The 54,880-nt window shown below is 69.1% G+C and carries 51 protein-coding genes and 1 other RNA gene; 33 read left to right on the top strand and 19 right to left on the bottom strand.

The genetic code is table 11. The annotated features are described in order from the left end of the window. Window positions 1-162: 162 nt before the first annotated feature. Complete coding sequence (ubiM, locus tag HLH28_RS16560) at window positions 163-1,341, bottom strand: 5-demethoxyubiquinol-8 5-hydroxylase UbiM (RefSeq protein WP_182961257.1); 1,179 nt, start codon at window positions 1,339-1,341, stop codon at window positions 163-165. Between the two features lie 20 nt (window positions 1,342-1,361). Next, on the bottom strand, window positions 1,362-1,949 hold the full coding sequence (locus HLH28_RS16555; RefSeq protein ID WP_182961255.1) for a nitroreductase family protein: 588 nt from the start codon (window positions 1,947-1,949) through the stop codon (window positions 1,362-1,364). Between the two features lie 183 nt (window positions 1,950-2,132). Here HLH28_RS16555 and hisB point away from each other — a divergent pair, with 183 nt between their 5' ends. The 7 genes from hisB to HLH28_RS16520 all read left to right on the top strand — a co-directional run bounded on the left by hisB (window position 2,133) and on the right by HLH28_RS16520 (window position 6,998). After that, window positions 2,133-2,729, top strand: a complete 597-nt coding sequence (hisB, locus tag HLH28_RS16550) for an imidazoleglycerol-phosphate dehydratase HisB (protein ID WP_182961253.1) — start codon at window positions 2,133-2,135, stop codon at window positions 2,727-2,729. Further along, window positions 2,726-3,109, top strand: coding sequence for a hypothetical protein (locus HLH28_RS16545; RefSeq protein WP_182961251.1), 384 nt, complete (start codon window positions 2,726-2,728; stop codon window positions 3,107-3,109). Before hisB ends, HLH28_RS16545 begins: the two co-directional genes overlap by 4 nt. A gap of 19 nt (window positions 3,110-3,128) precedes the next feature. Beyond that, window positions 3,129-3,800, top strand: coding sequence for an imidazole glycerol phosphate synthase subunit HisH (gene hisH / locus HLH28_RS16540; protein ID WP_182961249.1), 672 nt, complete (start codon window positions 3,129-3,131; stop codon window positions 3,798-3,800). After that, window positions 3,797-5,152, top strand: a complete 1,356-nt coding sequence (gene hisA / locus HLH28_RS16535) for a 1-(5-phosphoribosyl)-5-[(5-phosphoribosylamino)methylideneamino]imidazole-4-carboxamide isomerase (protein ID WP_182961247.1) — start codon at window positions 3,797-3,799, stop codon at window positions 5,150-5,152. The genes hisH and hisA overlap by 4 nt, the downstream gene beginning before the upstream one ends. After that, complete coding sequence (hisF, locus tag HLH28_RS16530) at window positions 5,152-5,913, top strand: imidazole glycerol phosphate synthase subunit HisF (protein WP_182961245.1); 762 nt, start codon at window positions 5,152-5,154, stop codon at window positions 5,911-5,913. Before hisA ends, hisF begins: the two co-directional genes overlap by 1 nt. A gap of 25 nt (window positions 5,914-5,938) precedes the next feature. Continuing rightward, window positions 5,939-6,433: a phosphoribosyl-ATP diphosphatase gene (locus HLH28_RS16525; protein WP_408869863.1), complete on the top strand. Its 495-nt coding sequence runs from the start codon at window positions 5,939-5,941 to the stop codon at window positions 6,431-6,433. A gap of 187 nt (window positions 6,434-6,620) precedes the next feature. Further along, on the top strand, window positions 6,621-6,998 hold the full coding sequence (locus HLH28_RS16520) for a histidine triad nucleotide-binding protein (protein WP_182961243.1): 378 nt from the start codon (window positions 6,621-6,623) through the stop codon (window positions 6,996-6,998). A gap of 80 nt (window positions 6,999-7,078) precedes the next feature. Here HLH28_RS16520 and HLH28_RS16515 read toward each other — a convergent pair whose 3' ends face one another. Next, window positions 7,079-8,911: an ABC transporter ATP-binding protein gene (locus HLH28_RS16515; protein ID WP_246396320.1), complete on the bottom strand. Its 1,833-nt coding sequence runs from the start codon at window positions 8,909-8,911 to the stop codon at window positions 7,079-7,081. A gap of 215 nt (window positions 8,912-9,126) precedes the next feature. Between HLH28_RS16515 and nth the strand changes: the two genes are divergently transcribed. Further along, a complete protein-coding gene (nth, locus tag HLH28_RS16510) occupies window positions 9,127-9,807 on the top strand; it encodes an endonuclease III (RefSeq protein WP_182961261.1) in 681 nt (226 codons plus the stop codon). 95 nt (window positions 9,808-9,902) lie between these two features. On the opposite strand, the gene HLH28_RS16505 is transcribed toward nth, so the two are convergent. After that, the gene (locus tag HLH28_RS16505) at window positions 9,903-12,047 is read right to left on the bottom strand and encodes a ComEC/Rec2 family competence protein (protein WP_338029757.1); all 2,145 of its coding nucleotides are present in this window, start codon (window positions 12,045-12,047) and stop codon (window positions 9,903-9,905) included. A gap of 87 nt (window positions 12,048-12,134) precedes the next feature. On the opposite strand from HLH28_RS16505, the gene gltX reads away from it, so the two are divergent. The 10 genes from gltX (at window position 12,135) to HLH28_RS16455 (ending at window position 26,174) form a co-directional block, all read left to right on the top strand. Next, window positions 12,135-13,535 carry a glutamate--tRNA ligase gene (gltX, locus tag HLH28_RS16500; protein ID WP_182961239.1) on the top strand — a complete coding sequence of 467 codons (1,401 nt, stop codon included), beginning with the start codon at window positions 12,135-12,137 and terminating at the stop codon, window positions 13,533-13,535. Beyond that, the gene (locus HLH28_RS16495) at window positions 13,532-14,497 is read left to right on the top strand and encodes an aspartate carbamoyltransferase catalytic subunit (protein WP_182961237.1); all 966 of its coding nucleotides are present in this window, start codon (window positions 13,532-13,534) and stop codon (window positions 14,495-14,497) included. The genes gltX and HLH28_RS16495 overlap by 4 nt, the downstream gene beginning before the upstream one ends. Continuing rightward, window positions 14,494-15,798 (top strand): dihydroorotase, encoded by a 1,305-nt coding sequence (gene pyrC, locus HLH28_RS16490; RefSeq protein WP_182961235.1) that lies wholly within the window; start codon window positions 14,494-14,496, stop codon window positions 15,796-15,798. The genes HLH28_RS16495 and pyrC overlap by 4 nt, the downstream gene beginning before the upstream one ends. Further along, on the top strand, window positions 15,795-16,433 hold the full coding sequence (gene plsY / locus HLH28_RS16485; protein WP_182961233.1) for a glycerol-3-phosphate 1-O-acyltransferase PlsY: 639 nt from the start codon (window positions 15,795-15,797) through the stop codon (window positions 16,431-16,433). Before pyrC ends, plsY begins: the two co-directional genes overlap by 4 nt. A 24-nt stretch (window positions 16,434-16,457) precedes the next feature. Continuing rightward, complete coding sequence (gene dprA / locus HLH28_RS16480; protein WP_182961231.1) at window positions 16,458-17,636, top strand: DNA-processing protein DprA; 1,179 nt, start codon at window positions 16,458-16,460, stop codon at window positions 17,634-17,636. Between the two features lie 12 nt (window positions 17,637-17,648). Next, the gene (topA, locus tag HLH28_RS16475) at window positions 17,649-20,426 is read left to right on the top strand and encodes a type I DNA topoisomerase (protein WP_246396318.1); all 2,778 of its coding nucleotides are present in this window, start codon (window positions 17,649-17,651) and stop codon (window positions 20,424-20,426) included. A 2-nt stretch (window positions 20,427-20,428) separates the two neighbouring features. Beyond that, window positions 20,429-22,726, top strand: a complete 2,298-nt coding sequence (locus HLH28_RS16470; protein ID WP_182961229.1) for a ribonuclease R family protein — start codon at window positions 20,429-20,431, stop codon at window positions 22,724-22,726. After that, window positions 22,726-24,447, top strand: coding sequence for a S41 family peptidase (locus HLH28_RS16465; RefSeq protein ID WP_182961227.1), 1,722 nt, complete (start codon window positions 22,726-22,728; stop codon window positions 24,445-24,447). The genes HLH28_RS16470 and HLH28_RS16465 overlap by 1 nt, the downstream gene beginning before the upstream one ends. Window positions 24,448-24,468: 21 nt before the next feature. Next, complete coding sequence (locus HLH28_RS16460) at window positions 24,469-24,807, top strand: DUF1491 family protein (protein WP_182961225.1); 339 nt, start codon at window positions 24,469-24,471, stop codon at window positions 24,805-24,807. 227 nt (window positions 24,808-25,034) lie between these two features. Further along, window positions 25,035-26,174, top strand: coding sequence for an OmpA family protein (locus tag HLH28_RS16455; protein ID WP_182961223.1), 1,140 nt, complete (start codon window positions 25,035-25,037; stop codon window positions 26,172-26,174). Window positions 26,175-26,434: 260 nt separating this feature from the next. Here HLH28_RS16455 and cysK read toward each other — a convergent pair whose 3' ends face one another. Continuing rightward, window positions 26,435-27,424 carry a cysteine synthase A gene (gene cysK, locus HLH28_RS16450; RefSeq protein ID WP_182961221.1) on the bottom strand — a complete coding sequence of 330 codons (990 nt, stop codon included), beginning with the start codon at window positions 27,422-27,424 and terminating at the stop codon, window positions 26,435-26,437. A gap of 154 nt (window positions 27,425-27,578) precedes the next feature. On the opposite strand from cysK, the gene HLH28_RS16445 reads away from it, so the two are divergent. Beyond that, on the top strand, window positions 27,579-28,028 hold the full coding sequence (locus HLH28_RS16445) for an RrF2 family transcriptional regulator (protein WP_182961219.1): 450 nt from the start codon (window positions 27,579-27,581) through the stop codon (window positions 28,026-28,028). A 63-nt stretch (window positions 28,029-28,091) separates the two neighbouring features. Here the strand turns inward: HLH28_RS16445 and HLH28_RS16440 are convergent, their stop codons facing one another. Then, on the bottom strand, window positions 28,092-28,628 hold the full coding sequence (locus HLH28_RS16440; protein WP_182961217.1) for a hypothetical protein: 537 nt from the start codon (window positions 28,626-28,628) through the stop codon (window positions 28,092-28,094). 399 nt (window positions 28,629-29,027) lie between these two features. Between HLH28_RS16440 and HLH28_RS16435 the strand changes: the two genes are divergently transcribed. From HLH28_RS16435 to HLH28_RS16425, 3 genes are all read left to right on the top strand, one after another. Then, window positions 29,028-29,567: a hypothetical protein gene (locus tag HLH28_RS16435; RefSeq protein ID WP_182961215.1), complete on the top strand. Its 540-nt coding sequence runs from the start codon at window positions 29,028-29,030 to the stop codon at window positions 29,565-29,567. A 193-nt stretch (window positions 29,568-29,760) separates the two neighbouring features. After that, the gene (gene parE / locus HLH28_RS16430) at window positions 29,761-31,794 is read left to right on the top strand and encodes a DNA topoisomerase IV subunit B (protein WP_182961213.1); all 2,034 of its coding nucleotides are present in this window, start codon (window positions 29,761-29,763) and stop codon (window positions 31,792-31,794) included. A gap of 82 nt (window positions 31,795-31,876) precedes the next feature. Beyond that, window positions 31,877-32,827, top strand: coding sequence for an EamA family transporter (locus HLH28_RS16425; protein WP_246396316.1), 951 nt, complete (start codon window positions 31,877-31,879; stop codon window positions 32,825-32,827). A gap of 37 nt (window positions 32,828-32,864) precedes the next feature. On the opposite strand, the gene HLH28_RS16420 is transcribed toward HLH28_RS16425, so the two are convergent. Genes HLH28_RS16420 through queA form a run of 5 tightly spaced genes read right to left on the bottom strand, consistent with a single transcriptional unit; the run spans window position 32,865 to window position 37,329 of the window. After that, window positions 32,865-33,692, bottom strand: coding sequence for a molecular chaperone DjiA (locus HLH28_RS16420; RefSeq protein ID WP_182961208.1), 828 nt, complete (start codon window positions 33,690-33,692; stop codon window positions 32,865-32,867). Window positions 33,693-33,719: 27 nt separating this feature from the next. Next, on the bottom strand, window positions 33,720-34,007 hold the full coding sequence (locus HLH28_RS16415) for a ribbon-helix-helix domain-containing protein (RefSeq protein WP_182961205.1): 288 nt from the start codon (window positions 34,005-34,007) through the stop codon (window positions 33,720-33,722). Further along, the gene (gene queG, locus HLH28_RS16410; protein ID WP_182961203.1) at window positions 34,004-35,098 is read right to left on the bottom strand and encodes a tRNA epoxyqueuosine(34) reductase QueG; all 1,095 of its coding nucleotides are present in this window, start codon (window positions 35,096-35,098) and stop codon (window positions 34,004-34,006) included. The genes HLH28_RS16415 and queG overlap by 4 nt, the downstream gene beginning before the upstream one ends. Window positions 35,099-35,101: 3 nt before the next feature. Continuing rightward, a complete protein-coding gene (gene tgt, locus HLH28_RS16405) occupies window positions 35,102-36,265 on the bottom strand; it encodes a tRNA guanosine(34) transglycosylase Tgt (protein WP_182961201.1) in 1,164 nt (387 codons plus the stop codon). Continuing rightward, window positions 36,262-37,329 (bottom strand): tRNA preQ1(34) S-adenosylmethionine ribosyltransferase-isomerase QueA, encoded by a 1,068-nt coding sequence (gene queA, locus HLH28_RS16400; RefSeq protein ID WP_182961199.1) that lies wholly within the window; start codon window positions 37,327-37,329, stop codon window positions 36,262-36,264. The genes tgt and queA overlap by 4 nt, the downstream gene beginning before the upstream one ends. Before the next feature lie 217 nt (window positions 37,330-37,546). Between queA and HLH28_RS16395 the strand changes: the two genes are divergently transcribed. Continuing rightward, complete coding sequence (locus HLH28_RS16395) at window positions 37,547-37,768, top strand: hypothetical protein (RefSeq protein WP_182961197.1); 222 nt, start codon at window positions 37,547-37,549, stop codon at window positions 37,766-37,768. 31 nt (window positions 37,769-37,799) lie between these two features. Beyond that, complete coding sequence (locus tag HLH28_RS16390) at window positions 37,800-38,291, top strand: kinase inhibitor (RefSeq protein ID WP_182961195.1); 492 nt, start codon at window positions 37,800-37,802, stop codon at window positions 38,289-38,291. A gap of 95 nt (window positions 38,292-38,386) precedes the next feature. On the opposite strand, the gene HLH28_RS16385 is transcribed toward HLH28_RS16390, so the two are convergent. The 5 genes from HLH28_RS16385 to ssrA all read right to left on the bottom strand — a co-directional run bounded on the left by HLH28_RS16385 (window position 38,387) and on the right by ssrA (window position 42,596). Next, window positions 38,387-39,298: an MIP/aquaporin family protein gene (locus tag HLH28_RS16385; RefSeq protein WP_182961193.1), complete on the bottom strand. Its 912-nt coding sequence runs from the start codon at window positions 39,296-39,298 to the stop codon at window positions 38,387-38,389. A 16-nt stretch (window positions 39,299-39,314) separates the two neighbouring features. Beyond that, entirely contained in the window at window positions 39,315-39,707 is a 393-nt protein-coding gene (locus tag HLH28_RS16380; protein ID WP_182961191.1) for a VOC family protein, read from the bottom strand. Between the two features lie 51 nt (window positions 39,708-39,758). Next, complete coding sequence (locus tag HLH28_RS16375; protein WP_182961189.1) at window positions 39,759-41,423, bottom strand: fumarate hydratase; 1,665 nt, start codon at window positions 41,421-41,423, stop codon at window positions 39,759-39,761. A gap of 100 nt (window positions 41,424-41,523) precedes the next feature. Continuing rightward, window positions 41,524-42,075 carry an SspB family protein gene (locus HLH28_RS16370; RefSeq protein WP_182961187.1) on the bottom strand — a complete coding sequence of 184 codons (552 nt, stop codon included), beginning with the start codon at window positions 42,073-42,075 and terminating at the stop codon, window positions 41,524-41,526. 180 nt (window positions 42,076-42,255) lie between these two features. Further along, window positions 42,256-42,596: a transfer-messenger RNA gene (gene ssrA, locus HLH28_RS16365) on the bottom strand. 85 nt (window positions 42,597-42,681) lie between these two features. Between ssrA and thyX the strand changes: the two genes are divergently transcribed. Continuing rightward, window positions 42,682-43,632 carry an FAD-dependent thymidylate synthase gene (gene thyX, locus HLH28_RS16360; protein WP_182961185.1) on the top strand — a complete coding sequence of 317 codons (951 nt, stop codon included), beginning with the start codon at window positions 42,682-42,684 and terminating at the stop codon, window positions 43,630-43,632. Between the two features lie 112 nt (window positions 43,633-43,744). On the opposite strand, the gene HLH28_RS16355 is transcribed toward thyX, so the two are convergent. Next, window positions 43,745-44,680 (bottom strand): LysR family transcriptional regulator, encoded by a 936-nt coding sequence (locus HLH28_RS16355; protein ID WP_182961183.1) that lies wholly within the window; start codon window positions 44,678-44,680, stop codon window positions 43,745-43,747. 210 nt (window positions 44,681-44,890) lie between these two features. Here HLH28_RS16355 and HLH28_RS16350 point away from each other — a divergent pair, with 210 nt between their 5' ends. Genes HLH28_RS16350 through HLH28_RS16320 form a run of 7 tightly spaced genes read left to right on the top strand, consistent with a single transcriptional unit; the run spans window position 44,891 to window position 52,473 of the window. Next, window positions 44,891-45,976 (top strand): ABC transporter ATP-binding protein, encoded by a 1,086-nt coding sequence (locus tag HLH28_RS16350; RefSeq protein ID WP_220790144.1) that lies wholly within the window; start codon window positions 44,891-44,893, stop codon window positions 45,974-45,976. Between the two features lie 28 nt (window positions 45,977-46,004). Then, the gene (locus HLH28_RS16345) at window positions 46,005-46,715 is read left to right on the top strand and encodes an HAD-IA family hydrolase (protein ID WP_182961179.1); all 711 of its coding nucleotides are present in this window, start codon (window positions 46,005-46,007) and stop codon (window positions 46,713-46,715) included. An 11-nt stretch (window positions 46,716-46,726) separates the two neighbouring features. Continuing rightward, window positions 46,727-48,028: an NAD(P)/FAD-dependent oxidoreductase gene (locus HLH28_RS16340; protein ID WP_182961177.1), complete on the top strand. Its 1,302-nt coding sequence runs from the start codon at window positions 46,727-46,729 to the stop codon at window positions 48,026-48,028. After that, the gene (locus HLH28_RS16335) at window positions 48,025-49,062 is read left to right on the top strand and encodes an ABC transporter substrate-binding protein (protein WP_182961175.1); all 1,038 of its coding nucleotides are present in this window, start codon (window positions 48,025-48,027) and stop codon (window positions 49,060-49,062) included. Before HLH28_RS16340 ends, HLH28_RS16335 begins: the two co-directional genes overlap by 4 nt. Further along, window positions 49,038-49,940, top strand: a complete 903-nt coding sequence (locus HLH28_RS16330; protein ID WP_220790143.1) for an ABC transporter permease — start codon at window positions 49,038-49,040, stop codon at window positions 49,938-49,940. Before HLH28_RS16335 ends, HLH28_RS16330 begins: the two co-directional genes overlap by 25 nt. Beyond that, window positions 49,937-50,743 (top strand): ABC transporter permease, encoded by an 807-nt coding sequence (locus HLH28_RS16325; protein ID WP_182961171.1) that lies wholly within the window; start codon window positions 49,937-49,939, stop codon window positions 50,741-50,743. Before HLH28_RS16330 ends, HLH28_RS16325 begins: the two co-directional genes overlap by 4 nt. Then, a complete protein-coding gene (locus tag HLH28_RS16320; protein WP_182961169.1) occupies window positions 50,740-52,473 on the top strand; it encodes a GMC family oxidoreductase in 1,734 nt (577 codons plus the stop codon). Before HLH28_RS16325 ends, HLH28_RS16320 begins: the two co-directional genes overlap by 4 nt. A 142-nt stretch (window positions 52,474-52,615) precedes the next feature. Here HLH28_RS16320 and HLH28_RS16315 read toward each other — a convergent pair whose 3' ends face one another. Then, window positions 52,616-53,041, bottom strand: coding sequence for a winged helix-turn-helix transcriptional regulator (locus tag HLH28_RS16315; protein WP_182961167.1), 426 nt, complete (start codon window positions 53,039-53,041; stop codon window positions 52,616-52,618). A gap of 77 nt (window positions 53,042-53,118) precedes the next feature. On the opposite strand from HLH28_RS16315, the gene HLH28_RS16310 reads away from it, so the two are divergent. Next, window positions 53,119-53,988: an SDR family oxidoreductase gene (locus HLH28_RS16310; protein ID WP_182961165.1), complete on the top strand. Its 870-nt coding sequence runs from the start codon at window positions 53,119-53,121 to the stop codon at window positions 53,986-53,988. Window positions 53,989-54,231: 243 nt separating this feature from the next. Here HLH28_RS16310 and HLH28_RS16305 read toward each other — a convergent pair. Beyond that, window positions 54,232-54,880: metallophosphoesterase (locus tag HLH28_RS16305; protein WP_182961163.1), on the bottom strand; the 649-nt coding region annotated here is incomplete at its 5' end.

The raw sequence follows: 54,880 nt of genomic DNA, 5'->3' as shown, positions 1-54,880 counted from the left end.
CAACCGGGCCAAAGACATTAGCAAACCCAACCCCACCAGGCAAGTGCCTTTCGGCCCCGCCCCTGCGGTGAACAGCGATCTACACCCCACCCACACCACCGTCAACTGCGGTCGTTCGATTTTTTCGAACCTTTTTTGACCGGATGGACAAAATTGGCGGTTTCAGGCCGATTTCCGCTTGTCCATCAGCATGTTCGTCACCGCCGATTTGAACGGCGACAGAGAATCGGCCAGCCGCAGACCGGCACGGCGCAACTGCCGGAACGGCATTTCGTCCCGCGTATAAAGGGTGGCGATTCCATTCGTCGCCGCGAACAGCGGCGCGGTGGCCAGGCGGTGCCGGGTTTCGAATCGCTTCAGCACGGACGCATTGCCCGGATCGCCGTCGCGGGCCAGGCCCACGGCGATTTCCTCGGCCAGGGCCTCCTGTCCCTTCAGGCCCAGATTGAAGCCGTGCGCCGTGATCGGATGCATGCCGACCGCCGCGTCGCCGATCAGGGCGAAGCGATGGGCGACGAAGCGGTGGGCATAGACCGCGCGCAACGGATAGACATGCCGCGTGCTGACCAGACGCATTTCGCCCAGCCGATTGCCGATCCGCTCCATGATATCGGCGTTGAAGCGGTCGCGCTCCATCACCCGCAGCGCCTCGATCCGGTCGGGCGGCAGGGTCAGGACCAGCGAGGATGCGCCGCCATTGACCGGCAGCAGGGCCACCGTCTGCCCGTCATCGAACCATTGGGTCGCCACATGATGATGAGGCGATTCATGGGCCATCCGGCACACCAGCATCGCACGGCGGAAATCATGCACGATGGCGCCGATTCCCCGCAGGCGCCTGATGTCGGAAAACCGTCCGTCGGCGGCGATCGCCAGGCGGGATTCGATTTCGCCGCCTTCATACAGGACAGTCACCGCGCCCCGTTCATCGCGTACCCACCGCGTCGCCGTGCCCGCGCGGATCGTGATGTCGGCGCGGGACAGGGCCTCTTCATACAAGGCCCGCCGGATCAAGTGGTTGGACACCAGATAGCCCAGCGCATCGACGCCCTTGCCCTGCGTGTCGAAGGTCAGCGGATGGTTGTGCCGCCCGGTTTCCACCCGTGCCTCACGCAGGGGGGAAATTCCGACGGGCGGGATCCGCGCCCAGGCGCCGCTGCGCTGCAGGGCCGAGACGGCATGGTGCGTCAGGGCGATTTCACGCCCGTCGAAAGCCGGTTCGGCCAACTGGGGCTGCGGCGCGCGCTCCAGAACCATGACCGACAGGCCCAGCGCCTCCAGCGACAGGGCGGTGGCCAGCCCGGCCGGGCCACCGCCGATGATCGTGACGTCGCGGTGCATCGCCGTTCCCCCTGCCCTGTTCAGGCGTCCGCACCGAAACTGACGGGCGAGCCCTGCCATTCGGCGACGTAATCCACGACCGGCCACCGCCTGGGCACCGGCCGCGCCGGGTCCGGCGTGCCGACGAACAGGAATCCCGCCAGGCGGTGCGGTGCGTCGAACCCCAGGGCCGAGGCCACTGCCGGATCGTAGGCCATGTCCCCCGTCACCCATACGCCTCCAAACCCGGTGGCATGCAGGGCGTCGAGGACGTTCATCGCGGCGGCGGCCACGGCCATTTCCTGCTCGACGACCGGGATCTTGTCATCGGGACGGATATGCATGCCCAGCGCAATCGTCAGCGGCATTGTGGAAAAGCGCGACCGGCGCTTGTCGATTTTCGCGGCCGGCACGTCGGGGTCGCGCGCGATCATCCCGGCCACCACCAGTTCGGCCAGTTTCGGCCGCGCGTCGCCCCGGATCAGGACATAGCGCCAGGGTCGCAGCTTGCCGTGGTCGGGTGCGCGCATCGCGGCGGACAGGATGTCCTCCAGCACCGACCCTTCCGGCGCCGGGTCGGACAGCGCGTCGGTCGATGAACGGGACAGGAGGCTGTCGAGCACTGCCATCCGGGGATCCTCCATATAATGTCGGCCGGCGCAGGCCCCGCGAGGGTCGGCGACGGCGGGACGGCACCATGCCGCAGAAGCCTCCCGAAGCCAATATCGGGCCACCCGGCTTGCACGACGCCGGGGCGGGACTCGCACGGGAATGGTGGCCTAACCCGCCCCTATCCTGTAGGAGAACGGGACATGGACACCGCCCGCACCGCCACGATTCACCGCGTCACCAGCGAGACCGACATCACGGTCCGCCTGGACCTCGACGGCACCGGCCAGTCCCGCATCGCGACGGGAATAGGCTTCTTCGACCATATGCTGACGGCGCTGGCCCGGCACGCGATGTTCGACCTGGACGTAACGGCCCAGGGCGATCTGCATATCGATTTCCACCATACGACCGAGGACACCGGCATCGCGCTGGGCCAGGCCTTCGCCCGCGCGATCGGCGACAAGCGCGGCATTCGCCGGTTTGGTCACGCGCTGGCCCCCCTGGACGAGGCGTTGAGCGAGGTCGTCGTCGATATCTCCGGCCGTCCCTACCTGGCCTGGTCGGTGGAATTCACCCGCGACAAGATCGGAGAGATGGATACCGAGCTGTTCGAGGAATTCTTCCGCGCCTTCGCCATGAGCGCACTGCTGACCCTGCATGTGACGCAGAAGGCCGGACGCAACTGCCATCATATCGCCGAGGCGTCGTTCAAGGCCGCCGCCCGCGCCTTGCGCATGGCGTCCGAGGCCGATCCGCGCGCGGGCGGCCTGATCCCCTCGACCAAGGGCGTGCTGTGACCACCTACTCCTCCTGGTTCCGGGCCGAAAGCGACCATCCGCCGGTGCTGGTGGCCGAACGCTTGTCCTGGCGGGTCCTGGTCCTGGGCTGGTTCGGACTGCTGCTGCAAGGCTGCTGGATCGCCGGGCTGCTGGCCGGGGCGGTCAGCCTTGCGACCTGGGCGCTGCTGGGCCATTCGGCGTTGATCGCGCCGGTGTGGCTGGGCCTGCATCTGGGGCTGGCGCTGTGCACCGGTAATATAAGGGAATGGGAGCTGCGGCTGAACGGGCTGACCGCCGGCCCGGTAGTCGTCGCCCCGGGCGCCGAGGCCGCGCTGCTGCGCCTGTTGGAACGGCATCCGGGCATTCTGGCCCCGCGCGCCGCCACGGCCGGGGAATGAAAGGGAAATGAGGGACAGGATGGCATCCGCGACCCAGTCCATCGTCGTCATCGACTATAACGGCGGCAACTTGGCCTCGGCCGCACGCGCCCTGACGCGTGCGGCGGCGGACAGCGGCATCGACGCCACGGTTACGATCACTTCGGCGCCCGACGCCGTGCGCCAGGCCGACCGGATCGTCCTGCCCGGACAGGGCGCATTTGCCGATTGCGCCGCCGGCCTGGCCGCGGTGCCCGGCCTGCGCCAGACGATCCAGGAGGCGACGGACGCCGGTACGCCGTTCCTGGGCATCTGCGTGGGCATGCAGCTGATGGCCGAACGCGGGCTGGAACATGCGACGACGCCCGGCTTCGGCTGGATTGCGGGCGAGATCGCACAGATGGACGCCCCGGGCCTGCGCCTGCCGCAGATGGGGTGGAACCGGCTGGACTTCACACCCGGCGCGCATCCGCTGACCGAGGGGCTGGGCCCGGACGCCCACGGTTATTTCGTCCATTCCTACGCCCTGCGCGGCGGGGCGGCGACCGATCTGGTGGCCACGACCGATTATGGCGGCGCCGTACCGGCCATCGTCGCCCATGGCAATCGCGCCGGCACCCAGTTCCATGTCGAGAAAAGCCAGGCGGTCGGCCTGCGGATCCTGTCCAATTTCCTGCGCTGGTCGCCCGTTTGCGAAGGGGCCGCCACATGAACGAGATCGGCGGCCTGCGCCGCGACCGCCTGCGGACCGAGCGGCTGCAATCCCTGCACGAAGACGATCTGGAGGCGCTGTGCGAGGCGACCGACGCCGCCATCCTGGACGGCGGCGGCTTCGGCTGGCTGAACGTCCCCGGCCGGCAGGCGATGGAACGCTATTTCCGGGGCGTGCTGATGGTGCCGGAACGCATGCTGTTCGTCGCGCGCCTGGACGGCATCATCGTCGGCGCGGCGCAACTGGTCCGGCCACCCCGGAATAACGAGGCCCAGGCCATGAGCGCCACGCTCATGCACCTGTATGTGGCGCCCTATGCGCGCGGCCACGGGCTGGGCCGGCTGCTGCTGCTGGAGGCCGAGCAATGCGCGCGGGCCATGGGGTACCAGATCCTGAACCTGGATGTGCGCGAAACCCAGGTGGCGGCCATCCGCCTGTTCCATTCCTTCGGCTTCCATCAGTGGGGCACCCATCCCAGCTATGCCCGCACCGACGGCCGCACCGTGCGGGGCCTGTTCTTCACCAAGCGCCTGCAGGACAATGAACGGGTCGTGCCCGCGCATCCGCAGGCCTCCTCCGTTCCCATTCCTGCCCCTGGACCCATCAGCGTGACCGGACACAGCCTGACCCTCTATCCCGCCATCGACCTGAAGGACGGCGCCTGCGTCCGCCTGCGCCGGGGGGACATGGATGCCGCCACGGTCTATTCCGACGATCCGGGCGCGCAGGCCCGCGCCTGGGCCGCCGCCGGGTGCCGGTGGCTGCATGTCGTCGATTTGAACGGCGCCTTCGCCGGGCGATCGGCCAACGGCGCCGCGATCGAGGCCATCATCGCCAACGCCACCGTGCCGGTGCAGCTGGGCGGCGGCCTGCGGGACATGGCGGGAATCGAACGCTGGCTGTCCGCCGGGATCACGCGCGTCATCCTGGGCAGCGTCGCGGTCAAGAACCCCGCCCTGGTGCGCGAGGCCTGCCGCGCCTTCCCCGGCCGCATCGTCGCGGGCATCGACGCCCGCTCGGGCCAGGTCGCGACCGAGGGCTGGGCCGAGACGTCCGAAATGAAGGCGGTGGAACTGGGCCGGCGCATGCAGGATGCCGGCGTCGCCGCCATCATCTTCACCGAGATCAGCCGCGACGGCATGCTGACGGGCATCGACATCGCCCAGACGGCGGAACTTGCGAACGCGCTGTCGGTCCCGGTCATCGCCAGCGGCGGGGTGGGCACGGCGGCACATCTTCAGGCCCTGCGCGCCGCGACCGCCCAGGCCCCGGGCATCGAGGGCGTGATCGTCGGCCGCGCGCTGTACGACGGCCGGGTCGACCCGGCCGAGGCCCTGCGGATCCTGTCCTGATGCTGAAGCTGCGGGTCATTCCCTGCCTGGACGTCAAGAACGGCCGGGTCGTGAAGGGGGTCAATTTCGTGTCGCTGCGCGATGCGGGGGACCCGGTGGAACAGGCCGCGGTCTATGACGCCGCCGGCGCGGACGAGCTGACATTTCTCGACATCACCGCCAGCCACGAAAACCGGGACACGATCCTGGACGTGGTGAACCGCACGGCCGAACGGATCTTCCTGCCGCTGACGGTCGGCGGCGGCGTGCGGACGACCGACGACATGCGCCGCCTGCTGCTGGCCGGGGCGGACAAATGCGCGATGAATTCCGCCGCCGTCGGTCGGCCCGACCTGATCAGCGAGGCCGCGCGGAAGTTCGGCAGCCAGTGCGTGGTGGTGGCCGTCGACGCGCGGTCGGACGGCCATGGCGGGTGGGAGGTCTATACCCATGGCGGACGCACGCCGACCGGGCGCAACGTCATCGACTGGTGCCGCGAGGTCGCCGCGCGCGGCGCGGGCGAGATCCTGCTGACCAGCATGGACCGCGACGGCACCGGTGGCGGGTTCGACCTGGACCTGCTGCGCGCCGCCTGCGCCGCCGTGCGGGTGCCGATCGTGGCATCGGGCGGGGTCGGCACGCTGGCGCATTTCATCGAGGGCGCACGGGCGGGGGCCACCGGCCTGCTGGCGGCCAGCGTCTTCCATTTCGGCCAGTTCACCATCCCGCAGGTCAAGCAGGCGCTGGCGGACGCCGGCCTGCCGGTCCGCCAGACGACCTGACGCGCCGGATATTCCAGCAGAGTACATGATGCCCAAGCCATCCAAGCCCAAGACCGCCAAGACCGGCACCCCGAAGACCGCCCGCAAGGCGGCCCCCGCGCCCCGCAAGGCGGCGAAGGAGGCCGAGACGCCCCGCGCGCGCAAGAAGGCGGCCGCCCTGGCCGCGCCGGTCGCCGACGCCCCGCCGGCCACGTCCGACGTGCTGGACCGGCTGTTCGCCGTCGTATCCTCGCGCAAGGGTACCGACCCGTCCATCAGCCATTCGGCGCGCCTGCTGTCGCGCGGCCGGCGCAAGATCGCCCAGAAATTCGGCGAGGAAGCCGTCGAGTGCCTGATCGAGGCCGTCGCCGGCAATACCGGCGAACTGGTGAGCGAGAGCGCCGACGTGCTGTACCATCTGATCGTCATGTGGGTGGACGCGGGCGTGCAGCCCGCCGACATCTGGGCCGAACTGCGCCGCCGCGAGGGCACAAGCGGCATCGCCGAGAAAGCCGCCCGCCCGCGCGACCCCCTGGCCTGATATCACCGGTCTGACCTAAGGTCTGTCCGGACATTCGATCTGGCGGCGATCCCACGCGCGTTTTCTGCGCTTCGATGCCTGCAAACACACGACGGGCGCGCCTTTTTCAGGGCGATCTCGCTCAACGGGTCGAATTAAAGACGGATTTTAATCAACACGATCGCCACAACCCGAGGGAATCGCATCCATGGCTGTCTCCGGACTGGGTCCCTATGACCCGCAGAACATCTTCGCGAAGATCCTGCGCGGCGAGATTCCGTGCCGCACAGTGTTCGAGAATACGTTCGCCCTGGCCTTTCACGACATCGCGCCCAAGGCGCCGGTCCATGTTCTGGTCATCCCCAAGGGCCCGTATGTGTCGTTCGCGGATTTCAGCACCACCGCTTCCGACGCCGAGATCGCGGGTTTCACCCGCGCGGTGGGCCATGTCGCAAGCCTGCTGGGGCTGGATGAGGCCGGCTATCGCCTGCTGTCGAACATGGGCGCGGCCGCCGGGCAGGAAGTGCCGCATTTTCACGTCCATCTGTTCGGCGGCGCGGCGCTGGGGCCGATGCTGCATCGCTGAAGGGACGCCGTGTCGCAGGGCGCTGCCCTGCTGCCCTCATCCCCCGGCGTTGCAGCCAGCCCGCATTTGCAAACAGGCCCTTACCCGTCCAGGGACTGGAGTTCGAACAGCCGCCGGTACAGCCCGCCGTCCTGCGCAATCAGTTCGGCGTGGGACCCATCCTCACGCAGTTCGCCCCGCGCGAAGACCAGGATGCGGTCCAGGCCGACAACGGTCGACAGGCGGTGGGCGATGACCAGCACCGTACGGCCGATCATCAGGCGTTCCATGGCCTCCTGCACCAGGATTTCCGATTCCGAATCCAGGCTGGACGTCGCCTCGTCGAAGATCAGGATCGGCGCGTTGGCCAGGAAGGCGCGGGCAATGGCCACGCGCTGGCGTTCGCCGCCCGACAGCTTGACCCCGCGTTCGCCGACCATGGTGGCATAGCCCTTGGGCAGCCGGTCGATGAAACCCGCCGCATTGGCCTGGCGCGCCGCCTCCTCGATTTCCGCCATGGTCGCGTCGGGGCGGCCGTAGGAAATGTTTTCCGCCAGCGAACGGTGGAACAGGACGGGTTCCTGCTGCACGATCGCGATCTGGGACCGCAGGCTGGACTGCGTGACGGTGGAAATGTCAGTGCCGTCGATCAGGATCCGGCCATCGGACACGTCGTACAGCCGTTGCAGCAGCTTCACCAGAGTCGTCTTGCCCGATCCCGACGGCCCGACCAGCGCAACACGGCTGCCGGCGGGGATGTCGATTGACAGATCGCGGAACAGCGGACCCTGCTGGGCGCGATAGCCGAACGACACATGGTCGAAGTGAATGACCCCGTGCGTCACCCGCAGGGGCAGCGCGTCGACCGCATCCGCGACCCCCATCGGCAGGCGATAGATGGCGACCAGTTCCTCCATCTCGTTCACCGAGCGCTGGACCATCGAAATCTGCTGGCCGATATCGCGCAGATAGCCCTGGACCAGGAAGACCATCGTGAGGACATAGGCGACGTCGCCCGGCCCGGCACGACCCCGCCACCACAGCGCCAGCACCGCGCCGACCAGCAGGACGCGCATCGCCAGCGCCGCCAGGTTCTGGAGGTTGCCGCTGTTGGTGCCGCGCACCCACGACCGCTCGGTCCGCCTCTGCCACCGCGACAGGACCCAGGACAGGCGTGCATCCTCGCGCTGCTCGGCGCCGAAGGCCTTGACCACCATGTTGCAGGTCACGGCATCGGCCAGCGCCGCGCCCATGCGGGTATCCCACGCATTGGCCAGCCGCGCCGACGGCGCGACATAGCGCAGGGTCAGCAGCGTGGACATCAGCACCAGCCCCACCGAACTGCCGCCCAGCAGCACCCCCATCAGCGGCCAGCGCAGGGCCAGCACCACCGTCGTCGCGCACAGCACCAGGATGCCGGGCAGCAGCATCAGCATCAGGGTGTCGCCCAGCGTGTCGACCGCCCACATGCCGCGCGTCAGCCGCCGCACGGTCGATCCGGCGAAGGTGTTGCCATGCCAGTCGGTGGAAAAGCGCTGCACGCGGGCGAAGGCGGTCTGGGCAATGTCGCGCATCACGCGGGCGGTCAGGAAGGTGATGCCCAGATAGGACATCCGCCGCCCCGCAACCCCCAGCAGCCCCAGCAGCAACAGCCCGCCCAGCAGCATCAGGACGTCATGCCGCGCCGCCAGCAGGGCCGGCGCCACGGCCGGGGCGCTGCTGCCCGCCGGCCCGGCATGGGCGACATCGTCCACCAGCCATCCGGCCAGCAGCGGCGTCACCACATCGGCCACCGTCGCCACCGCGACGCCCGCGAGGGTGCAGGTCAGCGATGCCGGGTGGCGCAGCCAGCGTTGCATGACGAAGCCCAGGACCTCGCCGAATTCGTTGCGCCCGCGGCCCTGGGCGCCGGGCGCGGTCTGTCTGTCCGCCATGACGTCCCGGCCGGTCCCGACGGCCATCCCTTCCATCCATACCGGCCACGGGCGACGCGCTGCCGCCCCGGGATCGCCGGATCCGTTTCACATTCGATCGGTTTCGGGCCCGATTATCGCCGTCCACCCGGGCGAAAGCAAGCGACGGGCGATTTACAGGCCGCCTGGTCCGGCCGACAAGAAAGGCCCGCGACATGAACAGACGGCAGAACCGCATGACCCAGCCCGCCCGCCCCGCGAAGGCCCGGCGCCGCATGACGCTGAAGGAAGTCGAACGCTTTATCACCCTGCTGGCCGAGGCCAATCCCGACGCCGCCAGCGAACTCGTGTTCGGCGACGATTATACGCTGCTGGTCGCGGTGGTGCTGTCGGCGCAGGCAACCGATGCCTCGGTCAACCGGGCGACGGTCGGCCTGTTCCGCGACGCCCCCGACCCCGCCGCGATGGTGGCGCTGGGCGAGGACGGGGTGGGCGCACATATCCGGTCGATCGGCCTGTGGCGCACCAAGGCACGCAACGTCGTCGCCCTGTCGCAGCGCCTACTGGACCAGTACGGCGGCCAGGTCCCGCACGACCGCGCGGCGCTGGAGGCACTTCCCGGCGTCGGACGCAAGACCGCAAACGTGGTGATGAACGTGGCGTTCGGCGACAGCACCATGGCGGTGGACACCCACATCTTCCGCATCGGCAACCGCACCGGACTGGCCCCCGGCAAGACACCCCGCGCGGTGGAGGACCAGCTGATCGCCCGCATCCCGGCCCCGATGCTGCGCCCGGCGCATCACTGGCTGATCCTGCACGGACGATATGTCTGCAAGGCACGGCGACCGGAATGCTGGCGCTGCCCGGCGCAGGAACCCTGCCAATATACGGCCAAGGTACTGACCCCGCCCTGAAGCCCGCCAAAGGCCACCGGCCTTTGGAATCAGTCTGTTTATCCATGATCGGGGTCCGGGGCTCCAGGCCTTGGTGGGTTCGGGCGAAGCCCGACCTATTCGGCAGCGGCCAGCGGCAGGGTCGGCATGCCGTGCTGGCCCGGTCCCATGACCCATGGCCGCGCACCACGTACGGCGCGATCGGTGACGACGCGCGGCCCGTCCGGCCGCAGATAGACGGTCTGCGCACCCGACTGCCACAGGGTCAACCCGTCGATCGTGGCCACGCCCGGACAGTTCGTACCCTCGCCCCCCGGCGCGACCAGCAGCGCAATCCCGGCGCAGTCGGGCGTGGCCGCCCCCGGCAGGCGCAGCAGCACCCGGCCACCCGCCAGCCGGCACAGCCCGTCGCGACAGGCGATGCGGCTGTCATCGTCCCCGGCTGGCAGGGCCGCGAGGGGCAGGGCAAGGGCCTGGCGCCAGTCGGCCTCGACCACCCGGTCCGCCCCTGGACGCGGGACCACCCGCAACATTCCGCCGTCGCGCACCCCCATCACCCGCCCGTCCGCCGCCACCAGCAGGTCCGGCGGCGTCACCAGGAACGGGACGAGCAGCGCCACCGCCATCGGCACCATGCCGGCCCAGCGCCAGCGCCGGGTCCACAAGCACATCCAGCACAGGCCCAGCAGCCACGCCGCCAGCGCCCATCCCGGCATCGCCGGCACCATGATCCGCGCCGCCGGCCAGCCGGACACCGCCCGCGCCAGATCCAGTACCACCCCGATCCCCCAGCCCATCGGCACCAGGGCCGCGGCCTCCAGTCCCAGCGGCATCAGCCCTATGGCCAGCAGCCCTGCCGGCAAGATCCACATCGCCATCAGCGGCACCGCCAGCAGGTTCGCCAGCAGAAACCAGGGTTGCAGCGTGCCGAAATGCGCCATGACGACCGGGACCGTCGCCCCCCCGGCCATCAGGCTGGCCAGCGCCAGATGCGCGACATGGACGCCTATCCGGCGCCACCAGCCCCCGTCCTGCACCAGACGGCGAAGGGGGGGCCGCGCGGCCTCGAACCCCGCGGCCAGCGCCATCACCGCCGCCAGCGACATCTGCAACGGCGTTTCCATCAGGTCCCCCGGTCCGGTCAGCAGTAGCAGCCCGGCCCCCACCGCCAGCCCGCGCATCGACAGGGCCCGCCGCCCGGTCACGATCGCCAGCACCACCAGCGTCGCCATCGCCAGACCCCGCAACGCCGGCAGATGCTGGCCGGTCAGCACCACATACGCCGCCCCGGCCGCCAGTCCCGCCAGCGCCGCGACCTGCCGGCATGGCCAGAACAGGCTTGCATGTTCCGAGCACGCCAGCAGCAGGCGCGCCGCCGCCATCGCCACGCCCATGACGATCCCCAGATGCAGCCCGGCCACCGCCAGCAGATGCGCCAGTCCCGCATCGGCGAAGGCGTCGCGATCGGCCTGCGGCATCGGCGCGGCGGACCCGGTCAGGACCGCCGCCGCCACACCGGCCCGGTCGGGGGGCAGCACGCGCAGGATACGGGCAAGGATCGTTTCGCGCAGGGATTCCATCGTGCGATGGGCGGCAGGGAGCCCTTCATCCACCCGCTGCACCATCGCCAGCGCGTATCCGCCGCCCGCCATGCCGTCGAACCACGCCCGGCGCTGGCGGTCCGGGCCGCCGGGCCAGGCGGGCGGCATCGGCGGACGCAGCATCGCGCGCACCCGCACCACCATTCCCGGCGACAGCCGCACCGGGTCGTCGGGCCGCAGTCGCAGCCGCAATATGCGGCGCAAGGGCGGCATCCCGTCATCGACCGGGTCCTCCAGCCGCACGTCCGCCAGATCCACCTGCAGGGCCCCACCTGCCGCCGCGTCGCGCGGCGGCAGGACGGACACGGCCGTGATCCGGCCCACCACCATCGTCGCGCGATGCGGCAGGTCGGGCAGCGGCGGCTGGCGATGCGTGGCGGTCCAGGCCGCGACGCCCCCCAGCGCCAGTGCCGCCATTCCCCCGCCGATCGCCCGCGCCGCCAGCACATGGGGCGCCCGCGCGATCCAGGCGACCGCCCCGCCCGCCACGACCAGCAGCGACAGGATCGTCGTCCCCCCGGGCTCCCGCGTCAGCGCGAAATAAATCGTGATGCCGATCCCCAGCCCGACCGGCAGCCACAGCGCCAGCCGCGACCGTTCCGCCAGCAGCATCCGCGCCGGCCATGCGTCCCGGCCGATATCTCCATCCGAATCGTCCACTGCGGCAGCCTAGCCGCCAACGGCGCGGATCGGCCATATGCCGATCCCCCTGTAAGCAGACGGCATCCCATGGTATGGAGCCGCCTCATGACCGTTCGTACGCGCTTCGCACCGAGCCCCACCGGGTTGCTGCACATCGGCAACGCCCGAGCCGCCCTTTTCAATTTCCTCTATGCCCGTCACCATGGCGGCAAGTTCCTGCTTCGCATCGAGGATACCGACCGCGAGCGGTCGACCCAGCAGGCGGTGGACGTGCTGTTCGACGGGCTGGCCTGGATGGGGCTGACCCCGGACGAGGAACCGGTGTTCCAGTCCACCCGGCAGGCCCGCCATGCGGAAGTCGCGCATCATCTGCTGACCCAGGGGCTGGCTTATCGCTGCTTCTGCACGCAGGCGGAATTGCAGCAGATGCGCGAGCAGGCGATGGCCGAGGGCCGTCCGCCCCGCTACAACGGCTACTGGCGCGACCGCGACCCGTCCGAGGCCCCGCCCGGCGCGCCCTATACGGTGCGCATCCGTGCCCCGCGCGAAGGCGAGACCGTCATCCCGGACCTGGTGCAGGGCGAGGTCCGCGTCGCCAATGCCGAAATGGACGACATGATCATCCTGCGCGCCGACGGCACGCCGGTCTATCAGCTGGCTGTGGTGGTGGACGACCATGACATGGACATCACCCATGTCATTCGCGGCGACGACCATCTGACCAACAGTTTCCGCCAGGCGATGATCTATCGTGCCATGGGCTGGGACCTGCCGGCCTTCGCGCACCTGCCGCTGATCCACGGTCCCGACGGCGCCAAGCTGTCCAAGCGGCATGGCGCCCAGTCGGTGGTGGAATTCCGCGAGATGGGATACCTGCCGGAGGCCCTGAACAACTACCTGCTGCGGCTGGGCTGGGGCCATGGTGACGCCGAGATCCTGTCCCGTGACGAGCAGATCCAGCTGTTCGACCTGGACGGCGTCGGCCGGTCGGCGGCGCGCATGGATTACGCCAAGCTGCTGCACCTGAACGGCGTGTGGCTGCGCCAGGCCGATGACGCCCGCCTGGCGAACGACGTCGCCGAACGCCAGGCCGGCCGGCCGGACGTGACACTGGACGATACCGTGCGCGCCCGCATCCAGACCCTGATGCCGGGGCTGAAGGACCGTGCGAAGACGCTGGTGGACCTGGCCGACAGCGCCGCCTTCCTGGGCCGCCACGTCCCGCTGTCCTTCGATGCCAAGGCCGAGAAGCTGCTGACGCCCGAGGCCCGGACGTTGCTGGGCCTGCTGGCCCGCGACCTGGCGGTGATCGACCCGTTCGACGCACCGACCATCGACGCCGCCCTGCGCCGCTTCGCCGAGCACCACGGCCACAAGCTGGGCCAGGTGGCGCAGCCGTTGCGCGCCGCGGTAACCGGCACCACGACCTCGCCGGGCATCGACGCCACCCTGGCCGCGCTCGGCCGGGACGAGGTGATGGCCCGGATCGGGGCGGTCGCGCAATGAGCGAGGGGCCGCGCACCGCCTCGCCGCATTTCTTCCCGCAATCGACGCGGCACCTGCTGGGCGTGCAGGGCATGCACCCCACGCGGATCGAGCCGTTCCTGGACCTGGCCGAGAGCTACGCGCTGATGAACCGGTCGCGCAAGACGCCGCGCGACCGGCTGCGAGGCCGGACGGTCATCAACCTGTTCTTCGAGGACAGCACCCGCACCCGCACTTCCTTCGAACTGGCGGGCAAGCGGCTGGGGGCCGACGTGGTCAACATGACGGTGGCCAGTTCGTCGGTGAACAAGGGCGAGACCCTGCTGGACACCGCGACCACCCTGAACGCCATGCGGACCGATTTGCTGGTGGTACGCCATTCGCAGTCCGGCGCACCGGCGCTGCTGGCGCAGAAGGTCGAGGCCAGCGTGGTCAATGCCGGCGACGGCACGCATGAACACCCGACGCAGGCGCTGCTGGACGCGCTGACGATCCGCCGGCATTTCGGCGGCCTGCACGGGCTGACGGTCGCGATCTGCGGCGATGTCAGCCACAGCCGCGTCGCGCGGTCGAACATCCACCTGCTGACGGCGATGGGCTGCCGCGTACGCGTGGTGGGGCCGCCGACCCTGATCCCCGGCGCCATCGGGGCGCTGGGCGTGGACGTCCATTACACGATGGAAGACGGGCTGCGCGACGTGGACGTGGTCATGATGCTGCGCATGCAGCGCGAGCGCATGACCGGCGGGCAGGTGCCCAGCGCGCGCGAATATTTCCGCTTCTACGGGCTGGACCGCCGGCGGCTGGCGGTGGCGCGTCCCGGCGCGCTGGTCATGCATCCCGGCCCGATGAATCGCGGTGTGGAAATCGACAGCCGCGTCGCCGATTCCGACCAGAGCGTGATCCGCGAACAGGTCGAGATGGGCGTCGCCGTGCGCATGGCGGTGCTGGACCTGCTGGCACGCGCCGGAGAAACGACGTGAGCGTCCTCCTGTTCGAAAATGTCCGCCTGATCGACCCCGCGCGCGGGCTGGATCGTCCAGGGCGGCTGCTGGTGCGCGACGGCGCGATCGCCGGCACCGACCTGCCCGGGGCCGAGGGCGTGCCCGAGGGCGCCACGACCATCGACGGCGGGGGGGCGATTCTGTGCCCCGGTCTGGTGGACATGCGCGTCGCCATCGGCGAACCCGGCTTCGAATATCGCGAAACCGTGGCCTCGGCCGCGCGGGCGGCAGCGGCGGGGGGCATCACCACGATGGCGGTGCTGCCCAACAGCCAGCCGGCGATCGACGATCCGGCGCTGGTCCGCCTGCTGCGCGCCCGCGGCGAGGAGACGGGCATTGTCTCGATCCTGCCCTATGGCGCGCTGACCTGCCGGTGCGAAGGCGCCGAGATGGCCGAGATCGGCCTGCTGCACGAGGCCGGGGCCGTGGCCTTCACCGACGGTACGAAGGCCATCGCGGATACGCGAACCATGCGCCTGGCCCTGACCTACGCGCGCGGATTCGACGCGCTGGTCGTCCAGCACCCCGAAGACCCGTCGCTGGCGCGCGGCGGCTGCGCCACGGATGGCGAACTGGCCACGCGGCTGGGCCTGCCGGGCATCCCGGCGGCGGCCGAGGCGATCATGATCGCCCGCGACCTGCGCCTGGTCGAACTGACGAAGGGGCGGCTGCATTTCGGCCATGTCTCCACCGCCGAGGGGGTGGAACTGATCCGCGCGGCCAAGGCGCGGGGCCTGCGCGTCACCTGCGACACCGCGCCGCCCTATTTCGACCTGAACGAGACCGCGATCGGCGATTTCCGAACCTATGCCAAACTGTCGCCCCCGCTGCGCGGCGAGGCCGACCGTCGGGCGATCTGCGACGCCCTGGCGGACGGCACGATCGACGCCATCGCATCGGACCATGCCCCGTGCGACGCCGACGACAAGCGCCAGCCCTTCGCGGTCGCGGCGGCCGGGGGAACGGGCCTGGCGACCCTGCTGGCGGTGACGCTGGCGCAGGTGCATGGCGGCACGCTGCCGATGATCGAGGCACTGGGCCTGCTGACCCATCGGCCGGCGGCACTGCTGGGCGCCGCCGCCGGAACGCTGGCCGAGGGCGTCGCGGCCGACCTGTGCCTGTTCGACCCCGATCGCGCCTGGCGCGTCGATGCCGACGACATGCCCGGCCGCGCACAGAACACGCCGTTCGACGGCCGCGCGCTGGAAGGCCGGGTGCTGGGTACCTGGAAGGCCGGGCGTCCGGTCTTCGCGCATGCCGGGGGGCGACCCACGCCATGACCGACGCCGTTCCCCCCTTCGCCCTGCCGCTGCTGGCCGCGATCGCGGCCCTGTCCTACTGCATCGGCAGCATCCCGTTCGGCCTGCTGCTGACGCAGATGGGCGGCGCCGGCGACATCCGCCAGATCGGATCGGGCAATATCGGCGCCACCAACGTGCTGCGCACCGGCCGGCGCGGGCTGGCGGCGGCGACCCTGCTGCTGGATGGGGCCAAGGGGGCATTCGCCGTCGTCTGCGCCTTCATCCTGTCACCCTTCCATACCGGACAGGCCGAGGCGGTCGCGGCCCTGTTCGCCGTCGTCGGCCATTGTTTTCCGATCTGGCTGAAATTCCGGGGCGGCAAGGGCGTCGCCACCGGACTGGGCGCGGCATTGGCCCTGTCGCCGCTGGTCGGCCTCGCGTGCTGCGCGATCTGGCTGGGCGTCGCGCGGCTGACAAAACTGTCGTCGGCCGGGGCATTGGCGGCGTTCGTGGCGTTGCCGCTTCTGCTGACGGCGGTGGCCGGCGGCAATCCGCGCGCGCCGGCCGCGATGGCGGGCCTGCTGGTCGCCGCCCTGGTCATCGGCCGCCATCACGAGAATATCCGCCGCCTCCTGGCCGGGACCGAACCCCGGATCGGTCGTTCCCGCCCGTGAGGCCCCACCCATGAGCCCCCGGTCATGAGCCAGGGCCGACCGCTGGCCGCCCACCTGCGCCTGGCGCGCACCGAGGGGGTCGGTCCGGTCGGCTATCGCAAGCTGCTGCTGGAATATGGAGGGGCCGAGGCGGCGTTGGCCGCCCTGCCTGCCCGCGCCCGGGCAACGGGGCGGGCCGACCGCCTGCGCATTCCCCCGCCCGACGAGATCGAACGGGAAATCGCCGGCACCGCCGCGATCGGCGGACGGATCCTGGTGCTGGGCGACCCGGATTACCCCGAATTGCTGGCCGACATCCACGACGCGCCGCCGGTCCTGTCGGTACTGGGCGATCCGGCGCGGCTGGGCGGACGCAGCGTTGCCATCGTGGGCGCCCGCAATGCATCGTCGGGCGGCGCGCGCATGGCCGAAAGCCTGGCGGCCACCCTGGCGACCCATGACGTTTCCATCGTATCGGGCCTGGCCCGGGGCATCGATGCCGCCGCCCACCGCGGCGCCTTGCGCGCGGGCGTCACGATCGCGGCGATCGCGGGCGGACTGGACCGCCCCTATCCGCCCGAACACGCAGAATTGCAGGACGCAATCGCCCGGCACGGCGCGGTGGTGACCGAAACGCCGCTGGGGGTCGCCCCGCAGCACCGCCATTTCCCCCGGCGCAACCGCCTGATCGCCGGCCTGTCGCTGGGCTGCGTGGTGATCGAGGCAGCGCTGCGCTCCGGCAGTCTGATCACCGCCGGCCTGGCCACCGATTATGGCCGCACGCTGTTTGCCGTCCCCGGATCGCCCCTGGATCCGCGCTGCCGGGGTGGCAACGACCTGCTGCGGCGGGGCGCGGTGCTGACGGAAAACGAACATGACGTACTGGCCGAACTGCCCCTCGCCCCGGCAGGACGGGCGCCGTTTCCGGGCATGTTCCGCCCCCCGCCCGTCCGTCCCGGACACGCGGCGAACGCGGGCGCACCGGGCATTCCCCGGCCCCCTTCGGGGCCCGGGGAGATACGCGACGCAATACTGTCCCTTCTGTCTTTCACGCCAACGCCGGTTGACGATCTTGTACGGCGCTGCCAGTTCTCGGCATCGGCTATCCTGACCGTGCTGTCGGAACTGGAGCTGGCGGGCGACGTCGAAACCCTTCCCGGGGGAAGCGTTATCCTGCCATCCACAGTCCCCGACACCGGCCGGACCCTGGAACGAGATGCGTGATCCGGAGACAGAATGACTGACGTCGTCGTGGTCGAGTCGCCTGCCAAGGCGAAGACGATCAACAAGTATCTGGGGGACGGATTCACGGTTCTCGCCTCGTTCGGCCATGTCCGCGACCTGCCGCCGAAGGACGGAAGCGTCCGCCCGGACGAGAATTTCGCCATGGACTGGGAATCCGACGAGCGCGGCAACCGCCAGATCACGGCCATCGCCAAGGCCCTGCGCGGGGCCCGGCACCTGTACCTGGCCACCGATCCGGATCGCGAGGGCGAGGCCATCTCGTGGCATGTCCGCGCGGTGCTCGAGGAGCGGAACCTGCTGAAGGGGGTGGACGTCCAGCGCGTCACCTTCAACGAGATCACCAAGTCCGCCATCCGCACGGCGATGGCCCATCCGCGCGACCTCGACCAGCCGCTGATCGAGGCGTACATGGCGCGCCGGGCGCTGGATTACCTGGTGGGCTTCACCCTGTCGCCCGTGCTGTGGCGCAAGCTGCCGGGCTCGCGCAGCGCGGGACGGGTGCAATCGGTGTCGCTGCGCCTGATCTGCGAGCGCGAGGCGGAGATCGAGGCATTCCGCAGCCGCGAATACTGGACCGTGGCCGCCCAGTTCACGACGCCCGGCGGCGCGCCCTTCACCGCGCGGTTGACCCACCTGGCCGGCCGCAAGCTGGACCAGTTCGACCTGCATGACGAGGCCGGGGCCATGGCGGCCAAGGCCGCCGTCGAGGGCGGCCGCTTCGCGGTCCGGTCGGTCGAACGGCGCAAGGTCCGCCGCAACCCGCCGCCGCCCTTCACGACGTCGACCCTGCAGCAGGAAGCCTCGCGCAAGCTGGGCATGGGCGCACAGGCCACCATGCGCACCGCGCAGCAATTATATGAAGGCATCGACCTGGGCGGCGAGACGGTCGGCCTGATCACTTATATGCGAACCGACGGCGTGCAGATGGCCGGCGAGGCCATCGCCGCGATCCGCACCCATATCGGCGAGAGCTTCGGCGCGCCCTACGTGCCGGAAAAGGCGCGGATCTATTCGACCCGCGCGAAGAACGCTCAGGAAGCGCACGAGGCGATCCGCCCCACCGAAATCACCCGCACGCCCGCCAGCGTCGCCCGCCACCTGACGGACGACCAGCGGCGGCTGTACGAGCTGGTCTGGAAACGCTCGGTCGCCAGCCAGATGCAGTCGGCCGAGCTGGACCAGGTGATCGTCGAGATCGCGGACGATGCCGGCGCGGCCGGCCTGCGCGCCACCGGATCGATGATCGCCTTCGACGGGTTCCTGAAGCTGTACAGCGAGGGCCGGGACGACGCCGGCCAGAAGGACGAGCAGGACGACGACAGCCGGATGCTGCCGCCGATGCGCGAGCGCGACCCGCTGAAGACCGGCGACGTCGCCGCCGAGCAGCATTTCACCCAGCCGCCTCCGCGCTATTCCGAGGCGTCGCTGGTCAAGAAGATGGAGGAAATCGGGATCGGCCGGCCGTCGACCTATGCCTCGATCCTGTCGGTGCTGCGCGATCGCAACTATGTCCGGCTCGATGCCCGCCGCTTCGTCCCCGAGGATCGCGGCCGGCTGGTCACCGCATTCCTGACCTCGTTCTTCGAACGCTATGTCGACACGCAGTTCACGGCGGGGCTGGAGGAGCAGCTTGACGACATCTCGGGCGGGCGCGCCGACTGGCGCGACGTCATGTCGGCCTTCTGGCAGGATTTCTCCCACGCGGTGGACCAGACGAAGGACCTGAAGATCTCCGACGTCATCAATGCGCTGGATGCCGACCTGGCCCCGCATTTCTTCCCCGCCCGGCCCGATGGCGGCGACCCGCGCGTCTGCACCGCCTGCGGCACCGGCCGGCTGGGGCTGAAGCTGGGGCGGTACGGGGCGTTCATCGGCTGTTCCAACTACCCGACCTGCCAGTTCACCCGCCGCCTGGTCGTGGACCCCAAGGAAGACGGCGAGGCCGATACGCTGAAGGACGGCATGCGCGTCCTGGGCCAGTCCCCGGCCGGCGAGGACGTGACCGTCCGGCGCGGTCCCTGGGGGCTGTATGTCCAGCAGGGCGAACCCGACCCGGAAGACAAGAAGGCCAAGCCCCGGCGCGCCACCATCCCCCGTGGAATCGAGGGAGACAAGATCACGCTGGAGCAGGCGCTGGGCCTGCTGTCCCTGCCCCGGATCGTCGGCATCCACCCCGACACGGGCGAGCAGATCGAGGCCGGGCTGGGCCGTTTCGGCCCGTATGTGAAGATGGGCGCGGTCTACGGGTCGCTGGACAAGGATGACGACATCCTGACGGTCGGGCTGAACCGCGCGGTCGACGTGCTGGCGCGCAAGCTGGCGTCGGTCCGCACGATCGCGCCGCATCCCAAGGATGGCGAGCCGGTGATCGTGCGCAAGGGCCGGTTCGGCCCCTATATCCAGCACGGGCAGATGGTGGTCAACGTGCCCCGCGGCGAGGCCATGGAGGACGTCACCCTGGACCAGGCGGTGGCGCTGCTGGCCGAAAAGGGCAAGCCGCTGAAGCCGAAGGGCAAGGCCGCCGCGAAGAAGGCACCCGCCCGCCGGACCAAGGCCGCCGCGACCGACACCGACGCGCCGAAAACCGCCGCGCCCCGGAAGGCCGCCGCCGCGAAGGCCAAGACCTCGAAGGCCGCACCCGCGAAGACGGCGGCCACCAAGGCCACGGCCGCCAAGACCGCGACCGCCAAGACGGGGGCGAAGGCCGCGGGTACGAAAGTCGGCACCACGACGCGGACACGGCGCGCGGCGGCCAGCGAGGCTGGCTGAACATGGGGGGACGGGACCTGACCGACCCGCCGCCCGACCGCCTTCCGACCGAGTCCCCGCCCCAGGCGGGCGGCCTGCCGGACCGCGAGGTCCTGCGGCGCTTCATCGCCGATGCGACCGGCCGCGTGGGCAAGCGCGAAATCAGCCGCGCCTTCGGCCTGGGGCCGGAGCACAGGACGGCTCTGCGCGCGATGCTGCGCGACCTGGCGCTGGACGGCACGCTGGTTCCCGCGGGGGCGAAGCGCTTCCGGGCGTCGGCCGCGCTGCCCGAGGCCACGGTCGTGCAGGTCACCGGCACCGATCCGGATGGCGACCCGGTGGCGCGCGCCGTCGCCTGGGATGGCGACGGCCCCGCCCCGGTGGTCTTCATGCACCCCGAGCAGAAGGGCCGCCCGGCACTGGCTCCGGGCGAGCGCGTGGTCGCGCGCCTGAAGCGCCTCGGTCCCGGCCGGTACGAGGGCCGGACACTGCGCCGCCTGACCGACGCGCCGGGACGTATCGTCGGCCTGTTCCGTCCCGCCCGGGTGACTGACGACGCCCCCCCGCGCCTGCGCGCCGAAGCCGGGCGTGTGATCCCGGCCGACCGGCGGTCCAGGGCGGAATGGATCGTCCCGGCGGGCGAGACGCTGGACGCCGGACCGGACGAAATCGTGGTTGCCGAACCGCTGCCGCAGTCCGGGCCGGGTCTGAAATCGGCCCGGATCGTCGAACGGCTGGGCCGGATGGGTGACCCGCGCTCGATCAGCCTGCTGGCCATCCACACCCATGGCATCCCCGATGTCTTTCCCGCCGAGGCGCTGGCCGAGGCCGAGCGCGCGCGCGGCGTGTCCGCCGCCGGTCGCGAAGATTTGCGCGACGTGCCGCTGATCACCATCGACGGCGCCGACGCGCGCGATTTCGACGACGCGGTCTATGCCGAGCCGGATGGCGACGGGTTCCGCCTGATCGTCGCCATCGCCGACGTCGCGCATTATGTCCGCCCCGGATCGGCCCTGGACCGCGAGGCCCGGCGACGCGGCAATTCGGTCTATTTTCCCGACCGGGTGGTCCCGATGCTGCCCGAGGCGCTCTCGAACGGCTGGTGTTCCCTGCGCCCGGGCGAGGATCGCGGCTGCCTGTTCGCCGAAATCCACATCGACGCTGCCGGCACCAAGACACGCCACCGCTTCGGGCGTGGCATCATGCGCAGCGCCGCCCGCCTGACCTATGAACAGGCCCAGGACGCCAGCGAAGGGACGACCGGCGAGAACCAGCCGGAGACCGGCCTGCCCGACGGGCTGATCACAACGCTGTTCGCGGCATGGCGCGCCCTGTCGACGGCACGGGCGCGACGTGGCACGCTGGACCTCGACCTGCCGGAGCGTCTGGTGCGATTCGACCCGCTGGGACGGATCGCCTCCATCGACCCTCGGCCCCGTTACGACAGCCATCGCCTGATCGAGGAATTCATGGTGCTGGCCAACGTTGCCGCCGCCGAGGAACTGGACCGCCGCCGCCGGCCGTGCCTGTACCGGATCCATGCCCCGCCCTCCCCCGAACGGGCCGAGGCGATGCGGGACAGCCTGTCCACACTGGGGCATGACCTGCCCCCGGTGGGGTCGTTGCGGGCGCGCGACCTGGGGGCGGTGCTGGACCGCGCATCGGGCACCGACGCCGCCGGCCTGGTCAACGAAACGATCCTGCGGGCGCAGAGCCAGGCGGAATACAGCCCGGACAACATCGGCCATTTCGGCCTGGCCCTGCCGGCCTACGCCCATTTTACCAGCCCGATCCGCCGCTACGCCGACCTGATGGTGCATCGTGCGCTGATCGGTATGGGCGCCACCCCGCCCGACGGCATGCCCGCCGCCGATGCCGCCGGGCTGGAGGAGATCGGCACGCAGGTCAGCACGACCGAGCGACGCGCCGCCGTGGCGGAACGCGAGACGACGGAACGCTATGTCGCCGCCTGGCTGGGCGAGCAGATCGGATGCGAATGTGACGGCCATATATCCGGCCTGACCCGGTTCGGCATTTTCGTGACGTTGACCCAGACCGGCGCCACCGGCCTGGTGCCGCTGTCCGCCCTGCCCGACGACGTCTGGGTGCACGACGAAGCGACCCAGACCCTGCGGGGCCGCCCGCGTGGCCCGGATGGCGGCATGCGGTTCCAGCTGGCCCAGAAGGTGACGGTGCGCCTGGTCGAGGCGACGCCGGTGACCGGCGGCCTGCTGTTCGCGCTGGTCGGGCCGCGGGACCCGTCGATGCGCGATTCCACAGCACGCGGGTCGCGGCGCCCGCGTGGCGCACGCCCGCGCTGATGCGCCTCCGGACATCCCCCGTTCCGGCGGGCCTGGCCCTGTCCCGCACGCGCGGGACGGCGCGGCGCGGCGCGTCCTTCACGCGGCCGGCGCTGTCCATTGCCCTGATCCTGATCGTGATCCAACTGGCGACGCCCGTCGCCACCCGGGCCGCCGACAGGGCCGCCGTCCCGCCGGCCGTCCCTCCCCCGGGTCCTGCGGCCAGCAACGATGCGCCGGCCGCTCCCGGCGCGCAGCCGGCCGTGGATGCGCAGCCGGTCCTTGATTCCACGATGGTGTCGTCGGTCATCGGCGCGGCGCTGGCCTTCCTGACGCCCCGCACGCTGGAAAGCCACAGCGCGCGTGAATTCTGCCTGTGGGGCCTGAACGGGCTGGGCGCGATCGACCCGTCCCTGGCCGTCGACGGGACGGGCGGACGCGTTCGGCTGTCGCTGGGGCAGGACACGCTGCTGACGCAGCCCGCGCCGCCGGATGCCGACCTCAACGGCTGGACTGCGCTGGCCGTCCGCCTGATGGAGGCCGCGTGGGCACGGTCCGCCCCGGTGCGCGAGGCCGGACGGGACGGCATGCTGCAAAGCTTCTTCGACGAATTGTTCAACCATATGGATCCGTATTCGCGCTACGTGGCCCCGATGCCGGCGACCACCGACCGCGACACCCGCACCGGCGGGACGGCGGGAACGGGCCTGACGCTGGGCCATGACGCGCGCTCGATCCTCATCACCGGGGTCAATGCGAACGGGCCGGCCTGGCCCGAAGGCCTGTCCAGCGGCCAGCGGCTCTATGCCGTCAACGGACGTTCGACCCGCGACCAGACGCCGGCGACCGTCAGCCAGTGGCTGCTGGGCGACGTGGGCAGCAAGGTCACGCTGGTGGTGGGAGACGAACGGACGCGGCGCACGGTCGTCCTGCGCCGCGCGTCCGTCCCGCCCGAGACGGTCTTCGCCTATGCCAGCGACCATACGGTCGTCCTCCGCGTCACCGCGTTCTCGGCCGACACCGCACAGGAAATGAGCCAGTATCTGGACCAGGCGTCCGACGACCCGCATCTGCGCGGGCTGGTGCTGGACCTGCGCGGCAACCGGGGCGGGGTCCTGCAGCAGGCGGTGACGACCAGTGCCCTGATGCTGGACCGGGGGGTCGCCGCGATCACCCATGGTCGCGACCAGCAGGCCAATCATATCTGGGCCGTGCAGGGGGGCGACATGACCGGCGGCGTGCCGATCGTGATCCTGGTGGACGGCCGGACCGCCAGTGCTGCCGAAATCCTGGCCGCCGCCCTGGCCGACCATCGCCGCGCCGTGGTCGTCGGCAGCGCCACGCTGGGCAAGGGCCTGGTGCAGACCATCGGCCAGATGCCCGACGGCGGCGAATTATTCGTGACCTGGAGCCGCGTCCTGGCCCCGCAGGGCTGGCCCCTGCAGGGGCTGGGCGTGATGCCGCAGATCTGCACCAGCCGGGGCGAGAACGACCTGGAACGGCAGTTGCAGGACCTCGCCGCCGGCACCGTGGACATGCGCGACGCGGTCCAGGCCGCGCGGGCGGCGCGCTATCCGCTACCGGTGTCGCGCATCCTGGACATCCGCAAGGCCTGCCCCGCGGCGATCGGCACCGATTCCGACCTCGACACCGCCCGGTCGCTGATCGACAATCCGGCGGAATACCGCGCGGCCCTGACCGCCATCCCCGAAGACATCGCCTATGCCCCCCAGGCCGAGTAGAATGCGGCCGAGCAGGACGCCATGACCGAAGCCCGCCTGCGCACCGGCCTGTGGGCCGCCGCCGTGATCCGTCATGCCAACCAGACCGGCCATCCCGCAATGGTCCTGCGGCGCGGCGACGCCGATGCGGGCGGGGTGCTGGTCGTCCTTCTGGGCCGCGCGGGCCGCCTGTCGGTGCTGGGCCAGACCCGCGCGCCCGACGGCCGTCCGGCCTGGATCAGGGGCACGGGGGCCGACCCGGTCGACCAGGAGACGGCTGATGCCTATGTCGCCCGCCAGGTGGGACGCGACCCCGACCTGTGGGTCCTGGAATTCGATGCGCCCGACCTGCTTCCTCCCTTCGAGGCCCTGCTGATCTGACGGGACGCATCCCGAGTCGGGCGCCTGTCACCCGGTGTGTCCCATGGCACACACTGCGCGGTCGCCATCGCGGTCGTGCCCTATTCAACAGGCCGCATGACACCTATGGATTGCCATAAGCCTATCTTTCGGCAAAAGAAGGCAGTGACTGGCAGCCCACCGGACCATGTCGCGTTCAGTCGACCGGACACCATACCGACACGTCCGGCGAGGGGAGAGAAGAGATTATGAAATTGCGGCACGGACTGCTCGCGGGGTCAATTCTGGCGGCGACGGTCGTCCTTGGTCCCGTCCTTTCCGTCGCCCCGGCGTTGGCCCAGCCGGTGCAGGGCCTGTATGTCGCCGGCGAAGGCGGGGCCAGCTTCAACCAGGATCAGCGCGTCCGGTCGTCACCGAACTTCCCTGACGGACGCGACAGCTACCATACGGGCGTCACCGGCATCGGCAGCGTCGGCTGGGGCCTGGGCAACGGCTTCCGGGTCGAGGTCGAGGGCGATTACCGCAATAACGGGCTGAAGAATTTCGGTTCCTCCGCCGTGCAGGGCCACGTCGGCGGACGCCAGCAGACCTATGGCGTCATGGCCAACGCCCTGTTCGACATGGATATCGGCAAAAGCTGGCTGTTCCCGTATTTCGGCGCCGGCGTCGGCTATGCCTGGCAGGGAATGAACGCCAGCGTGACCGCGCCGGGCTTCAACCAGCAGATCGGCGGCACCTTCGGCAATTTCGCCTATCAGGGCATCTTCGGCCTGGCATTCCCGATGCCGTGGGTGGTGGGCCTGTCGGCGACGGCGGAATACCGGTTCTGGACGATGTTGGGCCCGCAATCGCACGGCGCGCGGTCCGTCGGCACCATCGGCGGCTATGACAGCATCAAGGAAGAGGGGGTCGCGACCGGCAACCGCGACACGCGGACCGATTTCAATCATTCGCTGATGCTGGGCCTGCGCTACGAATTCAACCCCGCGCCCCCGCCCCCACCGCCGGCACCCGAACCGGCGGCCCCGGCCCCGGCGCAGAGCCGTACCTATCTGGTGTTCTTCGACTGGGACAAGGCGGAACTGACCGACCACGCGCGCGCCATCGTGGCCACGGCGGCCCAGGCCTCGACCCACACCGGGACGACGCGGATCGAAGTCGACGGCTATACCGACAATTCGGCCGCCCATCCCGGCCCGCGCGGCGCGCGCTACAATATGGCGCTGTCGCTGCGGCGTGCCCAGGCGGTCCAGGCCGAACTGATCCGCGACGGCGTGCCCGGTACGGCGATCGACATCCACGGCTTCGGCGAAACCCACCCCCTGGTCCCGACCGGTCCCAATACCCGCGAACCCCAGAACCGCCGCGTGGAAATCATCCTGCACTGAGACCCCGGGGAAACGCGCCACGCGCGTTTCCGCCCCCCTTGAAGCCCGCTAGAGACCACCATGACCGGGGTCCAGGGCCTCAGGCCCTGGTGGGTTCGGACAAAGCCCGAAAAATCCGGCATTCCTCAAAAAATCGGTCTGTAAACGCGGTTTGCCGAGCGAGAGCGCCGCAACGCGGCGCGCCAGGCGTACTTTCCCGAGCATCGAAGCACAGGGAAAGCGCGCCGGATCGCCGGCAAATTGCGTTTACAGACCGATTTTCAGGCGAGGCCGGTGAAGAGGGAGGTGGACAGATACCGTTCGGCAAAGGACGGCGCGATGACGACGATCGTCTTGCCCTGGTTCTCCGGACGCTCGGCCAGCTTCAGGCCGGCATGCAGCGCCGCCCCCGACGAAATGCCGATCGGCACGCCATCCAGCCGGGCGCAGCGGCGGGCGGCGGCGATCGCCTCGCGCTCGGACACCGTCAGCACGCCGTCCAGCGCGGCCAGATCCAGCGTCTGCGGGCAGAAGCCCGGGCCAATGCCCTGGATGCCGTGGGGCCCGGCCTCGTCCCCGTTCAGGATCGCGCTTTCGACCGGCTCCACGCCGTAGACCTCCAGCCCCTGCTTGCGGGGCTTCAGCGCGTGGGCGATGCCGCTGGCGGTGCCGCCGGTGCCCACGCCGGCCACCACGATGTCCACCGCGCCATCGGTGTCCGTCCAGATTTCCTCGGCCGTCGTCGCCCCGTGGATCGCGGGGTTGTCGGGATTGTCGAACTGCCGCGGCATCCAGGAATTCGGCGTCTTCTTCAGGATGTCCTCGGCCCGGGCGATGGCGCCCGCCATGCCCAGCCGCGCCGGCGTCAGTTCCAGCTGCGCATCCAGCAGGCGCAGCATCTTGCGCCGCTCCATCGACGCGCCCTCGGGCATCGTCACGATCAGGCGATAGCCGCGCGCCACCGCGACGAAGGCCAGCGAAATGCCGGTATTGCCCGATGTCGGTTCGACCAGGACCGTCTTGCCGGGGGTGATCTCGCCCCGCCGCTCGGCGGCCAGCACCATCGCCGCCCCGATGCGGTCCTTCACCGACGCCAGCGGATTGAAGAATTCCAGCTTCATCAGGATCCGGCTGGCGATCTCATCCTCGCGGGTCAGGTGGGGCAGCGCCACCAGCGGCGTCCCACCGACCGTCTCCACGATCGATTCGTACACGCGCCCCCGGGGGGGTGCCAGGCCCATCCGGCCGTCCGCCGCCACCGTCTTGTCCATGTTCGCGTCTCTCCTCCAGTCCTTGTCGTAGATTTAATCGTAATCCCCGACATAATCTACCATCACACCAAACAGAAGCGTGGATCATCGCCGCCGATGCTGTTAGGCTCAGCCGATCGTGCAACAGGCGACAACGGAACAGGGGATCAGGGGCATGCTTCTTCGGCGTGACAGGGCGATGATCGCGGTGCTCATCATGCTGGACGTCGCGTTCCATGCCGGGCGCAGCGGCACTGTCAGCGCCGCCGACATCGCCGAGCGCGCGGGCCTGGCCCGGCGGGGCATCGAACCCCTGCTCCAGACCCTGTCGCGGTCCAATCTGCTGGAAAGCGTGCGCGGGCCGCGTGGCGGCTATCGCCTGGGCCGCCCCCGGCGCGACATCACCCTGGCCGATATCGTCGAAATCGCGACGGCCGACGATTCGTCGTCCGACGACGGACCGGAAGGCGCGCTGTTCGCCCGTGTGGTTGAACCCTGTTGGCAGAAACTGGACGATTCGGTGTCCGTCCAATGCCGGAAACTGAGCCTGGACGACCTGGTCCGGCGCGCCGAATCGAGCGGCATGCGCCGTCCGCTGGCGGAACCGATCACCTTTTCGATCTAAGGGCCCGGTCCGGACGGGTCGGGGCGCCGCGGCCCCGATCCGCCGGTGTCATGACCTGTCGCGTCAGTGATGCCTGGTCGTGGCGGCGCGGCGACGCACGGGCGTGGCGGCAGGCTTGGCGGGGACCGCGGGGGCGCTGACGGCTGGCACGGGCACCACGACGCCGGTGGCATCCACGGTTGCGGTGACCGCCAGATATTCGCGCGGCTGGCCCCCTCCACGGATCAGCGTCACCGTGAACCGGTCCTGCCCGGCGTAGGCCGTATTGGGCGTGTAGGTCACATAGGTGTGATTGGCGAAATTATAGATGAACGCCTTGCCATGCTCCGGCGCGGGCGACACCCCGAACGAGGCGTAGGCCTGGCCGCCGGTCTGCTGGACCACGATTCCGCAATTGCCGTCGTCGCTGCGGACGGTCATCGTCGCCGCCATCTGCCCCGGCGATACCGAATGGACCGGCCCGACCTGGCACACGGCCGAGCGTTTGATGTAGCCGAACGGATTGGCCGGGCCGCCCGCCTGAGGTGCCGGCTTGTTCACACACCCGGCCAGCATGGTGCCTGCCGTGACCAGGATTGCAGAAGACAGTCGCACTCGCACTCGTCAACTCCGCTCGTTCAATATCGTACGCGCCTGGGGGCGCATCACCGGCCTTCGCTCTAGAACAATGCCGGGCGGCACGAAAGGCCTAACTGCCCGTTGCGGCCCCTGGTCCCGGAGACATGATCCGGCGCGATGGCCCCTGTCGGGCACGCATTCGCCGGCCGGCCCAACCCGATCCTTGCGAGTCGGCGGCCATCGCGATAGAAGCCGTGCCATGTCCCGCCACCGGGCGGCCGGTATCGCGGATACGGGGAAGCCGGCAGAATTCGGTTGCCAACGCCATGGGCAAGGTTATTCTGCCATTCTAGCGTTTTAGCAAAACCAGCTCACATACCGGTTCATGTGGCAGATCACGGATCCGGTGCCGCGTCCTGCTCGGTCTGGAGAATTCATACGATGTCTTTCTCGATTTGGCGCGCCACCGTGGCCAGCCTGGCCCTGGCCGGCCTTCTGAACGGCGAGGCCGCATTCGCCGCCACGCAATGCACGTCCTCGCCGGCGCACGAGGCGTTCGACGTGCAGGGCCTCAAGAGCGAGCTGATGGTCACCGCGCTGTCATGCAACATGCAGGACAAGTACAACGCCTTCGTCGGCAAGTTCCGCACCAAGCTGATGGACGAGGAAGGTGCGCTGAATGCGTATTTCCGCACGACCTACGGCCGCAGCGCCCAGCGCGAGCATGACGACTACATCACGCAGCTGGCCAACGTGCAGTCCGAGCGCGGCCTGAAATCCGGCACCGCGTTCTGCGACCAGCGCGTCGCGATGTTCGACGAGGTCGCGGCCCTGGAAACGTCGTCCGACCTGTCCAGCTATGCCCAGGCCAAGGACATCATCCAGCCGGCCTCCTACGAAACCTGCGCCGCGCCGGAACGTGTGCTGCGCGCCGAGGTACGGACCCGCTACCGCCGCCCGCGCGCCGCGACGCGGAGCTGAGGGACCGGACCGCATTCCCGGCAAGGCGGCATTCGATATCGCCCCGACCAGGAAAGACTACGCAGGAGAGGGCGGCAGCGACGAACGGAACGACGGCCGGGGCGGATGTCCCGGCCATTTTCATGCGCCCCGCCCTCCGCCCGACCTGCCGCGTGCTTGACAGGCGGTGGGGCGGCAGAACAAAGAACAGGACATGAACGACGATCTCTTCTCCTCGCCCCGTCCCAAACGGGAGATCCGTGCCCGGCCGGCTGCGCCTCCGGCGCCCGCGCGGAATGGCGACGGTGAAGAGTACGACGCCAGCGCCATCGAGGTCCTGGAGGGGCTGGAGCCCGTCCGCCGCCGTCCGGGCATGTATATCGGCGGCACGGACGAGGCGGCGTACCATCATCTGGCCGCCGAGATCCTGGACAATGCGATGGACGAGGCCGTCGCCGGCCACGCCACCACCATCGACGTGACGCTGGAAGACGGCGACTGGCTGACGGTCCGCGACAACGGGCGCGGCATTCCCGTCGACCCGCATCCCAAATTCAAGGACCGCTCGGCGCTCGAGGTCATCCTGACCACGCTGCATGCCGGCGGCAAATTCTCGGGCAAGTCGTACGCGACCTCGGGCGGGCTGCACGGCGTGGGATCATCGGTGGTCAATGCCCTGGCCGCGCGCCTGGAGGTCGAGGTCGCCCGCGACCGCGCGGTCTGGCGGCAGGTCTATGAACGCGGACACCCCACCACCGCACTGGAGAAGATCGGGGCGACCCAGAACCGGCGCGGCACGCAGATCCGCTTCACGCCCGACCCGCAGATCTTCGGCCGGCTGCATTTCTCGCCCACGCGGCTCTATCGCCTGTGCCGGTCCAAGGCGTACCTGTTCCGTGGCGTGACCATCCGCTGGTCGTGCGACCCGGCGCTGATCCGCGACGGCGATATTCCCGCCGAGGCGGTACTGCATTTTCCTGGCGGCCTTGCCGACAGCCTGCGCGACGAACTGGGCGCATCGGCCGCACTGCTGACCGAAATGTGGTCCGGCGATGCCGACCTGCCGGTCGCGTCGGACGGCACGTCCACCGGGCGGATGGAATGGGCGGTGGCGTTCCTCGAATCCGGGTCGGCCACCCTGTCGTCCTATTGCAACACCATTCCCACCCCCCTGGGCGGCACGCACGAGAACGGCTTCCGCACCGCCCTGCTGAAAGGCTTTCGCGCATGGGGCGAGCAGCGGTCGAACAAGCGCGCGGCGGCCATCAACGCCGACGACGTGCTGGGCGCCGTCGCGGCCAAGCTGTCGGTCTTCATCCGCGATCCGCAGTTCCAGGGCCAGACCAAGGAAAAGCTGACCTCGTCGGAGGCCAGCCGCCTGGTCGAGACCGCGCTGCGCGACCGGTTCGAACAATGGCTGGCCGGCCATCCGGCGCAGGCCGACAATCTGCTGGCCTTCATCGTCGAGCGGGCCGAGGAACGGCTGCGCCGCAAGGACCTGAAGGATACGCCGCGCAAGAGCGCCACGCGCCGCCTGCGCCTGCCCGGCAAGCTGACCGACTGCACGCGCGAAAACGCGGCCGATACCGAGATCTTCCTGGTCGAAGGCGATTCTGCAGGCGGATCGGCCAAGCAGGCCCGCAACCGCGAGACGCAGGCCGTGCTGCCCCTGCGCGGCAAGATCCTGAACGTCGCCAGCGCCTCGACCGAGAAGCTGCGCGCCAACCAGGAACTGCGCGACCTGATCGAGGCCCTGGGCTGCGGCATCGGCGATCGGTTCGACGTCGCGCGCCTGCGCTATGGCCGCGTCATCATCATGACCGATGCCGACGTGGACGGCGCGCATATCGCGTCGCTGCTGATGACGTTCTTCTATCGCGAACTGCCGGACCTGATCCGTCGGGGGCACCTGTACCTGGCGCAGCCGCCGCTGTACCGGCTGACGCAAGGCGGCAGGACGATCTATGCGATGGACGACCGCGACCGCGAGCAGAAGCTGAAGTCGGAATTCAAGCCCAACGCAAAGGTCGAGATCTCGCGCTTCAAGGGCCTGGGCGAAATGCCGCCGGGCGACCTGAAGCAGACGACGATGGACCCGAAACGCCGCACGCTTCTGAAGGTCGTGACCCCGCCCGAGGATCGCGCCCTGACCAGCGACCGGGTGGAACATCTGATGGGCCGAAAGGCGGAACTCCGCTTCCAGTTCATCCAGGACCACGCCCGTCTGGTCGACAATCTGGACGTCTGATTCCCTTCATCCGTCCGGGGGCCCCCGCCGCCCGGACCGTCCGCCTCGTGCGGCGCATCCACCGCGGGGCCGCAGGATGACGATGACCGCTTCCCCCCTCTCTCCTGCCCCGCACGGCCTCGAATCCGCCGAGGGGCCGGCCGGCCGGCTGGGCGGCGTACTGCTGGTCCTGGGCGGCATCCTGTCGTTCCAGGTCGGCGGATCGATGGCCAAGACGCTGTTTCCGCTGTTCGGCCCGCTGGGCACGGTCAGCCTGCGCCTGTGGATCGCGGCACTCGCCCTGTGCCTGCTCGCACGGCCGTGGCGGGCCTCGCCGGACCGCGGGACGCTGCTGGTCATCGTCCGTTATGGCGTGTCGATCTGCCTGATGAACATGATGTTCTATCTGGCGCTGGACCGGCTGCCGCTGGGCATCGCGGTGGCCATCGAATTCCTGGGCCCCCTGACCCTGACCTTCCTCGGACCCCGCCGCCCGGTCGACATGATGCTGATCGCCATGGTGCTGGTGGGCCTGCTGTTGCTGCTGCAACCGGGGGCGACGCTGCATGGGCAGGGGATCGACCCGCTGGGCTTCCTGTACGGCCTGCTGGGCGCTGCGGCATGGGGGGTCTACATCCTGGCGGGCGCACAGATCAGCCGCCGGATCGACGCCACGCAGGGGGCGGCCATCGGCCTGGCGGTCGGGGCCCTGACGGTGACGCCGGTCTTCGCCTGGACCCTGCCGCGTGCCGCCACGCACCCACATGCGACCCTGGTGGCCTGCGGGGTCGCGCTGCTGTCGTCGGCGCTGCCGTACACGCTGGAAATGCTGGCGCTGAAACGGCTGCACGCCCGGGAATTCGGCATCCTGACCAGCATGGACCCGGCGGTGGCGGCATTGGCCGGACTGGTGCTGCTGGGCGAATATCTCAGTCCCGCGCAATGGGCGGGCATCATGTGCATCGTCGTCTCGTCGATCGGCGGGGTAATGCTCCGGCGACCGGAAAGCGCCCCGACGGACCGGCTGGAGCCGGAGCCGGTTCCCGAAATCTGACGGGCTCGCGCCAAGCCCGATTAGCCGCCCGTCGGCACTACAGACGACGGTCGCGCTTGATACGATCCCAGGCGGCATTGATCTGCGCGATCCGGTCCGCCGCCGCGTCCACTTCGGGCGGAGTCGCCCCACGGGCCGCCATGGCGTCGGGATGGTGTTCGCGCACCAGCTGGCGCCAGATCGCCCGGACCTCGACATCCGTCGCGGTGCGGGCGATGCCCAGAACGGTATAGGCGTCGATTTCGCTGACGCCGGGGCGCGCCCCACCCTGCTCGGCCCGGTCCCACGCCCCGGCGCTGAGCCCGAAGGCCCGATGCACCCGCCGCAGGAACTGGATTTCCGCCGGATGCAGTTCCCCGCCCGGACCCGCATCGGCACGGGCGATGGCGAACAGCGCGCCCAGCGCGTCCTCCAGCATTTCAAGACGATCGGGAAAGGCGCGGCCCAGTTCGACGGCAAAGGATTCGTAGTCGTCCACCCGCTGGCGGGCATGGTCGAACAGGCGACCGACCTCCTTCGCGTTGTCCGCCGGCACCTGGAACCGGCGCTTGAAGGCGTCGATCTCCGCCCGGTTCACCGGCCCGTCGCACTTGGCCATCTTGGCCGAAAGGATCACCATGACCAGGCCGTAAAGCTGTTCGCGCTTGCCCATCACGGCGGCCAGCTTGGCGGCGACGAAGGCCGCGGCCCCGTTCGGGTCGGCATAGACGCGTGGCGCCCAGCGATCGGTCCAACCGCCCACCGGGGTCTGCAGGATCGACCCGTTATCGGCCGCGTGGCCCAGCACGGCGCCCAGCAGGCCCCCTACCGGCCCGCCGACCGCGAACCCCGCCACACCGCCGAACAACTTTCCCCAGATCGCCATGAGCCCTGCTCTAGCATGCACCGCCCTTCAACCCAAATCACCATCCGGGGTTGCCCCGGCCTGCGGCTCGACACCCCTCCCGTCCAGCAGGGCCGCCACCCGCAGGGCCGATGCCAGGGGCCGGGTCGGATCGCGCGCGGTGTCGATCCGGGCGATCAGCGCCGGCAGGCCGAGGCCGCGGGCCCGGGCCATGGCCTCCAGCACCGTCCAGAATTCGGGTTCCAGCGCGACGCTGGTGCGATGGCCGGACAGGACCAGGCTGCGCTTGGCCAGTGCCCGGCCGCCCGGCAGGCGGAAGGCCGGTCCGCCGGTCATGCCGGCAGCCGCCCGACGGCCCAGCGCGCCGACTCGGCCACCACGGGGTCGGGATCGTCGCACAGCGCCTGCGCCGCGGGCCGCAACGCCGCGATGCCCGAATTGCCGATGGCGACCAGCACATTGCGCACGAATCGGTTGCGGCCGATCCGCTTGACCGGTGATCCCGCGAACAGCGCGCGGAACGCGGCATCGTCCAGGCAGGCCAGTTCGGCCAGGCGGGGGGCGGTCAGGTCATCGCGCGCCCGCAGTTTCATCTGGCGCGATTCCACGGCGAAGCGGTTCCACGGGCACACCGCCAGGCAGTCGTCGCAGCCATAGATCCGGTTGCCCATCGAGGCGCGGAATTCCTCGGGGATAGGCCCGGGATTCTCGATCGTCAGGTAGGACAGGCAGCGGCGCGCATCCATCCGCCACGGTTCGGGAAACGCCCCCGTCGGGCACGCATCCAGGCAGCGCCGGCAGGTCCCGCACCCCCCGCCCGATGGGGCGGAGCGCGGCAGCGCCAGGGTAGTATAGACCTCGCCGAGGAACAGCCAGCTGCCATGCCGGCGCGACACCAGGTTCGTGTGCTTGCCCTGCCAGCCCAGCCCCGCCCGTTCGGCCAGCGGCTTTTCCATCACCGGGGCGGTATCGACGAACACCTTCACCTCAGGCACGCCCGCCCCCGCCCCGGCGTCCCTGGCAGCGGCCCGCGCGCCCTCGGCAACGACGAACTGCGCCAGGTGCTTCAGCATCCCCTTCACCACATCGTGGTAGTCGCGGTTGCGCGCATAGACCGAGATATTACCCCGATCGGGCCGCCCTACCGTCGCCAGCGGATCGTCCCCGGGCGCGTAGGACAGGCCCAATGCGATGACGCTACGCGCCGCCGGCCACAGGGCGCGGGGATCGCCGCGCTGCTGCACGCGATCGGCCAGCCAGCCCATCGACCCGTGATGCCCGGCCGCCAGGAAATCGGCCAGGCGGGTCCGGGCCTCGTCCTCCAGCGCGGCGTCGCAGAACCCCACCGCGTCGAACCCCAGCGCCAGCGCCCGGTCGCGAATCGCATCGCGCACGGCCAGGGCCGCGTTGGGCGAGAGGTCCGCCATGAGTCAGGGAACCGGAGGGATGTCGGGGGGCGGCATCTCGTCCGGGGTCCAGTCGTCCATCGCCCACTGCGCGCGCAGCCAACTGCCGTGCGCGTCCAGCGTACCCTCGACGATGGCGGCGCGGATGCCGCGCATCAGACGCTGGTAATAGGCGATATTGTGCCAGGTCAGCAGCATCGGCCCCAGCATCTCGTTCGCGCGGAACAGGTGATGCAGGTAGGCGCGGCTGTGGCGGGAGCACGCCAGGCAGTCGCAATGCGGCGAGATCGGGCGCAAGTCGTCGGCATGGCGCGCGTTCCGCAGGTTCAGCGTGCCGCGTTCGGTATAGGCGCGCGCGGTGCGCCCCGCCCGGGTGGGCATCACGCAGTCGAACATGTCGACGCCACGTTCCACCGCCCCCAGCAGGTCGTCGGGCGTGCCGACGCCCATCAGGTAGCGCGGACGGTCCTGCGGGATCAGCGGCACCGTCGAATCCAGCGTCGCGAACATCAGCGCCTGCCCCTCGCCGACCGCCAGGCCGCCGATGGCATAGCCCTCGAACCCGATGTCGGTCAGGGCGCGGACGCTCTCGGCCCGCAGTTCGGGCTCGGTCCCGCCCTGGATGATGCCGTACTGGGCATAGCCCGGGCGCGGCACGAAGGCTTCGCGGCAGCGCGCGGCCCAGCGCATCGACAGGCGCATCGACTGCGCGATGGTCTCGGTGGGCGCCGGCAGGGCCGGGCATTCGTCGAAGCACATGGTGATGGTGGCATCCAGCGCATTCTGGATGTCGGTCGAGCGTTCCGGCGTCAGCCGGTGCTTCGACCCGTCGATGTGCGAATTGAACGTCACCCCGTCCTGGTCCAGCTTGCGCAGCGCCCCCAGCGACATGACCTGGAACCCGCCGGAATCGGTCAGGATGGGGCCGGGCCAGTCCATGAACCGGTGCAGCCCGCCCTGGGCGCGCACGCGTTCGGCCCCCGGACGCAGCATCAGGTGGTACGTATTGCCCAGAACGATCCCCGCCCCCGTGGAGCGCACGGCGTCCATCGTCATCGCCTTCACCGTGCCGACGGTGCCTACGGGCATGAAGGTGGGCGTGGGCACGATGCCATGGGCGGTGTGCAGGTGTCCGGCGCGGGCGCGCCCGGCGCGGGCCTGCGCCACCCAGCGGAATGCGGTGCTCATGCCGACGCCCCGTCCGGCGACGTGGCGCGATGCAGCAGGCAGGCGTCGCCGTAGGAATAGAAACGATAGCCGTCGGCGACGGCATGGGCGTAGGCGTCACGCATTCTCTGATATCCGGCGAACGCGCAGACCAGCATGAACAGGGTGGAGCGCGGCAGGTGGAAATTGGTCATCAGCATGTCCACCGCCCGGAAGCGATAGCCCGGGCGGATGAAGACCGCGGTATCGCCGTCGAAAGGCCGGATCGTGCCGTCCGGATCGGCGGCGCTTTCCAGCAGGCGCAGGGTCGTGGTGCCGACCGCGACGATCCGCCCGCCGGCCGCGCGCGTGGCGTTGATGGCCGTCGCCGTCCCGGCGGTGATGACGCCCCGTTCGGCATGCATGCGGTGGGCGGCGATGCTGTCGCCCCGCACCGGCAGGAAGGTCCCCGCGCCCACATGCAGGGTCAGGGTCCGCCGCGCGATCCCCGCCGCGTCCAGCCCCGCCAGCAGGCCGGGCGTGAAATGCAACCCCGCGGTGGGCGCCGCCACCGCGCCGCGATGTTCCGAGAAAATGGTGCGGTAATCACTGCGGTCGGCCTCGGTCGGGCCGTCGGGGCGCGCGATATAGGGCGGCAGGGCCAGGGCCCCCGCCGTCTGCAGGAACGCATCGAAGGCCTCGCCCTCGGCATCGAACCGCAGGATCACCCCGCCTTCGGCATCGCGCGAGACGATTTCGGCCGTCGTGGCCACCCCCGCGAAGGTCAGCACGTCGCCCGCCCGCAGCCGGCGCGCGTTGCGGGCCAGGGCATGCCATGTCCCGTCGGGCAGGATACGGTCCAGCGTGATGCCGACCCGGGCCTCGCCCCGTCGCGCGTCCAACTGCGCCGGGATCACGGCGGTGTCGTTGGCCACCAGCAGGTCCCCCGGCCGCAGCAGCGAAGGCAGGTCGCGCACGATGCGGTCATGGAACGGCCCCGCCGCCGGAATGTCCAGCAGGCGCGCGGAATCGCGCGGGCGCGCCGGGTGGTCGGCGATCAGCGCGGGCGGAAGGTCGAAATCGAAATCGGAGGCAAGATCGGTCATCGGACGCCCCGTTTACGGAATCCCATCGCCTGTTGCCAGCGTCGCGTGACGTGCCCTGGCCGCGATGGAGGGAAGGCAAGGGCTTTGCCCTTGCCCCACCAAAGGGCATTGCCCTTTGGAAACCCCAGACTTTATGAATGGGATGGAGTCCGACCTTCTCCAGATAACCGAGTGCCTATGGGCGGCCGCCCCGGGCCATGAAACGGGAACGAGACCGATGTCCTATGCCGCACTGGATGCCGCGCGCGTCGCCAAGGCCTGCAAGACCGCGTTGAGCGTGCTGGAAGCCAACCCCGAGACGTCCGAGGCGCATGTCCGCAAGACCCTGATGGTCCAGCGCATCGCGGCCCTGTCCGAGGCGGCGGCCGAATCGCCGGCCGGCGGCGGGGTCGTCACCCTGACGTCCGAGGAATTCTGGCTGGTCAGCAAGAACTGGTAAAACGCCTTCCCTCCACGGACAGGACACGGACATGACATTCACGCTGACAAGCCGCGCCTTTACCGAAGGCGGGCGCCTGCCCGACGCGCAGGTGTTCGACGGCATGGGCTATCGGGGTGGCAACATCTCCCCCCCGCTGGCCTGGAGCGGCGCGCCCGAGGGAACCCGCAGCTTCGTCGTCACCCTGTACGATCCCGACGCGCCGACCGGGTCGGGATGGTGGCACTGGGTGGTGATCAACATCCCCGCCACCGTGACCGCGCTGCCCGCCGGCGCGGGATCGGGCGACGCCGACCTGCCGGAAGGCGCGTCGATGACCCGCACCGATTTCGGCGGGAACGCCTATGGCGGCGCGGCGCCCCCGCCGGGGCCGGCCCATCGCTACATCTTCACCGTGCACGCGCTGGACACCGAAACCCTGACCCTGCCGTCCGACGCATCGGGGGCGATGGTGGGCTTCTTCGTGCACAGCCATGCCCTGGGCTCGGCCAGCCTGACGGCAACCTTCGGCAAGGACGCCTAGGCAGGGCTGTCGTCCTTGGACCCCGGTTATTATCCATGATCGGGGTCCAGCGCCTCGGGCCCTGGTGGGTTCGGGCAAAGCCTAAAAACTCCGCCTCAGGATTCCCGGTTGCGCCGCCAGGGCAACAGGAAGGGCGCCCGGCCATGGTGGCCAAAATGGGCGATGCGGGCTTCGTGCAGGTGCATTTCGCCGAACATCTGCAGGCGCATCATCAGCACCGTCGCCGCGGCCCCCAGGAACGGGGCGACGCAATAGATCCAGAACCCCTGCCACTGGCCGGAGAACAGCGCCGGCCCCAGGCTGCGCGCCAGGTTGGTGCTGTCGCCCGACAGCCAGGCCTCAAACGGGTTCAAGGTGAAGAACAGCGGGCCGGCCAGCAGCGGCGTCGCCCAGCGCAGGCGGGCATGTCCCCCGGTGAAGAGCAGGGCCGTGATCAGCAGCGCGGTGGTGCAGGCCTCGCCGGTGAAGGCCCAGGACAGCGGCACCCGGTCGTAGGGCACGGTCGCGGCGAAATGCGTGACGTCCGCCCACCTGCCCCAGCGCGGCCACAGCAGGCCGGCCAGCGCGACCAGTCCCGTTCCGATGATGGCCCCCGCCAGCTGGGCGGCCATGTAGCCGATCATGTCCCGCCAGGCCAGACGACCAGCCAGGGTGAAGGCCAGGGTCACCGATGGGCTGACATGCCCGCCGCTGACCCGCCCGAAGGGCGACAGCGCCGCGATCGAGCCCCCCATGCCGAAAAACAGGCCCTGCAAGGCGACCTGCAAGGCGGGATAGGCCGACAGGACTCGCCCCACCGGGCTGGATGCCGCCCCCAGCAGCACATTGGTGGCAACCCCGAAGACCATCAGCAGGACCGTGCCCGCGCATTCGCACGCATACAGGCGCGGATGGACCAGCCGGTCGGGATGGGGCTCGCCGGCCAGCGGACGGTCATGCGGATGGGGATAGAGCGCCGGATCGTCCGCCGGCGCGACGGGCGGCGGAGAAGAAGGCACGCCGGTCATTGCAGTCCCCCGGACGCTATCCCTGGTAGGACCCGATCTCGATCAGATTGCCATCCGGGTCCTGGCAATAGACCGAGGTAATGGGCCCCAGCGCCCCCAGGCGCGCCACCGGCCCCTCGGTCACCGTGACGCCGCAGCCTTCCAGATGTTCGATCACGTCGCCACTGGACACGGCAGTGATGAAGCACAGATCGCTGGTGCCCGGCAGCGCGTCGTCGGCTGTGGCCCAGCCCTCCGCCCCATGGGGGCGGAGGTTGATCTTCTGGCCGCCGAATTTCAGCGCCGTCCGGTTGTTGCGGCCGTATTCCTCCCGCTCCATGCCCAGCACCCGCTGATACCAGGACGCCGAAACCTCCAGGTTGCGGACGGTGATGACGACATGGTCCAGCCGATCGACGGTAAAGCGCATGGAACGGGGATCTCCCTTGCTGTCGGGCTTGCCGGGCGCGATCGCCCGGCCTCAGCCCGTCAGGCCATCGTAGAAATCATTGCCCTTGTCGTCGATGACGATGAAGGCGGGGAAATTCTCGACCTCGATCTTCCAGACCGCTTCCATGCCCAGTTCCGGATATTCCAGGACTTCGACCTTGCGGATGCAATCCTTCGCCAGCCGCGCCGCCGGGCCGCCGACCGATCCCAGATAGAAGCCGCCATATTTATGGCATGCCTCGCGCACCGCCTTGGAGCGGTTGCCCTTGGCCAGCATGACGAACGATCCGCCGGCTTCCTGAAGCATGGCGACATAGCTGTCCATCCGCCCCGCCGTCGTCGGGCCGAACGATCCGGTGGGCAGCCCGTCGGGCGTCTTGGCCGGACCGGCGTAATAGACCGGATGATCCTTCAGATAGTCGGGCAGCCCCTCGCCGCGCTCCAGCCGTTCGCGGAACTTGGCATGGGCGATATCGCGGGCCACCACCATCGTGCCGGTGAGCGACAGGCGCGTGCGGACGGGATAGCGCGACAGCAGGGCGCGGATTTCGGCCATCGGCTGGTTCAAATCGACCTGCACGACATCGCCGTCCAGATGCTCGTCCGTCGTTTCCGGCAGGAAGCGGGCCGGGTCGGTTTCCAGCTGTTCGAGGAAAATGCCGTCCGCGCTGATCCGCGCCTTGACCTGCCGGTCGGCCGAGCACGATACGCCGATCCCCACCGGCAGCGACGCACCATGGCGCGGCAGGCGCACGACCCGCACATCGTGGCAGAAATATTTGCCGCCGAACTGGGCGCCGATGCCCAGATGCTGCGTCAGCTTCAGGATCTCCTGCTCCATCTCCAGGTCGCGGAAGGCGTGGCCCAGCGGGCTGCCCTGGGTCGGCAGGGTATCCAGCCAGCGCGTCGAGGCCAGCTTCACCGTCTCCAGCGTCTGTTCGGCCGACATGCCGCCGATCACCACCGCCAGATGGTAGGGCGGGCAGGCCGAGGTGCCCAGCGTGCGGACCTTGACGTCCAGCCATTTCAGCAGGTTTTCCTTGCTGGACAGCAGGGCCCGGGTTTCCTGGAACAGGAACGTCTTGTTGGCCGACCCGCCGCCCTTGGCGATGAACATCAGGTCCATCTGTTCGGCATGATAATCGCCGGGCGCTGCCGAGATATGGAACTGTACCGGCAGGTTGGTGCCGGTGTTCACTTCCTCGAACATCGACAGGGGCGCCATCTGGGAATAGCGCAGGCTGGTGCGGGTATAGGTGTCGTAGACCCCGCGCGAGAACGCCTCTTCCTCATTCCCGTCGACCCAGACGCGCTGGCCCTTCTTGCCGTAGACGATGGCCGTGCCGGTATCCTGGCACATCGGCAGCACGCCGCCGGCGGCGATGCAGGCGTTCTTCAGCAGGTCCAGCGCGACGAAGCGGTCATTGTCCGAGGCCTCGGGGTCCTTCAGGATCCTGGCCAGCTGCGCCAGATGGCCCGGCCGCAGCAGGTGGGCGATGTCGTGGAAGGCGCGGGCCGCCAGTTCGCTCAGGGCCTCGGGCCGGACATGCAGCACGGTCCGCCCGTCGCAGACCGTGGTGTGCACGCCCTCGATGTCCAGCTTCTTCCACGGCGTGTCGTCGTCGTGGGCGGGAAAGAGGGGGCCATAGACGAATGGCTTGAGCGCCGGCTTCGGCGGGGTGGTTGAAACATTCAACGGACGATCTCCCTTGTGCCTGTCTCCCCCGGATTGGTTCCGGGTGGTAGCGGTTCACGGGACGCCCGGCCGCATCCGGGCGCTCCGGATGACGTGCGGTTCAGCCCTGGCCCGGTCCTTTCTTCCGAAAGGCCGCAAGGCTGACCACCTGCGACGAGGCCGGCTCCTCAACCGGCTCGTCCCCCGCCGGGGCGGGGGCCGTGGCCTCCGCGTCCGGCTGGGCGGACTCTTCGTTCTCCGCCTCCGGCTCCGGCGCGGTGAAGCGCAGGGCCAGCCGGACATGGGGGTCGGCGAAGGCCGTGATGGCGGCGACGGGAATGACCAGGATCGATCCGACGCCGCCGAAGGACAGGCCGACCGACACGGTCTGCGCCGCGCGGTCGACCTTCAGATCCCAGAACTGATGCTGCAGCACGATCGTGATCTCGTGCGGGTACTGGGCGCGCAACCGGGCCGGCATTTCCACGCCCGGCCAGCCGGTCAGGAACGTGATGTAGAAATGATGCCCGTCCGGCAGGCCGTCACGGCCGACCTGGTCCAGTGCGCGCAGCATGACCTCGCGGTACGCATCCTCGATCCAGGCGTCGTAGGGTATGAGGCTGTCGGGAATCGCGGCGTCGAAACCGTTTTCCTCATCGTGATCGTCGGACATGCGGACTTCTCCGTACCGTCCGGTCTCCCCTGGATCGGGCGACCGGCACTTGATGGCCATGCTGGTTCGCGCCACGCCGTGCCACAGGTCCAAGCCATGCGTCAAACGCCGTCCCCTTGCAAGGGACGGACCCGCGGATCAGCTTCACGAAGCGGACATGATGCCACGACCGGGCGGCAAAGTGGGAGGGCTTCTGTTGCCCGGTGCCCTCCCGAACCGCGCTTGTCACTTATGCAGCGACAGCGAGCACCTCAGAGTTATCGTTGGCACTTGTGATTTAGCCCGATGACGGTGGTACAATACCGGGCAAAAGGCAGGTCTTTACCATGCGTGTCGAGCCTGTTTCGTCCCCATTGCTCCCCTGCCCCGAAGGGTCGTAGCGGAGAGAGTTCTGGTGGAGACGCCGGGTACCGCCCCCGGGTCCACAACATTTATTCCACGTGCCGTTTATCGCCATAGCCAAGGGGCGAACCCCTCCGGCACCATGGGATATAGGGTCCGCGCCGTCCGTTGGCAAGCGGTGCACGCGCGGCACGGCGCGGTCGCGAACCCGGCGGTTTCGTGATATGCGCGCCCATCGGACCACACGGACAGGGCGGGAAGCAGATGTTTTCAACGGACCAGCAATCGCAGATCGACGCCGCCCGCGCCGGCTGGACCCAGACCCGCCGTACCGTCGTCCCGGCGGCGGAAGAGGCGCTGTATACCCCCCTGCCGGTGCTGCAGACCGGATTCGTCCGCCTGATCGACTACATGGGCGGCGACGAGGCCATCGTGCAGGGCGCGCGCGTGTCGTACGGCAAGGGCACGCGCAGCACCTCGGACGACCGGGGGCTGATCCGCTACCTGATGCGCAACCGGCATACCAGCCCGTTCGAACTGGCGGTGGCGAAGTTCCACGTCCGCGCGCCCATCTTCGTCACCCGGCAGTGGTTCCGCCACCGCACCGCCAGCATCAACGAATATTCCGCGCGCTATTCGGTGCTGGAAAAGGAATTCTATTTCCCCCGGCCCGAGGACATCGCCCGCCAATCGTCCAGCAACAAGCAGGGCCGCGGCGACATCCTGCCCATGGAGGCCGCCGAACATGTGCTGGACCTGCTGCGCGAGGACGCCACGCGCTGCTACGACCATTATCTGGAGATGCTGAACCAGGACGAGGACGGCAACGTCGTCGACCCGGACCGCCCGGTGGTGGCGCGGGAACTGGCGCGCATGACCCTGCCGGTCAACGTGATGACGCAGTTCTACTGGCAGATCAATCTGTGGAACCTGCTGCATTTCCTGCGCCTGCGCGCCGACGCCCACGCCCAGTACGAAATCCGCGCCTATGCCGACGCGATCCTGACACTGGTCGAACGCTGGGCGCCCCAGACCTACGAGGCGTTCCGCGACTACATGCAGGAAGCTGCCCTGCTGTCCGGCCCGGCGCTACGCGCCCTGCGTGCGATCCTGGCCGGAGACGGGACCGTCGACCTGCAGGCGGCCGGCCTGTCGAAGCGCGAAGCGACGGAACTGATCGCCCTGCTGCCCGAAATCGGGTCGCGCGCCCGCTGAAACCCGACCGTTCCCTTGCCTGGGCGAGGAGAGCGTTCCACCAATCCCGGCGCCGGAAACCTGCCGTTCAAAACGGCCGTTCCGAAAGCGAACGCGGCCGACGGGGATGGCGCTACGGCGCCAGGGCCGGAAATTCCCGGCCCACGGCCGCCACATCGTCCTGCAGTTCGCTGACCAGCCAGTCGCGCACCCGGCCCACCACGGGCCGGAGGGGCCGATCACTGCGCCGGACGAGATGGCAGACGCGGCCGGTTCTGGCGACATGCCCGTCGATGGGCCGCAGGACGCCCACCCGCAACCAGCGCGCGACGACGTTGAGCCATCCCAGCGCCACGCCTTGTCCCAGGATCGCGGCCTGTACGACAATGGCATAGTCGGTAAAAATCATCGTATCGCCCATCGCATCGGCTCCATGGGTGAGAAAGAGCGTGGACCAGTCATGATTGACGGTCGACACGCCCCCCTGACGCACCGCCAGCAGCGACGCCAGCGCACCCGTCATGCCGGGATCGAGCTGAAAGGACGGGCTTCGGACCGGCACGATGGTCTCGGGCATGATGGCGACGCTCTCATGCCCCGCTTCGGGCACGGTGATGAAGCGCATGCCCAGATCCACGTCATGCACAGGGCCCGCCAGCGCTCCCATGATGAGGTCGAACCGCAGATCGACCCCCGGGAAACTGGCCTTGAACGCCGGCAGGCGCGGCATCAGCCAGTGGGTCGTAAAGCCGGTGGAGAGGGACAGCGTGACGGTCTCGACCCCGTCGCGACGGTCCTCGATCTCGCGGATCGCGGCCTCGATGCCGGAAAAGCCCCGGGCGATGGCGTCGAACAGGATCCGTCCCGGCTCGTTGGGAACGACGCCGTGCGGTGCGCGGATCAGCAGCCTGGTTTTCAGGCCGGATTCCAGACGCGCGACCATGCGGCTGACGGCCGGCGGCGTCACGTTCAGTTCGGCCGCGGCAAGGGCGAAGCTGCCACAACGCACGGCGGCCTCGAAGGTCACGAGGCCGTTCATCGACGGGAAGGTCTGGCGGCGTATCGACATTACATGATGTAATCTCGACGCGGCCTTTTTTTCAATTGCAATTCGCAACGGCCTGCGTTTGTCTGATTGGGCAAGGACGGCGCCAACGCCGCAGCACCTAGATAAATCCTGTTGATTTAACGATTTATGTCGCCGGTCTACCGCGCCGATATCGAAACGACCGGACCAGGGGAGGCTGATGGACCGCACATACAGCATGACATGGCGGACATGACCGGCGCCGCGCCCGACGGGGTTTCGATCCGCGCCGTGTCGAAGCGGTACGGGACGTTCACCGCGCTCGACACGGTGTCGCTCGATGTCCGAAAGGGTGAATTCCTGTCGATCCTCGGCCCGTCGGGATCGGGGAAATCGACCCTGCTGGGCATGCTGGGCGGATTTGTGCGGCCGGATAGCGGATCGCTGTGGATCGACGGGCGCGACGTCACCCGGGACGCGCCGCACAAGCGCAATATCGGGATCGTCTTCCAGAATTACGCGCTGTTTCCACATCTGAACGTCGCCGACAACATCCTGTTTCCCCTGCGCGCGCGCGGGGTCCCGAAGATTTTCTGGCCGGAGCGCCTGCGCGCGGCGCTGGACATGGTCGAACTGTCGGGCTTCGCGCACCGGCGCATCACCGAACTGTCCGGCGGGCAGCGCCAGCGCGTGGCCCTGGCCCGGGCGATGATCTTCGAGCCGGCGCTGATCCTGATGGACGAACCGCTCTCGGCCCTCGACAAGCAGTTGCGCGAGACGATGCAGATCGAACTGAAGCATCTGCATGCCCGCCTGGCCGCGACCATCATCTATGTCACCCACGACCAGCGCGAAGCCCTGACCATGAGCGATCGGATCGCCGTCATGAACAAGGGCCGGATCGTACAGCTGGACACGCCGATCGGCCTGCACGACGCGCCGGACAACGCCTTTGTCGCGGGCTTCATCGGCGAGGCGACGCTGCTGCCGGTCCGGCGTCTGGACAGCCACTTCGTGCAGCTGGAGGACATGGTCCTGGCGACCGCGCGGGCGGTCCCCGACCATGGCGACCTGCGCCTGGTCCTGCACCCGGAAAAGCTGGCCACCGTGCGCCAGGACGCGCCCGTGGAAGGAAACCGGCTGAGGGGGACCGTCACCGACACGCTGTTCCAGGGCGACAGCACGCGACTGTTCATCCGCCTGGCCTCCGGCGAACGGATCGCCATGCGGGTTTCGGAAAATCACCGGGAACGGCAGCACCTCTCGCGCCCCGGGGATGACGTCACACTCGAACTGCACGCGCAGGACACGATCGTCGTGCCGGGCGGTCCGGGATAATCATGTTTCCAATCATGGACGACCAAAGATGAGAATTTCCGATTTCAAGGTCATGACGTTCGACGTCGTCGGCACGCTGATCGATTTCGAGACCGGCGTCCTGGACGCCGTGCGGCGTCTGGGCGGCGAGCGCGCGGCGGTCGCCACCGATGACGAGATCTTCGAACCCTACAAGCGGGGCCGGGACAAATTCTATGGCCGCTCGTCCTTCGCGATGAAGGACGTCTATCTGTCGCTGGCGGCCGAATGCGGGTTCAGGGCCGACGAAGCCACGGCCGATGCCTTCCAGCTGTCGGTACTGCGGTGGGCACCGTTCGCGGATTCGGTCGCGGCGCTGGCCCGGCTGCGGCGCAATTTCCGGCTGGTGGCCATGACAAATGCCGACCGGACGGCCCTGTCGGCCTACGAGGCGGCACTGGGCCATCCATTCCACGATACCGTGACCTGCGACGAGACGGGATGTGCGAAGCCCGATCCGCAGTTCTTCGCCTACAACAAGGGCCGCCAGTCGGCATTCGGCTACCGGCAATCCGAAATCCTGCATGTCGCGCAAAGCCAGCATCACGATATCGGCGTCGCGAAATCGCTGAATTACACCACCTGCTGGATCGAACGGCGCCAGGGGCAGGCGGGCTTCGGCGGTACGCCGGCGCCCGGCACCCTGACCACGCCCGACTTCCATTTCGCCACGCTGGCGCAACTGGCGGACGCCGTGGACGCCGAACGGACCGCGGGCTGAACGGAGCGATCATGCCGCACCAGCCCCCTCTCCCGGATGTCGCCTCGCTGTGGCAGGAAACGGCGGTCCCGCGCGTGGCCTATCCGGCGCTGGCGCAGGATGTGCGCCATGATGTCGCGATCGTCGGGGGCGGCTATACGGGGCTGGTGACCGCCCTGTCCCTCGCCCGGCGGGGGCTGTCCCCGATCGTGCTGGACGCCAACCGGATCGGATGGGGGGCCAGTGGCCGCAATGGCGGCGTGGTCTCGGGAAAATTCCGCCAATCGCTGGGCGACATCGCCAGCGCCCACGGAATCGAGACCGCGCGGCGCATGCATATGCTGGCCCAGCAGGCCGTCGAGCATGTCGGCGAACTGATCGCGGCGTACGACATCCCCGGCGCGGCGTTTTCCGCCAGCGGTTCGCTGCGCTGCGCGCACAACCTTCGGGCCCTGGCGCGCCTGCGCGCCGAGACCGAGTGGTTCCGTTCGATCCTGGGCGATCCGTCCTATCGGATCCTGTCCGCCGGGGAGGTCGCGGCCGAGACCGGATCTCGAGGCTTCGTGGGCGGCATGCTGAACGTCCATGGCGGCATCATCCATCCGCTGAATTACGCGCGCGGCATCGCCGCCGGCGTCGTCCGCGACGGCATCGCGCTGCATGAGGACACGCCGGTACTGAGGATATGGCGCGACGGCGCGGACATGTGCCTGGAGACGCCCGGCGGCATGGTGCGTGCCGGGCAGGTCGTCCTGGCGTCGAACGCCTGGTCTGATCTGACGCCCGCCACGCGCGCCATACAGCGGCGGGTGATCCCGTTCCGCTCGGCGATGATCGCGACGGAACCGTTGCAGGGGGCGGCGGCCGGCCTGCTGTCCAGCGAACGCAGCTATACCGAGACCCGCCGCATGATGCGCTGGTTCCGCAAATCGGGCGACCGGCTGATCTATGGCGGGCGCGGCGCGTTCGGGCGCGACGACAAGCCATCGGCCTTCGCCGCGTTGCAGCGCGCGATGGTGCGCCAGTTCCCCGAATTGTCCGGCGTGCGGGTGACGCATCGCTGGTCAGGGCTGGTGGCGATGACGCTGGACAGCCTGCCGCATGTCGGACGGTTCGACGATCGCGTGGTCTACGCGGCGGGCTATAACGGCACCGGGGTCGCGCTGGCATCCTATATCGGGACGCGCGTCGCCGCATTCGTCGTCGGGGAAAAGCCGGACCTGGGGCCGCTGACCGCCGGTCCCTGGCGGCCGATCCCGCTGTACGGCGTGCGCGAACCCGCCGTGCGGGCGGTTGCGGGCTGGTATCAATTCCTCGATGCGATCGGCCGATGACGGTCCGGCAGGCCTGTTTCTGTCTCGGGATACTGCTGGGCGACGGCGGTGTGGCGCGGGCCGACGACGGCATCACCTTCGTTTCGCAGGGGGGATCGTACCAGGCCGCGCAGACCCAGGCGATCCTGGACCCTGTCGCGCGGCAATTGGGGATTTCCATCGACCAGGACAGCGCGCCCGACGCCTGGGCGGAGATTCGCACGCAGACCGCGACCGGCAAGGCGTTCTGGGACGTGGTCGACATGCCGGCCAAGGATTGCGCGCGCGGCGGAGCGCGCGGCATGATCGCGCCGCTCGATTACGCGGCCATTCCCAACGCGCGCGACCTGCCCGACGACTACAAGACGCCTTATTCGGTGGCATACGAATTCTATTCCAGCGTCCTGGCCTACAACACCGACAAGTACGGAACCGCGCCGCCGCATGACTGGGCGGATTTCTGGGACGTGAAGAAATTCCCCGGCACCCGCGCCCTGCGCGACAACCCGCTGGCGACGATCGAGGCCGCGTTGCTGGCCGATGGCGTACCGCCGGACAGGCTCTACCCCCTCGATCTCGATCGTGCCTTTCGCAAGCTGGAACAGATCAAGCCCTATATCACCGTCTGGTGGACCTCCGGCGCGCAGGCCGCGCAATTGCTGGCCGACGGCGAGGTGGACATGGAAATGGCGTGGAGCAACCGCGTCTCCGCCGTCCAGCACGAGGGCGCGCCGGTCGGCTTCACCTGGAACCAGGGATTGCTGCAATATACCTCTCTGTGCATCCTCAAGGTCTCGCCGCATATCGCGACGGCGACCCGTTTCGTCGATGCGGCCATCGGGCGGCGGGTGCAGGCCGACCTGACGCGCTACACCGACAACGGTCCTGGCAATCCGCGCGCCTATGAGATCGGCGCGATCGCACCCGCGCGCATGCGCGACCTGCCCAACACGCCGGACAATGCGCGCCTGCAAGCCCTGATCTCGACCGAATGGTGGAGTTCGCCGGCCGGGGACGAGGCCATGCGCCGGTGGCTGACCTTCGTGCAGCATTGACAGGAGTACCCACCACCGTGGCCGCCGCACCCAGCCGTCCCCTCCGCGCCGAAGCCCTGCTGGCCGCGTCGTTGCTGACACCGGCCCTTCTGCTGGTGGCGTTGCTGCTGCTGGTCCCGCTGCTGTGGCTGGTCTGGCAGTCGGTGCGGCAGGATGGCGGCTTCACGCTGGCGCATTATGCGCGCCTTTTCACCGACCCCGCCTATGGCGCGACCTTCCTGCAGACCTTCCGGATTTCCGCCATCGTGACGCTGGCCTGCGTGGTGCTGGGCTTTCCCGTCGCCTGGGCGGCCGCCGAGAGCGGACCGACGCTGCGCACGCTGATCCTGGCTCTGGTGGTCCTGCCACTGTGGACCAGCGTCCTGGTGCGCGCCTATGCGTGGATCATCGTGCTGCAGCGTACCGGCCTGGTCAATTCGGCGCTGGAGGCGCTGGGCGTGATCCATCGGCCGGTCATCCTGGTCAACAATGAATTCGGCACCATCGTCGCGACGACGCATATCCTGATGCCCTTCGTCGTGCTGCCGCTCTATACCACCATCAGGACCATCCCGCGCGAGGTGCTGGCGGCGGCGGCCAGCCTGGGGGGAACGCCCGCATTCGTGTTCACCCGCGTGTACCTGCCGCTGTCCCTGCCCGGCCTGCTGTCGGGCGCATCGCTGGTGTGCGTGCTCAGCCTGGGGTTCTACATCACCCCCGAACTGCTGGGCGGCGGCCGGACCTATACGGTGTCGATGCTGATCGCGCGCAATATCGCGCTGTATGACGAATGGGGGGCGGCGTCCTCGGTCAGCGTTGCGTTGCTGGCGTGCATTTTCCTGATCTTCTTCCTGGCCGGGCGCATCGTGCCGATCGACCGGATCGTGGGGACGCGATGAGGACGACATCTCCCGCGCGCGTCGCGGCCTTCCTGTTCGCCGGGCTGGTATTGCTGTGGCTGATCCTGCCGGTGCTGATCGTCATCCCGATGTCGTTTTCGGAATCCCGCTTCCTGACCTTCCCGCCGAAGGCACTGTCGCTGCGCTGGTATCACGCCTATCTGGGCAGTTCGCTGTGGCTGCGCGCGACACGGGTCAGCCTGGGCGTCGCCGCGGCCAGCGCGGCGCTGGCCTCGGTGATCGGGACGGCGGCGGCCTATGCGCTGAACATATCGAATACGCGCGTGCTGAAGCTGCTCAAGCTGGTCCTGCTGCTGCCGCTGATGGTGCCGATCGTCATCACGGGGGTAGGGATCTTCCTTGTCTATGCCCGGGTCGGCCTGCTGGCCACGATCACCGGTCTGGTACTGGCCAACACGATGCTCGGCGTGCCCTATGTGCTGACCTCGGTCCTGGGCGCGCTGGGACAGTTCGACCCGGCGCAGGAGATGGTGGCACGCAGCCTGGGCATGAACCGGCTGCGCGCGTTCTTCGCCGTTACCCTGCCGCAGATTGCGCCGGGCGTGCTGTCCGGGGCGCTGTTCGCCTTTGTCGCCAGCCTGGATGAAACGGTCGTCGCCCTGTTCATCTCCGGCGGACGCTACCAGCCGCTGACCAAGCGCATGTTCACCGCCCTGCGGGACGAGATCGATCCGACGATCGCGGCCATCAGCACGATGCTCACGCTGGTCTCATGCATCGTCGCGGCGTCGGTGATGCTGAATGCGCGCCGGTCGGAACGGCGCAGGCGCCTGCGGGCATGACGGCCGATCATCTCATCCTGGGCGGGGGGTCGGCGGGATGCGTGCTGGCCGCACGCCTGTCCGAGGATTCCTGGCGACAGGTCGTGCTGGTGGAGGCCGGCCGCGACATCAGCGCGGACGACATTCCCGCCGACGTGCAAAGCCGTTATCCCGGCCGCGCCTATCTGGACACGCGCAATATCTGGGCCACGCTGACCGCCGCGATGGGTCACGCGCGATCGAACGATGCCCCGCGCCCCACGCGCCGCTACGAACAGGCCCGCCTGCTGGGCGGCGGGTCGGCGATCAACGCGCTGATGGCCAATCGCGGGGCACCGTCCGATTACGACGAATGGGCGGCATTGGGCGCCGAAGGCTGGTCCTGGGCGGAGTGTCTGCCCTGGTTCCGGGCGATCGAGACCGACCGCGATTTCGGTGGTCCGCTGCACGGGGACAGCGGTCCGCTGACCATCCGCCGCATCGACGACACGCGCCTCTCGCCCTTCGTCGATCGGGTGATGCACACGCTGGCCCGGCGTGGCCACCCGATCGGGCAGGACCAGAACGGCCCGTGGCGGGACGGAACCTATCGCGGCGCGGTCGCCGTCAGCGACGCGGGCACGCGCCTGCCCACGTCGCTGGCCTATCTGACCCCGGAGGTCAGGGGGCGCCCCAACCTGCGCATCATGACCGGAAGCACGGCACGCCGGATCCTGTTCGAGGGCCGGCGCGCCGTCGGGGCCGAGATCTCGGCCGCCAATGGCGGGTGGGAGGTATTGCACGCGCGGGAGGTCATCGTCGCGTCCGGCGGCATCCACACGCCAGCCCTGCTGATGCGTTCGGGCATCGGCCCCGGTGCGGCCCTGCACGCCCTGGGCATCGACATGGTGGCGGAACGTCGTGGCGTCGGACACAACCTGATGGAACATCCGTCCATCGCCGTGGCGACCTACCTGCCCCGCGCGGTGCGCGAGCGCAATCGCGCCGAACACCATGAGCAGGCAATCTGGCGCTATTCCTCCGGCCTGCCCGACGCGCCGGCCGGGGACATGCACGCCGCGATCCTGTCCCGCGCGGGCTGGCATTCGGTCGGCCAGCGCGTGGGATGCCTGTTCTTCTGGGTCAACAAATCCTTCTCGCGCGGGCATGTCACGCTGCGCTCGGCCGATCCGTCGATGGAACCGGAGGTCGATTTCCGCATGCTTAGCGACGAACGCGACCTCGTCCGGCTGAAGCAGGCCTTCCGCATGGGGGCGGAGGCCCTGGCCGACCCCCATATGGACGGCTATCGGGAACATGTATTCCCCGCCAGCTACTCGCCCCGCGTGGCCCGCATCGCCCTGCCCAGCGCCAGCAACGCCCTCCAGCGCGGCGCCCTGTCATCTCTGCTGGATATGGCGGGGCCTTGGCGCGGCACATTGATCGACTGCGTCATGGCGCCCGGGGTCACGGCCGCGACCCTGATGACGGACGACCGGGCGCTGGACGATTTCGTGCGCTATCATGTCGGCGGCACCTGGCATGCCTCGGGCACCTGCCGGATGGGACCTGCCGACGATCCGCTGGCCGTCGCCTCGCCCGCCGGCGCGGTCCACGGCGTCGACGGATTGCGTGTGTGCGACGCATCGCTGATGCCGTCGATTCCCTGCGCCAACACCAACATCCCGACCATCATGATCGCCGAACGGATCGCAGACATGATCCGCCGTGAAGGAACAGGTCGGGCGTTGCCCGAACCCACCAGGGCCTGAGGCCCTGGACCGCGGTCATGGATCATGTGAATTGGCGGATCAACGGACGGGCAGGTTTCGGGCGGCATGTGGCATAGCTGCCTTCCCTGAAGGGATCATGCAGCAGGAAACCTGACGAAACGCCGCAGCTTCCTGGGCGGCCTCAAACAACCTTGTCGAACGCCTGGCGGGCGTCCCGGATGGCGGCATGGCTCTGATTGGCCCATCGGACAAGGGAAGCCAGCGGTTCGAGGATCGTGACGCCGAGAGGCGTCAGCCGGTACTCGACGCTGGGCGGCTTGGTCGGGAACACCGTGCGCGCGATCAGGCCATCACGCTCCAGATCGCGAAAGGTCTGCGTCAGCATCCGCTTAGAAATGTCCGGGATCGCACGCTGGACGGCACTGAACCGGTGCGGGCCCGTGGCGAGGGTACCCAGTATCAGCGTCGACCATTTGTCGCCGATGCGATCGAGCACGTCCCGCACCGGGCATTGTGGATCGACCGGCTGGCCGGGCTGCCGTTCGGCGAACAATTGGACGGTGGCATCGAATGCCGGGGCGGTTACTTTTGCCTCACCCTGTCCCAAAATCCTGCCTCCTTCACGCCGTCTGTGGTCTCACTTAATTACCTTGTGTCGATTGCGAACCACAAGGAAGACCGACAATGCCCACCGCACCTACGCTCTTCGTCAGCGCTGCCACCGGCCATCTCGGCGGCCTGGTCATCGACGCACTGCTTGAGACGGTGCCCGCCAGCGCCATCGTGGCGGGCGTACGCGATCCCGCCAAGGAGGCAGCGGTCGCAATCCGCGACAAGGGCGTGGAAATCCGCGTGGCCGACTATGCCCGGCCGGAGACGCTGACCCATGCGCTTGCGGGCGTGGAGCGGCTGCTCCTGATTTCCGGCAGCGAACTGGGCCAGCGCACGGCGCAGCACCGCAACGTCATCGCCGCAGCGAAGGACGCCGGCGTTGGCCTGATCGCCTATACCAGCATCCTTCATGCGGACACGTCCCCGCTGTTCCTCGCGGACGAGCATCGTGAAACGGAAGCAGCGCTCAAGGAATCCGGTGTGCCGTTCGTGCTGCTGCGGAATGGATGGTACACCGAGGTTTATACGTGGCGGATCGCACCCGCCTTGCAGCAAGGCGCATTCCTCGGCGCGTCCGGGGAGGGGCGTATCTCGTCCGCGGCCCGCGCCGACTACGCCAGGGCTGCGGCGGTCGTGCTGGCCGGCGGCGACCATGCTGGCCGCACCTACGAATTGGCCGGCGATGCTTCCTACGCGCTGGCCGAGTTCGTCGTCGCTGTGGCAGAGGCTTCGGGCAAGCCGCTCCCCTACCAAAATCTGACCGCGGAGGATTACCGAGCGGCGCTGCTCAAGGCCGGCGTGCCGGAGATGTTCGCCATGATCCTGTCGGACACCGATGAGGGCGTAGCGAAGGGGGCACTCTTCGATGATGGCGGCGATCTGGCCCGGCTGATTGGACGACCGACTACCCCCTTCCGCACAACCGTAGCCGAGTTCTTCTAGATCGCCATTGGCGGGCCGACCTTTGAGCCACACAGAGATCGGCCCATCGCGTTGGGTGCAAACAAGCTCACGTTCCCAAAAACGAGCTTATGGCGGGAAACCTGCGCCGTCGAAGACGGGCGCCAACCGCGAATATAGTACGAACGAGGGCGAAAGCGGTCCGGTTATCCAACGCGAAAAAACGCATCGACACCCGAGGCGTTGAGGCAAACGGAGTTTCTGCACAGGACGTCAGTAAAATGATTATCCTGAGCGCAGGGAAAAACGTGTGATCTCGGACGGTTTTCCAAGCCGGAGCGCGAAGCCGGGCCATAGGCCGGTGCCGTTGCTGACATAGAGCGTCATGCCGCCGATATCGTAGCGACCGGACACGAATCCGTTGTTGCCGCGTGCGACGAGGCGATCGAGGCCCGGAATCATGCCGCCATGCGTATGGCCCGACAGTTGAAGGGCGATGCCACGCTCGGCGGTTGATCGGGCGTTGCGCGGCTGATGATCGAGCAGCACGACCGGCGCGCCCGGGGGCGTGCCGTCGAGCGCCGCGTCGAGGTCCGGACCAGCGTGGCCATGCCCTAGCGCGGACAGGTCCGTCACCCCGGCGACGACCAAGTGAGTGGCGTCCCGCGTGACGACCGCATGGGTGTTTGCAAGCATGCGCATGCCCAGATCCGACAGATGGCGCATCCAGTCGGCATAATCGAAAAAATATTCATGATTGCCGGGGACCGCGAAAACCCCGTCCGGGGCCTGCAACCCTTGCAGCGGCGCGATGTCGGTGCGGCGCATGTCTACCGAGCCGTCGATGAAATCGCCCGTCACGACGATCAGATCGGCTTCGGCGGCGTTGGCCCGTGTTACCATCGCCTGGCTCCAGGCCGTCGGGAAAAGCTTG

This window comes from Gluconacetobacter tumulisoli, from assembly GCF_014174155.1.
GTDB classification, from domain to species: domain Bacteria; phylum Pseudomonadota; class Alphaproteobacteria; order Acetobacterales; family Acetobacteraceae; genus Gluconacetobacter; species Gluconacetobacter tumulisoli.
Note: the sequence above shows the minus strand (reverse complement) of the source record. Positions and strands in the feature narration are given on the sequence as shown.

Bases quoted from the DNA above. Each gene is read 5' to 3' on its own strand.
- ubiM (WP_182961257.1), bottom strand. From the start codon at position 1,341: ATGCACCGCGACGTCACGATCATCGGCGGTGGCCCGGCCGGGCTGGCC.
- HLH28_RS16555 (WP_182961255.1), bottom strand. From the start codon at position 1,949: ATGGCAGTGCTCGACAGCCTCCTGTCCCGTTCATCGACCGACGCGCTG.
- hisB (WP_182961253.1), top strand. From the start codon at position 2,133: ATGGACACCGCCCGCACCGCCACGATTCACCGCGTCACCAGCGAGACC.
- hisH (WP_182961249.1), top strand. From the start codon at position 3,129: ATGGCATCCGCGACCCAGTCCATCGTCGTCATCGACTATAACGGCGGC.
- hisA (WP_182961247.1), top strand. From the start codon at position 3,797: ATGAACGAGATCGGCGGCCTGCGCCGCGACCGCCTGCGGACCGAGCGG.
- hisF (WP_182961245.1), top strand. From the start codon at position 5,152: ATGCTGAAGCTGCGGGTCATTCCCTGCCTGGACGTCAAGAACGGCCGG.
- HLH28_RS16525 (WP_408869863.1), top strand. From the start codon at position 5,939: ATGATGCCCAAGCCATCCAAGCCCAAGACCGCCAAGACCGGCACCCCG.
- HLH28_RS16520 (WP_182961243.1), top strand. From the start codon at position 6,621: ATGGCTGTCTCCGGACTGGGTCCCTATGACCCGCAGAACATCTTCGCG.
- HLH28_RS16515 (WP_246396320.1), bottom strand. From the start codon at position 8,911: ATGGCGGACAGACAGACCGCGCCCGGCGCCCAGGGCCGCGGGCGCAAC.
- nth (WP_182961261.1), top strand. From the start codon at position 9,127: ATGACCCAGCCCGCCCGCCCCGCGAAGGCCCGGCGCCGCATGACGCTG.
- gltX (WP_182961239.1), top strand. From the start codon at position 12,135: ATGACCGTTCGTACGCGCTTCGCACCGAGCCCCACCGGGTTGCTGCAC.
- HLH28_RS16495 (WP_182961237.1), top strand. From the start codon at position 13,532: ATGAGCGAGGGGCCGCGCACCGCCTCGCCGCATTTCTTCCCGCAATCG.
- plsY (WP_182961233.1), top strand. From the start codon at position 15,795: ATGACCGACGCCGTTCCCCCCTTCGCCCTGCCGCTGCTGGCCGCGATC.
- dprA (WP_182961231.1), top strand. From the start codon at position 16,458: ATGAGCCAGGGCCGACCGCTGGCCGCCCACCTGCGCCTGGCGCGCACC.
- topA (WP_246396318.1), top strand. From the start codon at position 17,649: ATGACTGACGTCGTCGTGGTCGAGTCGCCTGCCAAGGCGAAGACGATC.
- HLH28_RS16470 (WP_182961229.1), top strand. From the start codon at position 20,429: ATGGGGGGACGGGACCTGACCGACCCGCCGCCCGACCGCCTTCCGACC.
- HLH28_RS16465 (WP_182961227.1), top strand. From the start codon at position 22,726: ATGCGCCTCCGGACATCCCCCGTTCCGGCGGGCCTGGCCCTGTCCCGC.
- HLH28_RS16460 (WP_182961225.1), top strand. From the start codon at position 24,469: ATGACCGAAGCCCGCCTGCGCACCGGCCTGTGGGCCGCCGCCGTGATC.
- HLH28_RS16455 (WP_182961223.1), top strand. From the start codon at position 25,035: ATGAAATTGCGGCACGGACTGCTCGCGGGGTCAATTCTGGCGGCGACG.
- cysK (WP_182961221.1), bottom strand. From the start codon at position 27,424: ATGGACAAGACGGTGGCGGCGGACGGCCGGATGGGCCTGGCACCCCCC.
- HLH28_RS16445 (WP_182961219.1), top strand. From the start codon at position 27,579: ATGCTTCTTCGGCGTGACAGGGCGATGATCGCGGTGCTCATCATGCTG.
- HLH28_RS16435 (WP_182961215.1), top strand. From the start codon at position 29,028: ATGTCTTTCTCGATTTGGCGCGCCACCGTGGCCAGCCTGGCCCTGGCC.
- parE (WP_182961213.1), top strand. From the start codon at position 29,761: ATGAACGACGATCTCTTCTCCTCGCCCCGTCCCAAACGGGAGATCCGT.
- HLH28_RS16425 (WP_246396316.1), top strand. From the start codon at position 31,877: ATGACCGCTTCCCCCCTCTCTCCTGCCCCGCACGGCCTCGAATCCGCC.
- HLH28_RS16420 (WP_182961208.1), bottom strand. From the start codon at position 33,692: ATGGCGATCTGGGGAAAGTTGTTCGGCGGTGTGGCGGGGTTCGCGGTC.
- HLH28_RS16415 (WP_182961205.1), bottom strand. From the start codon at position 34,007: ATGACCGGCGGACCGGCCTTCCGCCTGCCGGGCGGCCGGGCACTGGCC.
- queG (WP_182961203.1), bottom strand. From the start codon at position 35,098: ATGGCGGACCTCTCGCCCAACGCGGCCCTGGCCGTGCGCGATGCGATT.
- tgt (WP_182961201.1), bottom strand. From the start codon at position 36,265: ATGAGCACCGCATTCCGCTGGGTGGCGCAGGCCCGCGCCGGGCGCGCC.
- queA (WP_182961199.1), bottom strand. From the start codon at position 37,329: ATGACCGATCTTGCCTCCGATTTCGATTTCGACCTTCCGCCCGCGCTG.
- HLH28_RS16395 (WP_182961197.1), top strand. From the start codon at position 37,547: ATGTCCTATGCCGCACTGGATGCCGCGCGCGTCGCCAAGGCCTGCAAG.
- HLH28_RS16390 (WP_182961195.1), top strand. From the start codon at position 37,800: ATGACATTCACGCTGACAAGCCGCGCCTTTACCGAAGGCGGGCGCCTG.
- HLH28_RS16385 (WP_182961193.1), bottom strand. From the start codon at position 39,298: ATGACCGGCGTGCCTTCTTCTCCGCCGCCCGTCGCGCCGGCGGACGAT.
- HLH28_RS16380 (WP_182961191.1), bottom strand. From the start codon at position 39,707: ATGCGCTTTACCGTCGATCGGCTGGACCATGTCGTCATCACCGTCCGC.
- HLH28_RS16370 (WP_182961187.1), bottom strand. From the start codon at position 42,075: ATGTCCGACGATCACGATGAGGAAAACGGTTTCGACGCCGCGATTCCC.
- thyX (WP_182961185.1), top strand. From the start codon at position 42,682: ATGTTTTCAACGGACCAGCAATCGCAGATCGACGCCGCCCGCGCCGGC.
- HLH28_RS16355 (WP_182961183.1), bottom strand. From the start codon at position 44,680: ATGTCGATACGCCGCCAGACCTTCCCGTCGATGAACGGCCTCGTGACC.
- HLH28_RS16350 (WP_220790144.1), top strand. From the start codon at position 44,891: ATGACCGGCGCCGCGCCCGACGGGGTTTCGATCCGCGCCGTGTCGAAG.
- HLH28_RS16345 (WP_182961179.1), top strand. From the start codon at position 46,005: ATGAGAATTTCCGATTTCAAGGTCATGACGTTCGACGTCGTCGGCACG.
- HLH28_RS16340 (WP_182961177.1), top strand. From the start codon at position 46,727: ATGCCGCACCAGCCCCCTCTCCCGGATGTCGCCTCGCTGTGGCAGGAA.
- HLH28_RS16335 (WP_182961175.1), top strand. From the start codon at position 48,025: ATGACGGTCCGGCAGGCCTGTTTCTGTCTCGGGATACTGCTGGGCGAC.
- HLH28_RS16325 (WP_182961171.1), top strand. From the start codon at position 49,937: ATGAGGACGACATCTCCCGCGCGCGTCGCGGCCTTCCTGTTCGCCGGG.
- HLH28_RS16320 (WP_182961169.1), top strand. From the start codon at position 50,740: ATGACGGCCGATCATCTCATCCTGGGCGGGGGGTCGGCGGGATGCGTG.
- HLH28_RS16310 (WP_182961165.1), top strand. From the start codon at position 53,119: ATGCCCACCGCACCTACGCTCTTCGTCAGCGCTGCCACCGGCCATCTC.